This window comes from Thalassotalea sp. G2M2-11 (assembly GCF_017168195.1).
Taxonomy (GTDB): Bacteria; Pseudomonadota; Gammaproteobacteria; order Enterobacterales; family Alteromonadaceae; genus Thalassotalea_E.
Genome location: NZ_JADNYL010000004.1, coordinates 346,028 through 403,698, shown reverse-complemented (window position 1 = coordinate 403,698; position 57,671 = coordinate 346,028). Strand labels below are relative to the sequence as shown.

Annotated in this window: 47 protein-coding genes and 1 riboswitch (2 of these 48 running past the window's edge); of the genes, 20 read left to right on the top strand and 27 right to left on the bottom strand. The window is 40.7% G+C overall.

The features are described 5' to 3' along the window. Both IV514_RS15735 and IV514_RS15730 read right to left on the bottom strand, forming a co-directional pair. Positions 1 to 237, bottom strand: the start of a protein-coding gene (locus IV514_RS15735; protein ID WP_206486258.1) for a PilN domain-containing protein. It extends 339 nt beyond the left edge of the window; 237 of the gene's 576 nt are visible here — the first part of the coding sequence; the start codon lies at positions 235 to 237; its stop codon lies off the left edge, out of view. Further along, entirely contained in the window at positions 225 to 1,304 is a 1,080-nt protein-coding gene (locus tag IV514_RS15730; protein WP_206486257.1) for a pilus assembly protein PilM, read from the bottom strand. The genes IV514_RS15735 and IV514_RS15730 overlap by 13 nt, the downstream gene beginning before the upstream one ends. Positions 1,305 to 1,516: 212 nt before the next feature. Between IV514_RS15730 and IV514_RS15725 the strand changes: the two genes are divergently transcribed. Together IV514_RS15725 and pckA are read left to right on the top strand one after the other, a co-directional pair. Further along, a complete protein-coding gene (locus IV514_RS15725; RefSeq protein WP_206486256.1) occupies positions 1,517 to 3,994 on the top strand; it encodes a penicillin-binding protein 1A in 2,478 nt (825 codons plus the stop codon). Positions 3,995 to 4,309: 315 nt separating this feature from the next. Continuing rightward, on the top strand, positions 4,310 to 5,920 hold the full coding sequence (gene pckA, locus IV514_RS15720) for a phosphoenolpyruvate carboxykinase (ATP) (protein WP_206486255.1): 1,611 nt from the start codon (positions 4,310 to 4,312) through the stop codon (positions 5,918 to 5,920). Between the two features lie 90 nt (positions 5,921 to 6,010). Here pckA and envZ read toward each other — a convergent pair whose 3' ends face one another. Together envZ and ompR are read right to left on the bottom strand one after the other, a co-directional pair. Beyond that, positions 6,011 to 7,309 (bottom strand): two-component system sensor histidine kinase EnvZ, encoded by a 1,299-nt coding sequence (envZ, locus tag IV514_RS15715; protein WP_206486254.1) that lies wholly within the window; start codon positions 7,307 to 7,309, stop codon positions 6,011 to 6,013. 14 nt (positions 7,310 to 7,323) lie between these two features. Then, the gene (gene ompR, locus IV514_RS15710) at positions 7,324 to 8,049 is read right to left on the bottom strand and encodes a two-component system response regulator OmpR (RefSeq protein ID WP_206486253.1); all 726 of its coding nucleotides are present in this window, start codon (positions 8,047 to 8,049) and stop codon (positions 7,324 to 7,326) included. A gap of 241 nt (positions 8,050 to 8,290) precedes the next feature. Here ompR and IV514_RS15705 point away from each other — a divergent pair, with 241 nt between their 5' ends. Beyond that, the gene (locus tag IV514_RS15705) at positions 8,291 to 8,695 is read left to right on the top strand and encodes a hypothetical protein (protein ID WP_206486252.1); all 405 of its coding nucleotides are present in this window, start codon (positions 8,291 to 8,293) and stop codon (positions 8,693 to 8,695) included. Here the strand turns inward: IV514_RS15705 and IV514_RS15700 are convergent. From IV514_RS15700 to IV514_RS15690, 3 genes are all read right to left on the bottom strand, one after another. After that, positions 8,652 to 9,116, bottom strand: a complete 465-nt coding sequence (locus IV514_RS15700) for a hypothetical protein (RefSeq protein ID WP_241242411.1) — start codon at positions 9,114 to 9,116, stop codon at positions 8,652 to 8,654. The genes IV514_RS15705 and IV514_RS15700 overlap by 44 nt on opposite strands. A 123-nt stretch (positions 9,117 to 9,239) precedes the next feature. Then, entirely contained in the window at positions 9,240 to 11,414 is a 2,175-nt protein-coding gene (locus IV514_RS15695) for a molybdopterin cofactor-binding domain-containing protein (RefSeq protein WP_206486251.1), read from the bottom strand. Continuing rightward, positions 11,414 to 11,884 (bottom strand): (2Fe-2S)-binding protein, encoded by a 471-nt coding sequence (locus IV514_RS15690; RefSeq protein ID WP_206486250.1) that lies wholly within the window; start codon positions 11,882 to 11,884, stop codon positions 11,414 to 11,416. The genes IV514_RS15695 and IV514_RS15690 overlap by 1 nt, the downstream gene beginning before the upstream one ends. A gap of 284 nt (positions 11,885 to 12,168) precedes the next feature. Here IV514_RS15690 and IV514_RS15685 point away from each other — a divergent pair, with 284 nt between their 5' ends. After that, on the top strand, positions 12,169 to 12,633 hold the full coding sequence (locus IV514_RS15685; protein WP_346776937.1) for a TlpA disulfide reductase family protein: 465 nt from the start codon (positions 12,169 to 12,171) through the stop codon (positions 12,631 to 12,633). A 105-nt stretch (positions 12,634 to 12,738) separates the two neighbouring features. On the opposite strand, the gene IV514_RS15680 is transcribed toward IV514_RS15685, so the two are convergent. Beyond that, the gene (locus IV514_RS15680; RefSeq protein ID WP_206486248.1) at positions 12,739 to 13,086 is read right to left on the bottom strand and encodes a VOC family protein; all 348 of its coding nucleotides are present in this window, start codon (positions 13,084 to 13,086) and stop codon (positions 12,739 to 12,741) included. A gap of 171 nt (positions 13,087 to 13,257) precedes the next feature. Further along, the gene (pepN, locus tag IV514_RS15675) at positions 13,258 to 15,945 is read right to left on the bottom strand and encodes an aminopeptidase N (RefSeq protein WP_206486247.1); all 2,688 of its coding nucleotides are present in this window, start codon (positions 15,943 to 15,945) and stop codon (positions 13,258 to 13,260) included. 149 nt (positions 15,946 to 16,094) lie between these two features. On the opposite strand from pepN, the gene IV514_RS15670 reads away from it, so the two are divergent. Then, on the top strand, positions 16,095 to 17,063 hold the full coding sequence (locus IV514_RS15670) for an alpha/beta hydrolase (protein WP_206486246.1): 969 nt from the start codon (positions 16,095 to 16,097) through the stop codon (positions 17,061 to 17,063). A 75-nt stretch (positions 17,064 to 17,138) separates the two neighbouring features. On the opposite strand, the gene IV514_RS15665 is transcribed toward IV514_RS15670, so the two are convergent. From IV514_RS15665 to IV514_RS15620, 10 genes are all read right to left on the bottom strand, one after another. After that, positions 17,139 to 19,505, bottom strand: a complete 2,367-nt coding sequence (locus IV514_RS15665; RefSeq protein WP_206486245.1) for a family 20 glycosylhydrolase — start codon at positions 19,503 to 19,505, stop codon at positions 17,139 to 17,141. Positions 19,506 to 19,634: 129 nt separating this feature from the next. Next, positions 19,635 to 20,579, bottom strand: coding sequence for a LysR family transcriptional regulator (locus IV514_RS15660; RefSeq protein WP_206486244.1), 945 nt, complete (start codon positions 20,577 to 20,579; stop codon positions 19,635 to 19,637). A 143-nt stretch (positions 20,580 to 20,722) separates the two neighbouring features. Then, positions 20,723 to 22,303 carry a S41 family peptidase gene (locus IV514_RS15655; protein ID WP_206486243.1) on the bottom strand — a complete coding sequence of 527 codons (1,581 nt, stop codon included), beginning with the start codon at positions 22,301 to 22,303 and terminating at the stop codon, positions 20,723 to 20,725. A gap of 127 nt (positions 22,304 to 22,430) precedes the next feature. Then, complete coding sequence (gene kynA, locus IV514_RS15650; RefSeq protein WP_206486242.1) at positions 22,431 to 23,294, bottom strand: tryptophan 2,3-dioxygenase; 864 nt, start codon at positions 23,292 to 23,294, stop codon at positions 22,431 to 22,433. Beyond that, positions 23,291 to 24,676, bottom strand: coding sequence for an NAD(P)/FAD-dependent oxidoreductase (locus tag IV514_RS15645; protein WP_206486241.1), 1,386 nt, complete (start codon positions 24,674 to 24,676; stop codon positions 23,291 to 23,293). The genes kynA and IV514_RS15645 overlap by 4 nt, the downstream gene beginning before the upstream one ends. Then, a complete protein-coding gene (gene kynU, locus IV514_RS15640) occupies positions 24,669 to 25,961 on the bottom strand; it encodes a kynureninase (protein WP_241242410.1) in 1,293 nt (430 codons plus the stop codon). The genes IV514_RS15645 and kynU overlap by 8 nt, the downstream gene beginning before the upstream one ends. 20 nt (positions 25,962 to 25,981) lie before the next feature. Further along, positions 25,982 to 27,001 carry an amidohydrolase family protein gene (locus tag IV514_RS15635; RefSeq protein WP_206486240.1) on the bottom strand — a complete coding sequence of 340 codons (1,020 nt, stop codon included), beginning with the start codon at positions 26,999 to 27,001 and terminating at the stop codon, positions 25,982 to 25,984. Next, positions 27,001 to 27,567, bottom strand: coding sequence for a 3-hydroxyanthranilate 3,4-dioxygenase (locus IV514_RS15630; protein WP_241242409.1), 567 nt, complete (start codon positions 27,565 to 27,567; stop codon positions 27,001 to 27,003). The genes IV514_RS15635 and IV514_RS15630 overlap by 1 nt, the downstream gene beginning before the upstream one ends. A 16-nt stretch (positions 27,568 to 27,583) precedes the next feature. Next, complete coding sequence (locus tag IV514_RS15625) at positions 27,584 to 28,009, bottom strand: RidA family protein (RefSeq protein ID WP_206486239.1); 426 nt, start codon at positions 28,007 to 28,009, stop codon at positions 27,584 to 27,586. 4 nt (positions 28,010 to 28,013) lie between these two features. Next, positions 28,014 to 29,477 carry a 2-hydroxymuconic semialdehyde dehydrogenase gene (locus IV514_RS15620; protein ID WP_206486238.1) on the bottom strand — a complete coding sequence of 488 codons (1,464 nt, stop codon included), beginning with the start codon at positions 29,475 to 29,477 and terminating at the stop codon, positions 28,014 to 28,016. 241 nt (positions 29,478 to 29,718) lie between these two features. Between IV514_RS15620 and IV514_RS15615 the strand changes: the two genes are divergently transcribed. From IV514_RS15615 to IV514_RS15575, 9 genes are all read left to right on the top strand, one after another. Continuing rightward, the gene (locus IV514_RS15615) at positions 29,719 to 30,915 is read left to right on the top strand and encodes an EAL domain-containing response regulator (protein WP_206486237.1); all 1,197 of its coding nucleotides are present in this window, start codon (positions 29,719 to 29,721) and stop codon (positions 30,913 to 30,915) included. A gap of 204 nt (positions 30,916 to 31,119) precedes the next feature. Beyond that, positions 31,120 to 32,322 carry a hypothetical protein gene (locus IV514_RS15610; protein ID WP_206486236.1) on the top strand — a complete coding sequence of 401 codons (1,203 nt, stop codon included), beginning with the start codon at positions 31,120 to 31,122 and terminating at the stop codon, positions 32,320 to 32,322. Then, positions 32,315 to 33,526, top strand: a complete 1,212-nt coding sequence (locus IV514_RS15605) for an O-antigen polymerase (protein WP_206486235.1) — start codon at positions 32,315 to 32,317, stop codon at positions 33,524 to 33,526. Before IV514_RS15610 ends, IV514_RS15605 begins: the two co-directional genes overlap by 8 nt. Before the next feature lie 55 nt (positions 33,527 to 33,581). Further along, a complete protein-coding gene (locus IV514_RS15600; protein ID WP_241242408.1) occupies positions 33,582 to 34,709 on the top strand; it encodes a glycosyltransferase in 1,128 nt (375 codons plus the stop codon). After that, positions 34,709 to 35,854, top strand: a complete 1,146-nt coding sequence (locus IV514_RS15595; protein WP_206486233.1) for a glycosyltransferase — start codon at positions 34,709 to 34,711, stop codon at positions 35,852 to 35,854. Before IV514_RS15600 ends, IV514_RS15595 begins: the two co-directional genes overlap by 1 nt. Before the next feature lie 7 nt (positions 35,855 to 35,861). Further along, positions 35,862 to 36,461: a sugar transferase gene (locus IV514_RS15590; RefSeq protein WP_206486232.1), complete on the top strand. Its 600-nt coding sequence runs from the start codon at positions 35,862 to 35,864 to the stop codon at positions 36,459 to 36,461. After that, positions 36,454 to 37,080: an acetyltransferase gene (locus IV514_RS15585; RefSeq protein ID WP_206486231.1), complete on the top strand. Its 627-nt coding sequence runs from the start codon at positions 36,454 to 36,456 to the stop codon at positions 37,078 to 37,080. The genes IV514_RS15590 and IV514_RS15585 overlap by 8 nt, the downstream gene beginning before the upstream one ends. A gap of 15 nt (positions 37,081 to 37,095) precedes the next feature. Then, a complete protein-coding gene (locus IV514_RS15580; protein ID WP_206486230.1) occupies positions 37,096 to 38,280 on the top strand; it encodes a DegT/DnrJ/EryC1/StrS aminotransferase family protein in 1,185 nt (394 codons plus the stop codon). A 65-nt stretch (positions 38,281 to 38,345) separates the two neighbouring features. Next, positions 38,346 to 40,262, top strand: coding sequence for a nucleoside-diphosphate sugar epimerase/dehydratase (locus tag IV514_RS15575; RefSeq protein WP_206486229.1), 1,917 nt, complete (start codon positions 38,346 to 38,348; stop codon positions 40,260 to 40,262). Between the two features lie 24 nt (positions 40,263 to 40,286). Here IV514_RS15575 and IV514_RS15570 read toward each other — a convergent pair whose 3' ends face one another. Then, positions 40,287 to 40,844, bottom strand: a complete 558-nt coding sequence (locus IV514_RS15570; protein ID WP_206486228.1) for a glutathione peroxidase — start codon at positions 40,842 to 40,844, stop codon at positions 40,287 to 40,289. A gap of 62 nt (positions 40,845 to 40,906) precedes the next feature. Between IV514_RS15570 and IV514_RS15565 the strand changes: the two genes are divergently transcribed. From IV514_RS15565 to IV514_RS15555, 3 genes are all read left to right on the top strand, one after another. Further along, positions 40,907 to 41,971, top strand: coding sequence for a M20/M25/M40 family metallo-hydrolase (locus tag IV514_RS15565; protein ID WP_206486227.1), 1,065 nt, complete (start codon positions 40,907 to 40,909; stop codon positions 41,969 to 41,971). Positions 41,972 to 42,172: 201 nt separating this feature from the next. Continuing rightward, on the top strand, positions 42,173 to 43,258 hold the full coding sequence (locus IV514_RS15560; protein ID WP_206486226.1) for an efflux RND transporter periplasmic adaptor subunit: 1,086 nt from the start codon (positions 42,173 to 42,175) through the stop codon (positions 43,256 to 43,258). Further along, positions 43,258 to 46,326, top strand: coding sequence for an efflux RND transporter permease subunit (locus tag IV514_RS15555; protein WP_206486225.1), 3,069 nt, complete (start codon positions 43,258 to 43,260; stop codon positions 46,324 to 46,326). Before IV514_RS15560 ends, IV514_RS15555 begins: the two co-directional genes overlap by 1 nt. A 10-nt stretch (positions 46,327 to 46,336) precedes the next feature. Here the strand turns inward: IV514_RS15555 and IV514_RS15550 are convergent, their stop codons facing one another. The 7 genes from IV514_RS15550 to IV514_RS15520 all read right to left on the bottom strand — a co-directional run bounded on the left by IV514_RS15550 (position 46,337) and on the right by IV514_RS15520 (position 54,464). Then, entirely contained in the window at positions 46,337 to 47,305 is a 969-nt protein-coding gene (locus IV514_RS15550) for a transporter substrate-binding domain-containing protein (protein WP_206486224.1), read from the bottom strand. A 166-nt stretch (positions 47,306 to 47,471) separates the two neighbouring features. Then, positions 47,472 to 48,362 (bottom strand): phosphotransferase, encoded by an 891-nt coding sequence (locus tag IV514_RS15545; RefSeq protein WP_206486223.1) that lies wholly within the window; start codon positions 48,360 to 48,362, stop codon positions 47,472 to 47,474. A 9-nt stretch (positions 48,363 to 48,371) separates the two neighbouring features. Continuing rightward, a complete protein-coding gene (pnuC, locus tag IV514_RS15540; RefSeq protein WP_206486222.1) occupies positions 48,372 to 48,986 on the bottom strand; it encodes a nicotinamide riboside transporter PnuC in 615 nt (204 codons plus the stop codon). Beyond that, positions 48,986 to 49,252, bottom strand: a complete 267-nt coding sequence (locus tag IV514_RS15535; protein ID WP_206486221.1) for a hypothetical protein — start codon at positions 49,250 to 49,252, stop codon at positions 48,986 to 48,988. The genes pnuC and IV514_RS15535 overlap by 1 nt, the downstream gene beginning before the upstream one ends. 25 nt (positions 49,253 to 49,277) lie before the next feature. Further along, the gene (locus IV514_RS15530) at positions 49,278 to 51,362 is read right to left on the bottom strand and encodes a TonB-dependent receptor (RefSeq protein ID WP_206486220.1); all 2,085 of its coding nucleotides are present in this window, start codon (positions 51,360 to 51,362) and stop codon (positions 49,278 to 49,280) included. 66 nt (positions 51,363 to 51,428) lie between these two features. Next, positions 51,429 to 51,528, bottom strand: a riboswitch (TPP riboswitch). Positions 51,529 to 51,704: 176 nt separating this feature from the next. Further along, on the bottom strand, positions 51,705 to 52,442 hold the full coding sequence (locus tag IV514_RS15525) for a hypothetical protein (RefSeq protein WP_206486219.1): 738 nt from the start codon (positions 52,440 to 52,442) through the stop codon (positions 51,705 to 51,707). 141 nt (positions 52,443 to 52,583) lie between these two features. Next, entirely contained in the window at positions 52,584 to 54,464 is a 1,881-nt protein-coding gene (locus IV514_RS15520) for a methyl-accepting chemotaxis protein (RefSeq protein ID WP_206486218.1), read from the bottom strand. A 165-nt stretch (positions 54,465 to 54,629) separates the two neighbouring features. Between IV514_RS15520 and IV514_RS15515 the strand changes: the two genes are divergently transcribed. The 3 genes from IV514_RS15515 to IV514_RS15505 form a co-directional block, all read left to right on the top strand. Next, complete coding sequence (locus IV514_RS15515; protein ID WP_206486217.1) at positions 54,630 to 54,866, top strand: VF530 family protein; 237 nt, start codon at positions 54,630 to 54,632, stop codon at positions 54,864 to 54,866. 133 nt (positions 54,867 to 54,999) lie between these two features. Then, positions 55,000 to 55,851 (top strand): formyltetrahydrofolate deformylase, encoded by an 852-nt coding sequence (gene purU, locus IV514_RS15510; RefSeq protein WP_241242406.1) that lies wholly within the window; start codon positions 55,000 to 55,002, stop codon positions 55,849 to 55,851. A gap of 76 nt (positions 55,852 to 55,927) precedes the next feature. Continuing rightward, on the top strand, positions 55,928 to 57,671 hold the 5' portion of the coding sequence (locus tag IV514_RS15505) for a PDZ domain-containing protein (RefSeq protein ID WP_206486215.1). 38 nt of this gene lie beyond the right edge of the window; 1,744 of the gene's 1,782 nt are visible here — the first part of the coding sequence; the start codon lies at positions 55,928 to 55,930; the stop codon falls past the right edge of the window.

The window sequence follows — 57,671 nt, the reverse complement described above, 5'->3', positions numbered from 1 at the left end:
AGCTTTTTTAGCTTCTAATTCTTTTATCTCTTCAATCTTGCTATCAAGTAATTGAATTTCAGTTTTCAAGAATTGATTTCTGGCAACCTGACCATCTATGCGCATTTGGTAAAACTGTCCCACTAAAAAGACAATAGCCAAGGCACCAAAAGCCACTGCGGTCAGTATGGTAAAGTATTCGCGTTGTTTAGCTTTTTCAGCTTCTTCACGCCATGGAAGTAAATTTATATGTGCCATGGTGAAAAACTCCTTAACGCTAAACCTGCCGCGACCATGTATTGTGAAGCGGTTTTATTCAACTCTTGTTCATCTATCGACGAATCAATTTTCATGTTGGCAAAAGGGTTCGCAATAATTGTATGAATACCAAGCTCTTCCGTTAACAACTCATGTAAACCTTCTACTTGTGCACAGCCTCCAGAAATCACTAAATAATCTACTTTATCCTTACCACTTGAGGTTAAAAACATTTGAATAGCACGTCGTATTTGTTGCACCAAAATAGTATGAAACGGCGCGAGGACTTCAAAGGTATAATTAGGCGGTAAGTCCCCGGTTATTTTGGCAATTTCAGCGTCTTCAAACGACTGGTTGTAATACGACACAATGGAGCGAGTGTATTGCTCACCACCAAATAATTGATCTCGGCTGTAAATATTTTTTCCGCCTTGTGTCACGGAAAACAATGTCATTAACGCACCGATATCGACAATAGCCACAGTTTTATCAATAGCATCATCAGGCAATAAAGGTAACACTAAATCGTAAGAACGACTAATTGCATAAGATTCTACATCAATCACTTTGGTATTAAAGCCGCCTGCTTCTAATGCAGCCACGCGAGCCTCAACCGACTCAGTTCGAGCTGCGCTTAGCAGAACATTAATTTTCGTCGGATCCGACTCATTAACATCCAGTCGTTCAAAATCTAAGCTAACTTCATCCAAAGGATAAGGAATTAAGCTATCAGCTTCGATTTCAATCTGGCTTGCTAACTCTTGTTCGGTGAGTGCAACATCCATATAAATCACTTTAGTGATAACTGTTTGGCCAGAAACGGCGGCGGCGGCATTTGAAACAGAAGAGGTGATCTTATTGCGTAACTTAGCAATAACATTCCCCACAGCTTCAATATCTTGAATTTCACGATCAACAATAGCACCCCGTGGCATTAGTTCTGTTGCCACTGCTTTTAAGGTGTAACCATCACCAGCCTGACCGATTAACACAGCCTTTGCTGAATGAGAGCCAATATCTATTCCCACTATTGCCGATGTTTTTTTGTTCCAGAGATTTTTCAGCATATGTTCCTACTAAAACAATTTATTATAATAATATAGATATAATTTCCTTATAAATACATTTATTACATGCTTTTACAAGATATACTAGTAGTATTGAGCAATTTTTCTAAATTTATTGAGAATTTAATTTGTTTTCGTTGAAAAAAATACTAAAAGTGGCCATTTTTGCCGGATTTTTCGGCATTGTAATCCTTATTGGTCTATACATCTCCATGCGCAGTGACTTGCCCAGTGTTGAATCGTTAAAAAACGTAAAATGGCAAACACCCATGCAAATTTACAGCGCTGATGGCCACTTAATGAATCAATTTGGTGAGAAAAAACGCATCCCGCTCACCTTAGATGAAATGCCTCAACAGCTCATTGATGCCATTCTTGCCACCGAAGATGATCGTTTTTATCTCCATTTTGGTGTTGACCCTATCGGCATGTTACGCGCCATTATGGGGCAAATAATGGGACAAAACAAAGGGGGGGCGAGTACCATTACCATGCAAGTCGCCCGAAATTTCTTTTTAACTCGCGAACAAACTTATATCCGTAAATTACGCGAAATTTTTACCGCCTTTCATATTGAGCAATTATTAACCAAAGATGAAATTCTTGCGTTATACATGAATAAAATTCCCTTAGGTCACCGCGCTTTCGGTTTTGGTGCTGCCGCCCAAGTGTATTACAACAAAGACGTTAAAGAATTGAACCTAGCACAAATTGCAGTATTAGCAGGTTTGCCAAAAGCACCTTCTACCATGAACCCCATTAGCAGACCTGAACGTGCCATTGCGCGTAGAGCCGTTGTACTCCATCGAATGTTAGTGACAGGTTATATTACTCCACAGCAATATAACCAAGCGGTCAATGCACCGATCACCGCACAAAAGCATGGCTCTGAAATTGAATTAGATGCCCCCTATGCCGCGGAAATGGCGCATCAAGAAATGATAGAACGCTATGGTAAAGAGCAAGCGTATACTGGAGGTTACAAGGTATACACTACCGTCACCGCAAAGCTACAAAATGCCGCTCAACATGCACTGATTCAAAATTTACTCAATTACAGTGAACGTCACGGTTATCGTGGGGTAGTTAGTTCTTTACGCCCACAAGCACCAAGCAATGATGAATCTAGCAGCGATCAAATAGCACCGTTAACCACAGAAGAGATCAGCCAAGCACTGAACAACACGGTTGAGTACAAACCATTGCTTGCCGCCATTGTAACAAATGTGCATGAAAAGAGTGTCGAGATCACACTCAGAGATAATCAAGTAGCCACTATACCTTGGCTAAACCTAGCATGGGCGCGTGAGTTTATTAACGATGATAAACAAGGACCTCCCCCACAGTTTGCCAGTGAAATTCTTAATTACGGTGATGTTATTTACGTTACCTATCAAAATGGGCTTTATAAACTCAGTCAGTTACCTTCAGCAAGTTCGGCACTAGTTGCATTATCTCCAGACAACGGTGCCATACAAGCGGTAGTTGGCGGCTTTAGCTTTGCCCAGTCACAGTTTAACCGTGTTACTCAGGCTAAACGACAAGTGGGTTCTAATATCAAACCTTTTGTTTATTCTGCTGCACTTGATAATGGCTTTACTTTAGCCTCACTCGTCAATGATGTACCAATCAACCAATGGGATAAAAAGTCCGGCTTTGTTTGGCGTCCGAAAAACTCGCCAGAAGTATATAATGGTGAGATTCGCGTCAAACGCGCATTGGCGCAATCTAAAAACGTTGTCGCCGTGCGATTATTAAGAGAAGTAGGGCTATCAAGGCTGATACCGCACCTTGCCGCCTTCGGTTTCAATCCAAATGAGTTACCCAATAATGAATCGCTTGCCCTCGGTTCTGCGTCATTAACCCCATTAGAAATTGCTACTGGGTTTGCTACTTTCGCTAATGGCGGCTTCTTAATTAAACCTTATATAATCGAACGTATTGAAGATTCATTTGGAAATGTGGTCTATCAAGCAGATCCTGCCATTGCCTGTGACGCTTGTTTACAAACTGAATCACAAGATGAAAGTTCATCACTTTTTTCGGAAGAATTAAACACAACAAAGAGTGATGACTCGAATAGCGCACAAGCATTGCAAGAAAAAACCTCTAACAACTACGCTCCAAGGGTTATTAGTGCGCAAAATGCCTTTTTGATCACACAGGCACTTAATGAAGCCATCTGGGGCGCAGATTGGTCAGCAAAACCTGGTTGGCAAGGTACAGGCTTTAGGGCTCGAAAACTTAACAGGCGAGATATAGCAGGTAAAACAGGAACCACCAATGAAGCCAAAGATGCTTGGTTTTCTGGCTTTAGCCGCCGGCTTGTTACTACCGCATGGATCGGTTTTGACGATCCATCACGTAATTTGGGTAAAACACTTTACAACAGTAACTTAACGAGTAATCAAATTACCGGAAAAGAATTTGGCGCAAAGTCTGCGCAGCCGGCTTGGATTTCATTTATGAAAGTTGCTTTAGAAGATCTGCCAGTTGAGCCATTTGTACAACCAAATGACATTGTTTCCGTCAGAATTGATAAAAAAACAGGCAAGTTAACCAAACGAACTGACAAAAGCAGTATCTTTGAGTATTTCAGACTTGGCACAGCGCCAACAGAATATGTTAGCCAAGATAATAGCTTAGAAATATTTGATAATAACAACAGTACTGAGGAAGAAATTTTCTAATATCGACAATGTAGAAAGTTTCTTTCGTTTCGAATCTAATATTACAAATAAACCATAAATCACAGCAAAAAAACGGCTAAATGTTGTTTTATTTCCTCAATTAGCCGCTATTCCAGTTACCAAAGCAAGTCAGATAAAATCTGGCTTGCCGTAAATCCGATGATTTTATCACCACTATAAATGTAACTTATAATGAAAACTTTCAGAACGAAACAATTTTTTCTTTCGTTTTGTTCCAAGATCACCTAGAATTGCGCCCTAATTTACACCGAATACCTTTTTATACTAACGTCATATATTAGGAGCTTACCCGCTATGACAGTTTTGCAACAAAACATCGACTTATCTCAATACGGCATCAATAACACTACAGAAGTAGTTTACAACCCTTCTTATGATGTGTTGTTTGCAGAGGAAACTAAGTCTGAGCTCACAGGTTTTGACAAAGGTATAGAAACAGAACTCGGTGCAGTATCGGTTGATACTGGCATATTTACGGGCCGTTCACCAAAAGATAAATACATTGTACGTGACGATGTCACTCGCGATACCGTATGGTGGTCAGATCAAGGTAAAAATGATAACAAGCCCATGACACCAGAGACGTGGGATCACTTAAAAGGTTTGGTCACCGAGCAATTATCTGGTCAACGTTTATTTGTTGTTGACACTTTTTGTGGTGCGAATGAAGACACTCGCCTAAAAGTACGCTTTATTACTGAAGTTGCATGGCAAGCACATTTTGTGAAGAACATGTTTATCCGCCCAACAGAAGCTGAATTAGCCGATTATGAGCCTGATTTTGTAGTAATGAACGGTGCAAAAACGACCAACCCTAACTGGCAAGAACAAGGGTTAAACTCTGAAAATTTTGTTGCCTTTAACTTAACTGAAAGAATGCAATTAATCGGTGGTACTTGGTACGGCGGTGAAATGAAAAAAGGTATGTTCTCAATGATGAACTACCTATTACCATTAAAAGGCATTGCTTCAATGCACTGTAGTGCAAATGTCGGAAAAGACGGCGATGTGGCTATTTTCTTCGGTCTATCTGGTACAGGTAAAACAACCCTGTCAACGGATCCAAAACGTGAATTGATTGGTGACGATGAACATGGCTGGGACGATAACGGTGTGTTCAATTTTGAAGGTGGTTGTTATGCCAAAACTATTAACTTAAGCAAAGAGAATGAACCAGATATCTATAATGCTATCCGTCGCGATGCCTTACTTGAAAATGTTACGGTAGCAGCAGATGGTACCATTGATTTTGATGATAATTCAAAAACAGAAAACACCCGTGTTTCTTATCCAATTCACCATATAGATAACATTGTCAAACCAGTGTCTCGCGCGGGTCACGCCAAAAAAGTGATTTTCTTAACCGCAGATGCTTTTGGTGTTTTACCACCTGTGGCTAAGTTAACGCCTGAGCAAACAGAATATTACTTCTTATCAGGTTTTACCGCTAAATTGGCTGGTACAGAGCGCGGTATCACCGAGCCTACACCGACTTTCTCTAGCTGTTTTGGTGCGGCATTCTTGAGCTTACACCCAACACAATATGCCGAAGTTTTACGCAATCGCATGCAAGCCGTTGGTGCTGAAGCATATCTTGTTAATACAGGTTGGAATGGTACAGGCAAGCGTATTTCTATTAAAGCCACACGCGCCATTATCGATGCGATCCTTGATGGCTCTATCGATTCTGCCGACACAGAAGTGTTACCGCTATTTAATTTAACGGTTCCTACACACATTGACGGGGTTGAAGAGGGTATTTTAGATCCACGTGATACCTATGCTGATGCAAGTGACTGGCAGGCAAAAGCGAAAGACTTAGCCAATAAATTTATCACTAACTTTGATAAGTTTACCGATACTGACAACGGTAAAGCATTAGTCAAAGCAGGACCATTACTTTAATAGTAACGCCTGTAATTTAGATTAAAAAAGCCGAACATTTTTAATGTTCGGCTTTTTATTATCCTTTATATTGTCGTATGACTTAGCAAGTTATTTTAAACTGACAGGTAATATCACTTTGGCTGACAAGCCGCCAACATCACGGTTGCTAAGGAGAATACGGCCACCATGGGTATCAACAATACGCTTAATTATTGCTAATCCTAAGCCACTACCTTCAGTGCCTCTCGCTTTATCACCTTGAGTAAAGGGCTGAAATAATCGTTCAATATCGGCATCAGGAATACCTGGGCCTGAATCACAAACCGTAAAATAAACAAAACGTCCTGATTTTTCTTTACCTGAAGCCACTAAAATATCAGCATCACTATAGCGAATCGCATTTTGGATCAAGTTGGCAACCACCCGCTTTATCGCCACATAACGTAATGGAATTTTAGGGATGTCTCCCGCCTCAAAGGTAATATTACGCCCCGTCACCTGCTCTGCTTGCACAGCTTCTTGTAATAAAATATTTAAATCATCTATTTCAGCAATATCTTTTGCATCATAGCGAATGTAATCGATAAATTGATCAATGATGGTATTCATATCATCGATATCAGCCTCGATCCCTTCTTTTAAAAACTCGTCTTCCTTCGACATCATTTCAGTCGCTAAACGAATACGCGTCAATGGTGTTCTTAAATCATGAGAGATACCCGCCATTAACAGGTTGCGATCATCTTCTAACTGTTTAATGCCCTTAGACATATGATTAAAAGCCTGAGTCACCGATACAACTTCTGTGGTGCCTCGCTCAATCAAAGGTGGAGGAAAATCTCCGCGACCAACATCATGAGCTGCAGACTGTAACGCTCTTAATGGGCGGTTTAACTGACGAACAAATAGCCATCCGCCAATCACACTAAGTGCGCCAAGAATAAATAACACAATAATTAATGGCGTATAATTGGCTTCTTCTAGACCACTTAACGGAATTTTCACCCAATAATTAGGCGCTTGAGGAGGGCGGATCCAAAAAAGATATTCATCCCCTTGAGAAATTCGCACTTCGGCTGGACCACCGAGTAGCTCAGACATTTCCTGAGAACGAAACTCATAATACAAGGCATTTTGCAAACCAAGCGTTAACGCATCTTCCTCGGTATATACACCGATCCCCGTTTCACGCTGAAATGCAACCGCCATGGCAGGGCTTAATACAGGCTCTTTAACATCAATAAATACCACCCGCACTTGTTTAGCCAACAATTGATCAACCTGATGCGAATTCGGTTGCACAATATAAATCATGATAGAAACCAAAGACACCGCTTGGTTAATGAGTAACAATACACCTATCAGTAATATTGTTTGGCCAAAAGCACTACGTGGCAATATTTTCATTTAAACTCTATAGTCTATGCGACAGCTTTACCTTCTGGCACAAATACGTAACCTAAACCCCATACCGTTTGTATATAACGTGGTTTTGCCGGATCTTCTTCCAACATGCGACGTAAGCGAGACACCTGAACATCAATACTACGCTCTAATGCAGAATAATCACGGCCTCGTGCTAAATTCATTAATTTGTCTCTCGATAACGGCTCTCTTGGGTGAGTGATCAACGCCTTTAACACCGCAAATTCGCCACTGGTTAGCGGCATATTAACATCACCTTTTGACATTTCCCGCGTTGCAAGGTTAAGCGTATAATCACCGAATTCGATAATATTTTCTTCTTGCGATGGTGCACCCGGCGCTTCCTGCACTTTACGTCTCAACACTGCTTTAATACGCGCAAGTAATTCACGTGGATTAAAAGGTTTTGGCATATAATCATCGGCACCTAGTTCTAAGCCAATTATACGATCAACTTCATCACCTTTTGCCGTTAACATCACAATAGGAATGTCATTCGATGCTTGGCGCAATCGGCGACAAATGGATAAACCATCTTCTCCAGGCAACATTAAATCAAGCACTAATAAATGAAAGTTTTCCCGCTCAAGTAAGCGATCCATTTGCTCGGCATTCGATGCACTACGTACAACAAAACTCTGTTCTACTAAATAGCGTTCAAGCAAGGCTCGAAGACGCATATCATCATCAACCACTAAGATCTTAGGTGTTTCGTGTCCCATATATCACCTTTATTAATATTGTTGTTGTCGCTACTATAAAGCATTCATAGCTGCTTTAACAAAATTAGTCTGTGTCATTTGTTCGTCTTTTGTTACAAGATATTAACTATTTACCCATATAACTTCTAGAATTATAAATAATCCTTACGGATCCTGCCCATAATATTTATGAAACGTTACATTTTGTGCCTAAGAGCAAATTCCCATGAAAAAAATACGAAATATAAGGTAGAATAAATACATGAAGATTTGGATCTATGTATTTAAAGCCCCCAGACGCGTGCTTTCAATTAGTCGCCGGCGACGTACGATCAAGGTTAAGCGTCAATTAATACGGGTAAAAATTGCTCTGAGCCAAGAAAAAGCTGAAACCAAAGAGATGTTAAGCATCTACCGGCGTTATACCATCCGACAAGCAACACCGGAAGAAATGAAACTCGCCAATCAGCAATTTTTTGATGTGCTTAAAGGGTTAGGTATTGGCGTCTTTGCGGTGTTACCTTTTGCCCCGCTCACCATTCCTTTGGCGATCAAATTAGGCAAATGGGTCGGTGTTGATATTCTCCCCAGTTCGTTTAACGAAGCGGGACGTCATACTCAGCTTACTTCAAATAAGCAATCGCCTGATCGGTCACACACTGAGTAAAACTTTTTTGTCGTTCCACTTTTGATAATTTTGCGATGGCTTGACGCACCAACTTTTGTTTCAGCTCGAATTCTTCTTGAGGTAATCCCTGCAGTTGTTCATGAAAACAACCGATTAAACCAAAATTTAGTGCCGTGTCTGACTTAGGCGATTCACCTTTTAAACAATCACTCAACTTTAATGCTAACTCATTTCGATCCATTTCTGTCACTAAAGCCCTAACGGTGTAGTTTTCTTTATCAAATTTACGTGCTTGATTACAGGCAAAAAACATGTCAGCAACCGCCACCACTGGGATCAATTTTTCATGTTGTTGACTGAATTTATCTTTTAACCATTGCTGATGTTCGGGCGCAATTTCTTCTGCCTTTAGTGGCATGCCAACACATAACAAACAGCAAACAATCAACTTGCCCCACATAAAAATTCCCTTGGCTGACATCTATTTAACTACGAAAACTATAATAGATGAATTTAATCAGAATATGAACCATAAAAAAAAGCAACTTGCTATGAAGTTGCTTTGTTACGCAAAGGCGAGTGATTAAACTGACATAGGTTTAAAAGGCAAGTCTCGATAGCGCTTGCCCGATGCCGCAAATACCGCGTTACTTAATGCAGGAGCAAATGGCGCAACGCCTGGTTCCCCTAAGCCAGTTGGACTATGTTCAGATTCAATAATATGCACATTCACCTGTGGCATATCACTAATGCGCATCACAGGGTAATTATGAAAGTTGCCATTAACTACCGCACCATCTCTAAAGGTAATTTCGGTGCTAAGTGCTAACGACATCCCCATAACAACCGCACCTTCCATTTGTGCTGTTGCGCCATCACGATTTAATACCTGACCACAATCTATAACAGCATCCACTTGCAACACTTTAATGTTGTCACCATCACTTTCAACTCTCACCGCCATAGCAACATAACTTCTAAAGCTATAATGGACTGCTAAGCCAATGCCTTGCCCTTTGGGTAAGTTATCACGCTCAAACCAACCAGACTGCTCGGCTGCAACTTTCAACGCATGTTTTGAGCGAGCAGCTTGCTCCTGTTGCTCTTTAATAGTATTCGCATCGTACAACTGAGTTAAAAACGTGAAAGGATCTTTGCCTGCTTGATGCGCCAGCTCGTCAGCAAAGGTACTGAATGAAAAGCCATAAAAAATTGCATAAACCGCACGATACCAACCAATACGTGTATGCGCTTTTGCATCACCTATCTCACTGCGAAAATTAGGTAAACCAAAAGGATAATCATCAACCGCCTGTAAATCTCCTTTTCTGGGTTTAACTACCGATGGATCAAACAATGAAGCAATCGGTGGAAATGCCACACGATGCAACCAACCTGTCACATTACCCTCGGCATCTAATGAAGCTTCGATATGTTGTGCATTAATCGAATGATAAAAACCAGTGCGCATATCCTCTTCACGTGACCAGGTTAATTGGATCGGCACACCTAATTTTTGTGAAATTGCCGCGGCTTCTTGCACATAATCACATTTGAATTTACGACCAAATGCTCCGCCTGCCATAGTCACGTGAACAATAATATCTTTAGGGTCTCGTGATAAATATTGCCCTAAGACTTCCTGAATCGCCACTGGCGCTTGGGTAGCAGCCCACACTTCGCATTTGTCTTTTTCAACAAAAACCACACTGGCATTGGGCTCCATCGGCGAGTGAGATAAATGCCCGCCAGTGTAAGTTGCTTTAAACACTTTTTCAGCATTAGCAAACGCCTTGGCTAAATCTCCACGCTCGGTTGCCAGTTGAGCAGGATTTTCAACATTTTTCACTAATTGCTGTTTATATTTAACCGTATCGTAATTAGCATTTTCACCAAGGTCCCATTCGATGTTAAGTTTTTTCAAGGCTTGTTGCGCGGTCCAGTTATTATCAGCGACCACTGCCACACCACCAATTGAACCATAGGGCACTTCGAAACGTGGAATTTCGACCACATCAAGCACACCTTTCACCGCTAAAGCACCTGTTTTATCAACCGACTTTAACTTGCCCCCCAATACCGGACAGTGGGTGATAGCAGCATATTTTAGCCCTGGCAGTTTAGTATCCACGCCATAAATACGCTCACCAACCACCACTTGCCCTTGATCATGGCGAGGTAGCGCCTTACCAATATAGTTATACTCAGATTTTTCTTTGAGTGGTGGCTTTTCAGGCACTGCTTGCAGCGCCGCTAAACTGGCTAACTGCCCATAAGACAGCTTTTTACCTGAATCGTTATGATAAACAAAATGTTTTTTAGCAACACATTGTTCGGCAGGCACTTTCCAAGCTTTCGCCGCGGCGGCAACCAGCATTATTTTTGCAGCAGCTCCGGCTTCTCGCATCGGTTGAAACATTCGAACAATACTGGCTGAACCTCCCGTTGCCTGAGGGCCATACTTGGCGTCCGCATCCCCTTGCTTAACTGTCACCCGAGACCAATCGGCTTCCATCTCATCGGCGACTGCCGAAGGTAATGCGGTACTGATCCCTTGCCCCATTTCACAGCGACCGCAATAAAGAATTAAATCACCATTGTCTTGCAAATGAATAAAAGCATTAGGATTAAATTCGGCATCATTTTCACGTTCAAATGCCATTGCCCCCATAGGAGTTGAGACACCAATCACTAAACCGCCAGCAGCAAGCCCTGAGGTTTTAATAAAATCTCTACGACTAATGTTTTCAACTAACATTATGACACCTCCCTTGCTAATTCATCGGCAGCTTGCGCGATTGCTTTTTTAATGCGTTGATAGGTGCCACATCGGCAAATATTGCCCTGCATAGCATTATCTATTTCATCAGCACTCGGTGTTGGGTTTTGAGCTAAAAAGCCAGCCGCATTCATAATTTGTCCTGCCTGACAATAACCGCATTGAGGGACATTATTCTCAAGCCAGGCTTTTTGTAATGGATGACTACCATCTTCAGAGAGTCCTTCAATGGTTGTTATTGACTTACCCGCTAACACACCAACAGGGGTAACACATGAACGCGTAGCAACCCCGTCAACATGAACCGTACAAGCACCGCATAATCCAGCGCCACAGCCAAACTTGGTACCCGTTTTTTCTAACCTATCACGCAAGAACCACAATAACGGCATATCCTTGTCGACATCGATCGCATATTTTTTACCATTTATTGTTATTGATTTATCCATAGTACCTACTCGTTATCATCATAATTAACTCTTCGAAGCATAGATTAAATTTCATCCAACGTCCTCTTACATTCGATTTAAACGTAATTTTTTGCGATTAACAACAAACCATTCATAACTTGTTACATAGAAATAAAAGCATGTCATCAATCTAGTAAAAATGATTCGAAAATTAGCTTAACAATCCCTTTGTTAAGGTTGTTTTAATATTTCTACATTATGCTATCGTGAACAAACAAAGTGATTAATACGCCATTACTTTAATTAAAATGCAAGGAAATTACGTGAAACGATTACCACTCATAGCCAGCATAGTGATGTTACTTTCTGCCTCCTTCGGTAGTTTATCCAACGATAAACTGACTGAGTTTGAACAATTAGTTGCCGATCATAAAGGCAAAGTTATCTATGTTGATTTTTGGGCATCGTGGTGTGTGCCATGTAGAAAATCCTTCCCTTGGATGAATAAAATGCAAACCGAGCATAGTAATAATAACTTCACCGTGTTAAGTGTGAATTTAGATGCTCAACCAGACTTAGCCGAAAAGTTCTTAAAGGAAGTCCCTGCGCAATTTCCTATTTTTTATGATCCTAAAGGTCAGGTTGCCAAAGCATTTAAATTAAAAGGCATGCCGAGTAGTTTTATCATCAATAAACGAGGGGAGATTGTCAGTAGTCACGTTGGTTTTACTGAAAAGAAAAAGCAAAAATATCAAGCTGAAATTCTCGCGCTAATTAACAAAGACTAGGGCGTGCTGATCGTTCAAAGACAAAATAATTCCAGCCTTTTTGACTCCGCTAGCGGTGTGACATCCGCTAGCAATGAATGACAAAATAAGCCAAACACTTTTCGGTTATTTATCGGTCCAGACCGCAAACTCATTGCCACTAGGTTCGATAAAATGAAAACGGCGCCCACCAGGAAAAGAAAAAATGTCTTTCGATATTTGCCCACCTGCCTGAACCACTTTGGCTTGCAAATCTTCTAAATCGGCATAATAAAACACTAACAAAGCTGAGCCTGTCGCAGTAGTGCCCGTAAGATCTGACTGGAAAAACCCACCGTTTAGCCCTTGGTTAGTAAAGGAGGAATATTCGGGGCCAAAATCCTGAAAATCCCAGCCAAACACTGAGCTAAAAAATTGCTTCGTTGCATCTAAATCAATTGCTGGAAACTCAACATAATCAAGTTTAATACTCACAACGTCTCCTTAACCTACTCTATCAAACTGCTCTATCAAACTGCTCTATCAAACTGATAGTAAAACAAAACATTAAGATTTAGCCAATAAAAATATGGCAAAAACAAAAAGGGCTTCAAATGAAGCCCTTTACGCCATGCTATTTGCAACCAGTTAATGGTGCTAACACGTTTACTTCAACAAAGCTAACGCCTTAACACAACGGCCAACATTTTGATGACGTGCTTTCACTGTTTTAACTACTTGAGGTTTCATTGAGCTATAAGACTCAACTAACTTAGCTAATTCAGCTTCACTTTCAGCAGTACATTGACTTGGGATCATGCTGCCAGCAAATGCACCTAACAACCCTAAGTCGCTACCTTCATTCAGTTTAGGAATTTGCGCTAAAATTTTCTCTTTATAAGGTGCTTCTAGTTGCTGCTGCTCAGCTGGAAATAATCCCCACATGATGTAGCGAAGCGTTGATAATTTAAGCTCATCAGGATTATTGACAAGAATATCAAACCATTTTGCCTTCACTTTTTCATCTGGGCGAACAACTTCTGCATAAATGGCATTTTTAACACCGGTATCTGAGTTATCTTTCGCTTTTTCCGCAGCTAACATCGCAGCATAATCACCAAATTGATAGCGATTTAATTGGCCTACAATGCCCCAACGCTTATCTTGGTCAATGGTTAAGCCATCGAATGATTGCTCGCCATGTAAAATATTTTGTAAGTTTTGCAAATGCTTTTCAGACTTAGCTAATGAAACATAACTTCCATACCAAAGCTTTTGGAAATCTGAACCCGCTTCAGATTGCGCTAACAAGTTCAAATATAAATCTTCAACTTCACGGTATAGCTCAGAATAATCTTTCTGCTCCAAACGTGTTGCCGTTGCTAAATAGCGTAACGCCGTAGACAGGCTGCTGGCAATTTTACGAACCACGTTATAGTCTTTCTCTGCGGCAATGTTATCGATAGCAAAATGAACAAATTTATCTGCCGCTAAGTTGGCATCGCGTACGCTATCAGCCAAGCTTTGCCATAACATCAAGCGAGTTGTCGTGTTATCAATCGCATTAATATGTTTTTGCAGTGAATCAAGCGACTTGTCATCTAAATCCACTTTAACAAAACCCCAATCCGCTTCATTAGGATAAACAAGATCAGGACACGTTTGACCAACCGCTTCAACAACTTGTGTTTTTTCACCTTTATATGTCACAGGGATCGCTGTGCTTAATGACATCACATCATCAGCATAGTTGTATAAGCCCACCTGTACACGTTGTTCACGTAGCGTTGGATAATCAGCTGGCGCTGATTGATTAATGGCTAGCTCAGTAATTTTTCCGTCATCACATTGATAGTTCACTTTAATGGTATTTAAGCCAGCATTGTACAGCCAATCTTGTGTCCATTGGCTCATGTCTTTGCCTGCCGCTTTACCTAATTCACCAATAAAATCATCTAGTTCTGTGTTTTTATAAGAGAATTTTTTCAGGTAATTACTGACACCAATACGGAAGTTTTCTTCACCTAAATAATACGGTAACTGTTTCAATACTGATGCACCTTTACCATAGGTAATGCCATCAAAGTTTGTTAATGCGGTACCTGTTGATTCCACGGGTAATTCAATGGCATGTGTATTAACAGAATCATCACTGCGATACGCCCATTGTTTGGTGCCAGAATAAAATACATCCCAGGTGTTTTCAAAATCACTGGCTTTATTCACTTCTAGGTTTGCCATATAAGTGGCAAAACTTTCATTTAACCACAAGCCATTCCACCAGCGCATCGTTACTAAGTTACCAAACCACATATGCGCCATTTCATGAGCAATTACATTGGCTAACTGCATTTTTGCTGGTGTTGATTTTTCACCACGGGCAATATAGTTTTCATTGAACGTCACCGCGGCGACATTTTCCATCGCACCGGCATTAAAGTCTGGCGCAACTACCTGATCATATTTAACAAACGGATAACGAACCCCAAAGTATTCATTGAAAAATTTGAAACTCTGCTTGGTTGGTGTAAACCATTCCTCGGTTTTCACGTATTTCGCTAAACTTTGACGAGCAAATAATCGTAATGGAATGTCTTCAAATTTATCTTCCCAAACTGCGTAGTTCCCCGCGTGTAACGAGAATATATACGACGAAAACTTCGCTGATTCAGGGAAATGCCAAACTTTAGTCTCACCTTTTTCATCTATGCTGGTTTCTCGTACCGAAGTGATCACTTGCCAATGAGCAGGTGCCGTTACTTGCATGGTGTAAGTTGCTTTTAAGTCAGGCTGATCAAAATGTGGGAACAAACGGTTTGCATCATAAGGTTCAAAATCTGTGTATAGATATACTTCACCATTTTCTGGATCAACAAAACGATGTAAACCTGAACCATCGGTTGAATATGGGCGTTGATAATCTACCGTTACTTGTGTTTTACCCGCAGATAATTCACTGGCAGGAATGGTAATAAACCACTTTTCATAGTCAAACTTAACTGGCTTACCATTAACACTAACACTGTTCACTGTGCCTTCATCGAAATCTATGGTTAAGTCGTTTTGATTATTTTCTGCAAGATCAAAATTAAGCTCAGTAACCCCAGAGAAAGTTTCACCTTTATTATCAATGGTTACTTGCAAATTATAACTTACATTGCTGACTTGCTGAGCACGCATTTTTGCATAATCTTCAAACAAAGACTCACTTGCTTGGCGTGTAACACTTGCAGCTTGTGATTGTTCAACTGGCGCTGCTGATTCTGGTTGTTTCTCACAAGCAGTTAAGGCAATAGCGGAACTCGCTAAAGCAATCGTTAATGCTTGATTCAGTGCGGACTTCATAAACTTCATTGCAGTAATAACCCTTTATTCTATTCGACATGTAAACTTGTAACAAAATTGTTAACTGAACTATATATCATATATTTAATATATCGTCTTAAAAATCACAGCAATTAACAATGGAATACGACAGACGGTAGAAAATATCAGATATATGAATGGTTAAACGGCAAAAAATGGACTTACTTTCTCGCGCATGGTTTCTTATAGTGATATTTAAAGCATATAAAAATAATCTACGCATCATGTACCGAGACTTTGATTTAGAAAATTTAGAGCGCGAATATTCTCCCAGTAGCTGTGTTGAAGACATTGAGGTATTTATTCAGGCTTATTGCCAGATGAGCCAGCAAACACTCAAGCATGCCAAGCAAAACGAAAAGGTGCTGACTGACTTAGCTTACGGTCACTCTGCAAGTCATGTACTAGATCTATTTTTACCTGACGACAACACAAAACCACAGAAAAAACTTCATGTATATATTCATGGCGGTTATTGGCAAGAACTCAGTAAGAATGAATCATGTTTTGCCGCAAACAACTTTCAACGTCATGGTTATCACTTTGCCGTTTTAGATTACACTTTAGCACCACACGCATCATTAAGTGAGATAGTAAAAGAGTGTCAACAAGCCTTAGCTTGGCTTTTTCAACATGCCGATAAATATGGTTATGACCAAGATGAAATCTATCTTTCGGGCAGCTCTGCTGGCGGTCATTTAGCCATGATGATGGCATTAACAGATTGGTCAAAGCTATTTGATTGCCCGAGCCAAATCATTAACGGTATTTGCGCAGTTAGTGGTATCTATGATCTGACACCAATTCAGCAAACCTACATCAATAAGCCTTTGCAACTAACTCAATCAGACATTGACAATAATAGCCCCCTGTTAATGGAGATAAACACTGCGCATGTTAAACAATGCCAGATAACCTTAGCCTATGGTGAAAATGAAACCAGTGAATTCAAGCGTCAAACACAAGCAATGCAACAGTTATTGCAATCACACGCGATCAGCACTTCATGTCAAGAGATAGCTAAACGCAACCATTTTGATGTAATACTCGATTTAGCCAATAGCCAATCATGGCTTTTTCAGCAAGTGCAACAGCAAATGACATAATAGATTTTATACTGTTGATATTTGACCATATGACAATAGTACCTGTCCGTTTTCAGCAATCAAAGCAGTCTCATATTACTGCCGGCACACCTCTAATAATGCTTGCACCAGTAAACCAGAACTCAGGGCAATCTCACGCACTGGTTGCTGTAACTCAGCTAAAGTGTGTTTGATCCGTTTAGTATGCACTTTCGTCATCTTCACACCAGCTAAACAGCTTTGTGCAATAGTGAGGCCCACGGTATTGATCACACGAGCATCATTAACCACATTGGCAATTGACGATAATTTGGGATTAGATTTCACTAACTTAACTAACGGTTGAAAATTCACATGCCAATCTCTCATGGTATTTACAATCTGTTGTAAGCCGCTAATGTTTCCTTGTTGATAGGCGCGTAAATGTTGATGTAAGGTGACCAACGATAAACTTTCAGCCGGCAAAAAATCGACAAAATGATCAAGTGGTGCCTGTTGATGAGCTAACCCCTGATTAAATTTAATATTTTGACGCGTTATAGAATGTGCGGGCTCAACCTGCTGAGCAAATATCTGCAAAGGGTTAATATCAGTACCATTTGCAATTAATGACTGAAAACCTTGTTGTTGTTGAACATTTGATAAAATGCCTATTTGCTCAGCATATTGACTGACTTGCCCAAGGCGTTGATACATATTTTGTGAATCTGTAACGGACTGATGGGACCATAGGCGTTCAGCAATCGCAAATAATCTCGGCCAAATGCGCCTATCAATATTGTCCTCATTGACTAATTCTGTCCATAACAGTGCTTCGCCACCGAGAATTTTTCCTTGCTGTGCTTTGGTAACATTTGGCAATAGTTGCATCTGACTGATATCAAATGATTGCAGTTGCTCTCCCTCTACGGGGAAATAAGTGTTTCCTAGCCGTATTCTGCCACTCAAGGCTTGACCATCACGCAATACAAATTCACCACGCATTGGTCCCAACAGGGTATCCATTGAAAAATTAACCTGTGAAGGTGTTAACGCTAATGCACGATCAACCGCTACCTTTTCAAAGCCTTGCTCACTTAAATTCACATAAGCAGAAATGACATAACCATTTCGTTTGACCAGTACCAATTCACCCTTAACTTGGCTGCCGTTTTGGGCTGTCATGTCAAATTGCCAAGCAGCCGTTTGATCATCTTTGCTCAATTTAATCGGCTGCTCAGCATGAGTTGCTCCCAGCGCAGTTTGATAGTGGTAGGCACTTGCTTGAGCCTGAGCAAGATTAAAGCCTGCCGATAAGATCACCTGCTCCCCTGCTTGAGTTAAAGATGCAGAATAACCGTCACCTCTGCGGAGCATTTTTTTATCATGCGCCGCTAATAGTTGCTGTACGTTCTGGATAAAATGCTCGTATAGCTGTTGCTCATCCGCTAGATTATTTGTGGTCTTATATTGCTCAATGGCTTCATGTTCTTGCCATTGCGCCAGATTGATATCGTCTTCCCCTAAATGAAGGTATGGGTCGGGAAATAAGGCACTTAACTCTGCGACAATATCACTGATAAACTGATAAGTTTGTGCCTGACTCGGGTCAAGAATCGGCATAAATTCGCCCCACTTTTTTTCCATGAAATAGGGTTTATTTACTGCCATTAGTTCAGGGTAGGCTACCGCGATAGCTGAAACGCCACCAGGTAGATTAAATTCTGGAACGACCCGAATACCTAGGTTAGCAGCATAACTTACCACCTCTTTAATTTGCGCTTGCGTGTAATACAAACCATCAGAAGCTAACTGATGAAGCTTAGGGTAACGGGTCGACTCAATTCGCCACCCTTGATCTCCGGTTAAATACCAGTGAAAAACATTAAGCTTGGCTGCCACCATGCCATCAAGCTGGCGTTTAATCGCGCTGATTGGAATAAAATGCCGTACGCTATCAATCAATAGACCACGCCAAGTAAACCTAGGCATATCGTTTATCGTTACCAACGGCAAGCGAATTTCTGGGGAGTTAGCCGCAAAAGCGATTAATTGCAGTAAGGTTGCCATACCGTGCAAAGCACCAAAATCATTAGCAGCATGGATCACTATTCCTTGTTCATTTACTTTTAATTGATAACTTTCATCTACACCTAATGAGGGCAATTGATAATCGGTCATACGACCCAGATTAACCTCAATAAACAGCTGAGTTACCAGTTCATCAGGTTGCTCATTTTGCTCACTCAGCAACTCAATATTATGCTGCGCGAGTAAATTATTGAGTGATCGCTTTATCACAGGGACACGCTCAGCACTTACACCACTAAGCGTGATAACCATTTTATTTTTCAATAAATAATCACCCGTTTGAAACTGTACAGATAATGGATAAGGCATCATTGACAGCCTAGAGGGAACAGCTTGCGCGACAGCATTGACACTGACGATCATCAAACAAACAGTGATGAAGTGCTTTAACATATAAAAACTCTTTCGTTGTAATTAGCTTTGCTATTCACAGTGACTTCAATCAGCATGGTTAACTGCAATAGCCTTATTTTTCGGCAATATCAACATTAATTACCGGATGATTCAATGATTAAACCGTTATTATTTGTGAATCACCTGAGCTAATTCTTGTTGGATTATTTCTGCAAATGAGTGTGCGGGTTCTGCAATAGGTGATTGATTTAAATAAATTAAATGCCAATACAAGGTTAAGCCTTGTTGATCTAGAGGTAACATTGCAATGTCTTGCTGCTGACGATTATCAACAAAGTGAGCGATTTGCCGTTTAGAAAATATTGAAATACCAATATTGGCTTTAACTAATTCGATAATGGCATCATTAAAACCAACTTGCAGTACTTTCTTAGGCAGAACATTACGCGGTTTAAAAAACAGCTCATATTCGCGATCTTTTTCTGGCACAGTTGAGTTGGTTACATAGGTTTCATCGGCAAAGTCTTCCACTTGCAAAAATGCTTGTTGCGCTTTAGGGTGCTCCTTAGACAAACAAGCCACTAGCTCGTCCTCCACTAAGCACACACTGCCAAATTGCTTATCATCAACCACTAAGCTCGGCTCTGCTGTAGAAACCATGGCAATATCAATTTCATGATTGTACAAGGCATTGAGAGGCTGCTCTTGCATCTGTGCACTGATTTCAAGCTCAATTTGCTGATGTCGTTGATGAAACCCCTTCATTACCGCAGGCAACCATTGAAACGAGGCATAATGAGGTAATCCCACCCGTAACACCTGCTCGATACCATCAGTTAAGCGCGCTATATCATGCTCCGCACGTGACAATTCTTGTAAAATTTTTTTCGCCGAATACAGCAAACGTTTACCCGCATTTGACATAATAATTTTACGACCACGGCGAAAAAATAATGGCGTATTCAAACGGCGTTCGGCTTCCCTAATTCGATTAGTTAACGCAGGTTGCGAAATAAACAAGGCTTGTGCTGCTTCTTTTACCGTTTCACAGCGATCCAATTCACAGATCATTTTAAGATGACTCACCGACAACTGGCTTTTACTAATATCCATTGTGAATATAACCACCCAAATAGCGTTGAAAACAGCTTGCAGTGTGTTCAACGCTTACTGATACAAATTTTGAATCAGTTTACCGAATAAAAGTAACATTTGTTATCTTTTATTCGGTTGGTTGCCAGAATAAGGCTAGAGCATTATTTTGTCATAATGCGGTTAGACAATAGCTGAGCGCGGGCGCGAGTATCTTGTACTTTAAATTCAGACCCTAATATCGGCTGAGGAGCAGAGCGAGATAACCCCTGTTGTATAGGCGTTTCCGGACAAGCATTATTCTGAGCATAATAAAGCGCCGCTGATAACATGCCTTCACTCACATCACCAAGTGGTTTTGATAAATCATCTGCGACAGCACAGCCTTGAATTTCGGTATCAAGCATAGGAACAGTTGAAGGACTAAAGCCATCGGCATAATCCCCAAAGCCTTTACTATTTTCACCCTTAAACTGTACGGTAAAATAAGTCGTTTCACAGTTATCTGCCGCATAGAAACCGTATGGTTTACCGCAGGTAGTTGAACCAATTTGGATCACTTCAACATCAATGCCGCGCAAGCCATTGATAAAGGCTTCACTTGCCGAGCAAGTATTAGCAGAAGTTAACACAAAGACCCGATTTAAATTCAGTGTCGGTAATTCTAGTCCCGCAGAAATCACCGAGGTATTGATACCGAGAGTTTCATCATAAAACGGCGTAGGTGATAACGCACGACCAGTAATTGGGTTGGTATTAGGGTATTTATCATTAAAAATAGTAGTTTCAAAGGTTTTGTTTTCTGTTTGTGCGCCTGCCACCATGTAACCCAATTGACTAGCAATAGCTAAATAACCACCACCGTTGTAACGAAAATCAACAATCAGTTCATCGATATTTTGCGGCTCTAACTCATTAAACGCGTCATACAGACCTTTTTCTGCGGTGGCAATATGGTCATTAAAGATCACATAGCCAATTTTCCCGGTCGGTGAGTCAATGGTATCAACCAAAGGCACAGGATCTGAAGTAATGCTTTGCGCCGTTAATGTCACTTCACGATCTTGCTCAGCAGCAAAATCACGAATAACAAAAATAGTTTCTTGTCCTGCTTCACTTGGAAATAAACCATTGTTCAGTACATTAATGCTGGCTTGATCATTCGCCGTAGCGACATTAACGCCATCAATGGCAATGATTTTGGCACCGCGATTAATATTCGCTTCAAACGCAGGAGAGTCAGGCTCATTAAAGGTAACAGTAATGGTACGATCAATATTGCTCCCTTGTTCAATTTTAATATTAAAGCCAAAGCCAACAGATGAACCCGATGAGGTTAATTGCTCCCATTCTTCCGTTGGCATGGTAAAGTGAAATTGATCTTTGAGCTTACCTGATGGGGTTAACGCACTAGTTTTTAAGATATCAAAATACTCGAGTATGCTATAAGGCGCTGGATCTTCATCAGGTATTTCGTCATACCACAAGTAGGTATCATTACTGTATGAACGTTGCCACAGCTTTTCCGCTAATGCACTACCGGTACCATCTGCCTCACATTGCTTAGCTAACTGATCATAATCAGTGAACTCACCTGCAACCCACTTAACCTCTGTGCTTGTTTCAGTATCAGTGTTGTTATTATAATTAAAATTTGTTTGCGGATTACCGCCGCCTCCGCATGCAGTTAAGATGGCAGAGCCAACAAGTAAAGACACGCTGGCTAGATAGTTATTAAATTTCATTGCATTTACTCCAAGTTACATCCCTTCATGCCAAGTCAACAGCATTAAATGACAAAAAACCAACTCAAAAAATAAGTTGGTTAATATAATGTTAATATAAATAAAAGTACACCGTCGATGGTTTTCTTTATAAATGTGTTCTCAAATCAAATAATTCGGGAAAAAAACTAATATCGAGTGCTTTTTTGAGAAAATTAACACCAGATGAACCACCGGTTCCCACTTTATTGCCAATAATACGTTGCACCGTATACATATGCTTAAAGCGCCATTGCTGAAAAGCATCTTCAATATCTATCAACTTTTCGGCTAGCTCATACAACTCAAAATGTTCATCAGCAGCTTGATATACCTTTAGCCATGCAGCTAAAACCGAATCATTTTTTTCATAAGGTAAGGCAAAGTCACGATTTAACACACCATCATCAATTGCCATGCCTTTTTCAGCCAACAATTTGATCACCTCATCATACAAACTAGGCGCCTGAAGCACAGCTTTTAACTCCTGATACACCCTATCGTTTGCCTTGTGTACTTCAAGCAGCGATGCATTTTTATTGCCTAATAAAAACTCAAGTTTTCGATAGCCATATGACTGAAAACCTGAAGAGTGACCCAAAGCATCGCGAAATTTCAGATAATCAACAGGCGTGAGGGTTGATAATATCTGCCATGATTGTGTTAATTGATTGAAGATTTGCTTCACCCGCGAAATCACTTTAAACGCATGACCAAAGTCTCCCTGATGAATATTATCTATCGCAGCTGACAATTCATGCCCCGCTAATTTTAGCCATAACTCACTGGCTTGGTGGATGGTAATAAATAACATCTCATCATGTTGATCAGATAACGGGTTCTGTACATTTAACAGCTGATCCAAACACAAATAATCTCCATAAGACATATCATCGTTAAAATCAGTATGTATGCCATCTTCCATGGCACGGTAATTACGACTATCGGGATCTGAATGGTACGGACAGGTCATAATTGCTCTCCTAAGGGCAGTAATTTTTGCTGGCTTAATTGATATAAGGTTTGATAAACATGTGCTTGCTGCCACTCTTGTTCAATGTTAGGTATGCGCATTATCTCATCCATAATTTCCTGCTGTACATCACCAAAGGCCAGTGCTTTTTTGTATGGGAGATCTGGCGAAAACGTTACCATGGAATACAAAGGTGTCCATAATTCTGGGTGCATTTGATGAAACTTGGCTTCTATTTTTTTTCTCAACAAAAAGCTCGCTTCCCCTGACAAATCACTCATTTCAACAAAATTACGTTTAGCTAATTCGATAATGGCATCACCATTGGCTTTTCGCTCCGCTTGATAAGCATTAAGTATCTCTGACCACTGGTGATCATGCTCCTCAACCAATTCGGCTAAAATTCGACAATCTTCAAAGCCACAGTTCATGCCCTGACCATAAAATGGCACCATGGCATGAGCAGCATCGCCAATCAATGCCACACTACTATTTACCAACCACGGATAAATATGCACTAAGCACAGCGGCGATGCTTGTTTACTTAAAAAGTCCGTAACAGGATCTTCAAGTAACGGCATAGCATCGGCAAAATTTTTCTGAAAAAACGCACTCACATCATCAGCATGATTAAGTGAACTAAAAGAGGTCTCTCCCTCGTGGTTCATAAATAATGTACAAGTAAATGAACCGTCAACATTGGGCAGAGCTATCAGCATAAAATCTTTTCTTGGCCAGATGTGTAACGCGTTTTTTTCCAGTTTATGGCTACCATCTGCATTAGCTGCAATAGTCAACTCCATATAACTCTGCGGCATATATTCAAGGCTATAACTAATACGTTCTTTTGGTAGCTCTTGCATTAAGCGGCGTACCTTAGAAAACGCACCGTCAGCACCAAAAATCAAATCGCTTTGATGATTTTTCTGATGATGATCTTCTTTAATATAAACCGCGGTATTATCTTCAAAGTTTATCTGGTGCAATCGATGGCCAAAGTGAATACTCACTTTCTCTTCTTGTTCAGCCAAATCAATGAGTTGTTCATTAATGCCCGAACGAGACACCGACCAAATGGCCTGCTCGTCTTTGCCATAGGGTAATTGAGTTAATTGGCCTTGTTCATCATGCATAATCCGACAATACATCGGGATGGCTTGTTGACGAATGGCATCATCAACTCCGATCGCCTGTAGTGCTTTCCAACCACGATCAGATAAAGCTAAGTTAATTGACTTTCCTTGGTAAATATTGGTTTTTCGAGAATCAGGTCGCGATTCAAATAAGTCTACCTGATAACCTTTTTTCGCCAACATCACCGCTAATAAAGCCCCAACGGGGCCTGCACCGTTGATTGCAATATTCGTTACCGCTTTACTCATCACGCCACCCCGCAAGCAGTGTTTTTAAGGTTTGACCAAACTGATAAATATCTTCAAAACTGTTATATAAAGGGGTTGGCGCTAAACGTACAACATCCGGCTCACGAAAATCAGCTATCACACCAGCGTCAGTCAACGCGGAAAAAAATGTTTTATCTGTGCCAATAAGCTTAACGGATAACTGACACCCTCGACGCTCTGGTTCTTTCGGGGTAATGATTTGTAAATCAATGTCGGGAAATTGCGCCACGACATCATTAAAAACATACTGCAAAAATGCCGTTAGTTTCAGACTTTTTTGTCGTAAGTTTGTCAGACCCACTTGCTGAAAAATATCCAACGAGGCCTTTAATACCGCCATCCCCATGACTGGCGCATTACTTAGTTGCCACCCCTCTGCACCTGTCATCGGTTCAAAGGTGTTCTCCATTAAAAAGCGACGTTCTTTATTATGTCCCCACCAGCCGCCAAAACGCGGTGTGTCAGTATTGTCGCCATGACGATCATGGACAAATATCGCCCCAACATTACCCGCACTGCCATTAATATATTTGTATGTGCACCACGCCGCAAAGTCGACATCCCAATCATGTAATTTGACCGGAATATTGCCCGCTGCATGTGCCAGATCAAATCCCGCCAGCGCGCCAACAGTATGAGCTGCTTGGGTTAATTTTTCCATATCAAACAATTGCCCGGTAAAGTAGTTCACACCGCCAAAAAATACTAACGCCAATTCATCCTGATGCTCATCAATTGCCGCTAAAATATCTTCTTCACGGATCAAGTACTCTCCACTTCGTGGCGCCACTTCAATAATTGCTTCATCGGGAGAAAAGCCATGATGTTTTACCTGTGTTTCCAGTAAATAACGATCAGATGGAAACATTTTAGCTTCACTGATGATTTTAAATCTTTTCGCGCTCGGACGATAAAATGAAACAAATAGCAGGTGCAAATTAGTGGTTAATGAATTCATGCACACCACTTCCGATTGATTAGCTCCAACAAGTTCTGCCATCGCGGGAGTTAATATTTCATGGTAACTCACCCATGGATGCGTTGCATGAAAGTGTCCTTCTACGCCCCATTTAGCCCAATCCTCTAATTCAGCATTGACATAATCTTTCGCAGATTTTGGGGCTAAGCCCAATGAATTCCCCGTAAAATAAAGGACTTGCTTATCATTAATCACAGGGTGATGAAACCGATCTCGGTAACTGGCTAATTCATCTTGTGCATCTAGTTGCTTAGCAAAGGCTAAAGTATTTTCAAACATCATCATTATCTTCTCGTTTTGTCCGGCTACACCGACAAATTAAAAAACTGCCTAGCATTATCTGCCAGCATTAATTGTTTCTCTTCACTGGTTAAGCGAGGAGCGGTTTTAATCAATTTCCCCATCTCTTGTTCGCCTAAAGGGAAAGGATAATCCGTACCAAACAACAGTCGCTCAGTCCCCATTTTCTGTACCAGCAGATGCAAAGCATCATGGTCAAACACCGCGGTATCTAAATAAAAACGGTCAAGGTAATAGCTTGGAGGATGAGCAGAATGACCTCGGGCAATGTCACGATGTAGCCAGGCATTTTCTAAACGCCCCAATAAGAATGCAAATGAGCCACCACCATGTGCAAAGCAAATTTTTAACTGTTTACTGACTCGATCAAAACCACCACCTAAAATCATCGAGACAATCGATAACTGACTTTCTGCCGGCATGCCAACAGTCCAACCCATCATATAATTTTTGGTGCGATCCGCTGCCATCATGTCCCATGGATGAACAAATACGGGAATATCTTCATCCGCACAGTGCTGCAAAAACGTCAGCACCCCTTCGTCATCCATATTTTTCTCACCCACATGATTACCTATTTGAATACCGACATGGCCCGTCTTCATTGCGCGACTTGCTTCTTTGCAGGCGGCATCAATATCCTGTAATGGTACTTGTGCCATAGCAAATAAACGCTTGTTATCTTTAGCACAAATTTCTAGGGCAGCGTCATTAAATAACTGTGCGCAATATAACGCTTGTTCAATCGGTTTTTCATAGGCAAATAAAATCGGCGTGGCAGAAATAATTTGCTGGTCAACGCCTTGTGCATCCATCTGTGCCAAACGGACCTCAGCATCCCAACAGGCTGAATAAATGGGTCGAAATGCTTGCTGACCTTTCATCAGCATGGCTTTGCTATATCCTTGCTCATTGGTTTCATTAGCAAAATGCTTCAACCAAGGCCAATCTCCACCGCCAAATTTTGCTTCTAGATCTGGCCATGTTTTCGGAAAAAAGTGAGAATGTATATCAATGACCTGCATTAATCGGCTCCTGCTTCATCAAGCGTTACCCACCCTTGGGGTGGTTCTTTGCCTGGGTGAATTTCTCCACAGCTTGGGCAAGTGCGAGCCGCTTCGCTCTGATAAAAGCCTTGGTAGACTGGCGGTAAATCATCCACGATAGAATTCAATATCACTTCATGGCGATGCACTAACCCACCACAGCCAAAGCAGTACCATTCAAAGGCATCTTTTTCCCCTTCAGGACGCTTAGGCTCTATCACTAAACCAATACTACCGGCCATGGGGCGCTGTGGTGAGTGACGGACATGAGCTGGGAGAAAGAAAATATCCCCTTCACGAATAAAAACATCCCGACATTCTCCCTCTTCAATCACTTTTAGCACCATATCGCCTTTGAGCTGATAAAAGAATTCTTCCACAGGATCATCATGAAAATCGGTACGTTTATTAGGACCACCAACCACCATAACCATCATGTCAGTATTTTCCCAAACGACCGCATTGCCAACGGGTGGCTTGAGTAGATGCTGATGTTCTTCAATCCAGTGCTTAAAATTAAAAGCTGATAAATTTGCTTTCATCATATTGTCCTTACATCGTTTAACGATCAGATAATGGTTTGTAAGCGACTGCCTTACATTCGATCAGTAAATGCGGATGAGGTAATTGATGTACCGCGACAGTCGTGCGGGTTGGGCCATCAAAATCAAAATACTCCCCATATATTTGATTGTAGCCTTTGAAGTCATTCATATTGACGAGAAAAGTAGAGATTTCGACTAAATCGGTGAGCTCAGCATCAACCGAATGAAGAATGTCTCGAATATTTTCTATTACAGCACGAGTTTGTGCCTTTATATCTAAGTTCGTCGCACCAAATTCATCCACCTCAACACCCGCAAAGCTGTTATCGGGTAAACGAGAACTGGTGCCTGAAATATAAATGAAATCACCAGCACGCTTCACATGTGGAAACTTGCCTCTGGGCACGGCTTTATCTTGTAATACTTTTGCTTGCGTAGTCATTGCATTAATCTACCTTTATACAAATGTTAACGGGCTCACTATAAAAACTCAGTGAATGTTTACCTCCTTCACGGCCGATACCTGAAAGTTTCACACCACCAAATGGAGCCCTTAGATCTCTTAAAAACCAAGTATTTACCCAGACAAGGCCAACATCGATCTGCGGCGCAACTCGATGTGCTTGCGATAAATTTTCTGTCCAAATTGCCGTTGCTAAGCCATAAGGGGTGTTATTTACACGCGCAATCACCTCATCTTCATCATCAAAAACACTGACATGGCAAATGGGACCAAATATCTCTTCCTGATTCACACGATTATCATCAGACAAGCCAGTAATAATGGTTGGCTCGATATAACAACCTTGATCACGTTCATCATCAAAGTTAGGTACACCACCACCACAAAGAAACTGAGCGCCTTCATCGCGTGCTAGTTGATAGTATGACAGTACTTTTTCTCGATGTGTTTTTGAGACTAACGGACCGATCAACACATCAGGATCTTCTGGGTAGCCAATATTTATCTGTTGAGCTGTTGCCGTTAACCTTGCAATAAACGCCTGAGCAATGCTGCGGTGAACATACACTTTTTCGGTACACAAACACACTTGCCCACAGTTAGTGAAGGTTGACCTTGCCACTCCGGCGACCGCTTTATCAATATCTGCTTGAGCAAAAACAATCGCTGAATTTTTACCTCCTAATTCAAATGAAATAGGTTTTACCGTTTGTGCGACCGACTGCATAATATGCTGACCCGTTTTACTCGCTCCGGTAAAAGTGACGCCATCAACACCCGTGTGTTGCGTGATATAGTCACCGACTTGACTTCCTCGCCCTAGAATGAGGTTAAACACGCCATTAGGTACGCCAACTTCATCCATCACTTGCGCTAATAAAAACGCGGTTGATGATGTTTCCTCAGACGGTTTTAAAATAACGCAATTGCCACAGGCTAATGCAGGGGCAACTTTCCAGGTCGCCAACAACAAAGGGAGGTTCCATGGAGAGATAACCGCGACAACCCCTAACGGTTTATTCACACTGTAATTTAATGCTTTTTCACCTAAGGGGGTTTCTGTGAGAAAGGTTTCGCCATGGTGATAGCGCGCCATATCAGCAAACGCGCGAAAGTTTGCAGCGCCACGAGGAATATCAATAGTGCTCACTTGATGCAAAGATTTACCGGTATCAGCCATCTCTGCTTGAATAAATTCTTGCTGACGCTCAACCATACGATCTGCCACTTTATGAAGTAAGTCGCAACGCTGATTAACAGACATTTTTGACCATTCGCCATTTAACGCACTATGCGCACTTTGCACGGCATCATCAATCTGGTGAGGGCTTGCCTCCGCAATTTGACCAATGACTTGTCCATTAACTGGATTAATATTGTCAAAATAGTGCGTGCTGGCAACAAACTCACCATTAATATAACAATGTAATTGTGACAATTTCTCCATTGGTGTTCCTACCGTGATTTATTTCAATTTATTATTGTAGTAGGAAAATGACTGTACTGATTTTTAATCAATAACAATAATTAGTTAATATTTATTAACACATTCAAAAAATGAATACTTTAATTAACTATCAGTTTGCACAATAAAAAAGCTTTGCCATACTTGTTTAAGATATTGTCAGTAGTTTTTATGCCGTATGAAAAAAACTAAGCAGCTAACGAGCACTAACAAGGATGTGAAAATGCCAGATCAAAACTTCAGTTGGTTAAATGTATTACTAATTGATGACAGCCAATCGATCTTAGATTTTGTTTCTTCTGTACTTGAACAAAATTATGGCATTGACAATATCTATCAAGCAACCACTGCGACAGAAGCCATTCAAGTGATGCGACGAACCAAAAACTTTAACTTAGTGTTCGTTGACTTAAACATGCCTAATATGGATGGCATTCAGCTACTTGAACAAATTCATGATCTCAATTTTCAAGGCTATATTGCCATTATGAGCGGTATCGCTATTAGAATAATTTCTTCGGTTGAGTCGTTAGCAAAGCAATATAAGCTCAATTACATTGGCACATTGATCAAACCATTACATGAAAGTGACTTTGAAAAAATATTTAATCGTATCGGTAAGTCTCGACCAAAAAGTATTGAATCACAATCACTGAAAACATACGAAATAGTACGTGCAGTGAAAAACAATGACTTAAAAGTACTCTACCAACCGCAAGTGTCACTTTCAGATAGAAAATTTTTAGGTGTCGAAGCGCTTTGTCGGTTAAATCATCCTCGACTTGGTATGGTTGCCCCTAATCGTTTTATTGATAAAGCTGAAGAAAGCGAGTTGATATTTCATATCACCATTGCCGTTTTTAAACGAGCATTGGCAGATTGGCAAAAATGGAAGAAGTTAGGGCTCGATATCACCTTATCGGTAAATGTCTCGCCAATGAATATGCAACAGCCTGAATTTGCTGATAATATTCTTACGCTATTAGCGCAGTCTAACATGCCAGCTAACAAGTTATGCTTAGAAGTAACCGAACATATCTTAGCCGACGATCATCTACAAGAACTTAGCAATATCAGCCGGCTCAGTATGCATGGTATTAAAATCGCCTTAGATGATTTTGGTAAAGAGCATGCGACAATCGATCGTTTAAGGAGCCTACCTCTAAATTACGTAAAACTCGATAAAAGTTATTTTATCGAACAATCAGATACTGGCCATCAAGTTGATTTGTTAAAAACCAGTATGGCATTAGCTGAGCGTTTGCATATTGCCACCTGTGCCGAAGGTATTGAAACCAAAGAAGCCATGGCACTGGCAGCTGAGCTAAACTGTGATATCGCACAAGGGTACTTCATCTCATACCCACTACCTGCACCACAAATATTAGCGTGGGCGCATGAATGGGAGAAAAAAACTTAACTGTGCTGTTCTTGCAACTAACAATTTTTACTTGGAGTTATTGCTGATAATTATCAACCTCACTCGTACAATCACAGCCAAGTACATTTCACTATGCATTCAATCGAATAAAGTAGTACCATAATCTACGCCTTGCTAAAAACGACAGCGTTATTCAATAGTAAAGCCATTAAATAATAAAAATAAAAAGGTACAACCAGCCGAATGAAGTTGCTCAGCACCATGCTCCGTAAGCTGACGAATACGAGTATCATGCCATTGATCTCGTTTCAAATGACCAGCTTTATCCTTCCTTGGCTCATTACCATTTGGTACACACACCAACAAGACTTGCAAGCTGTTGGTAACTTTACCTTTGCCTTAGCGATTATTGCACCGATAAGCTTGTTATTAGCGTCTCCATCCCGAAACTTTTTGTTGACCCAAACAGCTGCCTTTAACGATGCCTTTGCAAGTCGATTGCTTTTACTGATCCTAGGATTAATCGTGGTAGCAATCATTGGCAGTTACTACCATCACTTACTGCTGTTTTGTGCGCTGTTTCTCTTTAAATCAGCTGAGTTACTCTATGATTTACCAATAAGCTCTGCCATGGCTCACCACCAGATAAAAAAATTATGGCAACTTAACTTCAGCAAATGGGCGGTGATCATTGTACTTGCTGCTACCGGTTATTTCAGTGAAACCCTTGAGTGGTTGTTTGTACTTGGCTTTGTCATTTTTGTGATGATCACGTGGTTAACTAGAGAAAAAAGCAGTAAAAAGTTACAGCTACCCCGTTGTTTTGCCATGTTGATAAAAGCAATGCCGTTAAGTATCTCAACACTGATATTTGCTATTCATTTTAATATTCCTCGCTATGTCATCGCATCATTTGAGCAGCCAGAGCTACTTGCCATCTTTTCCATCAGCAGCTTTTTGGTGATGGCTGCCGTGGTATTAGCCAATATATTTGTGCAGGCCAAATTACCACTATTAAAAACGTTATATGTTCAACACGCTAAGCAATTTCACTGGCATTTGCTGACAATATTGGCGGTGATCATGGTGATATTTATTATCATCCAAATCGCCCAGTGGCCATTTTTTTCAGATGTATTCTGGCAATTACATAATAATGTTCAACGCCAACAAGCCCAGTTCTCTTTAGTTTTTCAACAAACACTATTAATGGCGTGGGGGCCTCTTCTGTTCTCAGCCAGTAATTATATTTTGATGCTGACAGGACAACATATTACGCTCGTTATCCTCACCAGTATCAACCTGTTAATCACAGCGTTATTATGCTTTTTTGCTTTTCAGTTTTTTGGCTTCTTTGCCTTGTTAATGGCCTTTAATCTTGGCTGCCTATTACACCTAATATCAGTGTGGCTAGCGTTTACATACCACTGGAAAAATAATGGCTGAGTATCTTTATTTATATGCCTCAATATTGGCGATTACACTGCGGGGAGTTTGGGAAGTTAAATACTTTAAAGGCCGGATCAGTCCTTTACTGATTTATTCCATTTGCTACTTCTATTTTTGTTATGGACCTTACATTGCTTTTCTACTGGATATTCCTATCTACAGCGGGATCAATAAAGCCATGTTACCTCAATCGGCTTTTGTTTTTTTTCTGGCGATACTCACCTTAAGTGCGGTGCCATCTAATTTAATGAGCAGAATTACCAGTAATGTCGAAATTGTCATTAAGCGCCCACAATTTTTTCGGCAAATCACCATTTTAACGATGACTATCCCGGTTATCGTCATCTTTATATACGCTTTTTTACTGATAGGGTTTAATCCACTCGATAAAGTAGAAAAAATTCGTTTAGTGGGGATCTTCCATTACGTCTTGCTGACATTATGGCCAATATTTCTTTTCTGCTACATGACCATTTCCCCGTACGGACAAATCACCAAACAGTCGAAACTATTTATTGCTTCAATTATCTTAATTTATTGTTTTTACTGCTTATACATGGGTGAGCGGGATTTTGCTTTGATTTTCGTGCCCATCTATTTTTGGTTACATAAAGATAAGCGGGTCTCGATGTTTAAATTATGCTTAATGTTAAGCCTTGGGGCTATTGGTTTTACTTTAATGTCATCGGGTCGTTCGGTCGAAATCGACTCTAGCGGTATCGGGGCATTTCTTAATCAAGGCAGTAATTTGATGGTAACCTCAAACATCTTGTTTTGGCTAGAGCATGACCTACAGCTTTGGTGGGGCGAAAGTTACTTATCAAGCTTGCTTAATATGCTCACTTTAGGTGCATTGAAAATCACGCTTCCCTTATCGATTTGGTTTAGCCGTGAATATTCACCTTTTGTTAATGATGGTGCTTATGGCTTTTCGTTAGAAGCGGAAGTGTTACTTAACTTTGGTGTGATTGGCATTCCTATTGTTTTTGCCATAATAGGGATCTTGATTTCCGCAGCATTTAAAGGCTATCGTAACGATAAGCCTTTTGGCACATTAATGACCTATTTTATTTTATTCTATTTCATCTATGCTATTCGCGGTGAATCATTGATCATATTTAAATCATTCAGTTATTGTTGCATCATTTTCTTTTTTCTATTGTATGTCTCTCAAAGAGGTAAATTTTATTTTAAAAAATAACCCCTCACTAGACGTTGTCATAGAGCAACGCTTTTACCAATGCTCCGATGGCCACTTGTGGACAGAAAACGCTTTTGCTTACCCGTTTTGGCAAAGATATTTAACCGTGTTCTGCCAAGTCAATATTATTGCGCGAGTAGCACCAGTGGCAAAAGCTCAAGCTCACTGGCATCGGGTCGATGGTGAGAAGGTAAACTTTTATCCTTTACCTTACTACGTTGGGCTGTACGCTTTTTTGTTAACACTACCTAAGCTGCTCAAAGCCCTTTGGTTAAGACGGAAACACCAACATGCGGTAATCTTTAGAATTCCAGGTGTACTGTCTTTACTGTACAGAATATTTGCGATGCCATGGCATAAACCTTATGGTGCTGAGGTTGTCGGAGATCCCGAGGATACTTTTTCCTCCAACGCCAGTAATAGTCGTTTACGGCCATTGCTCCGTAATGCATTTGTTAAAATGCTTGCTTGGCAATGCCGACACGCCAGTGCTATTGCCTACGTTACCCAGTATGCTTTACAAGCTAAATACCCGCCTGCAGCTAACGCTTTTCAAAGCCATTATTCATCAATTCAATTGACCGAACATGATTACCATCAGCGCATGGCTTATCCACTAGCCAACAATATCCAGTTACTTTGTATTGGCAACTTGTCGCAACCTTATAAAGGCTGCGACTTTATGTTAAACACCTTGGCGCAACTGAGAAGTAACGGAGTGGATGCCCAATTAATTTGGATTGGCGGTGGGCAATTATTACCACAAATGCAGCAACTCACTGATGATCTCGCTATTTCAGAAGCCGTCAGTTTCATTGGCAATGTCAGTGATCGGGCTGACATTCACCGCTACCTCGACCAATGCGATATTTTTGTTCTAAGCTCACGACAAGAAGGCTTGCCAAGAGTCGTTATTGAAGCCATGGCACGTAGCGTAATTTGTCTGGCAACCAATGTCGGCGGTGTCAACGAATTATTACCCGTAGATAAAATTATTGAACGAGATAACATTACTCAACTAACCGATAAAATTCAGCAAGTTGTACACATGACGGAACAACAGCGTTTGTCTGCTTCTCAACAGAATTATCAAAAAGCATTAGCATATGGAGATGAACAGCTAAGTACTAGACGACATGCCATGTATCAAGCATTATTGAGCGCTGAGCAAGGTCCAAATTGATGAAAGTACTCCATATTCTTAAAACGTCGATTGGTGCCAGTTGGGCGCTAAGACAAACGACCCAACTAATAAAACTAGGAGTGGATGTGCACTTAGTTTTACCTCATGGCCCTATGGTTGAAAAATACCAACAAGCCGGGGTGAAAACTTACACCTTTGACCCTGCACTTTCAGTCAGTAAGCCTTGGTTAAATATCTCTCGTGCGCTCAAATTACGAGCACTGGTTAAGCAAGTACAACCGGATATTATCCATAGCCATTTTGTTGCCACCTCGTTATTGATGCGCATTGCTTTAAAGGGCATCAATATACCGCAAATTTTTCATGTGCCTGGCCCCTTACATTTGGAGCATTGGTTATTTCGCACCTTAGATAAAATAACCGCCAGCTCAAAAGATTATTGGCTGGCTTCTTGTTTATGGACACGCGAAAAATATCACCAATTAGGTATTAAACCGCATCGGGTGGGTTTAGCTTATTATGGCGTGAATGAAGATGACTTTGCTTTTGAAAAACCGTCAGACAATCTTCTGAAAGAGTCACTTGCTATGGCGCAAGAAGATTTTCTCATTATTATGGTTGCTTACTTTTATGCGCCAAAACGCTATTTAGGACAAACACGTGGGTTAAAAGGTCATGAAGATTTAATCGATGCTGTCGCCATCGTCCAGCAGCGATATCCTAACATTAAATGTGTTTTTGTTGGCGGCCCATGGGGCAATGCGGCTCATTATTTTGATGCCGTTAAATCATATTCAGCGAAAAAGATTGGCGCCAGCGGCGTATTTTTAGGTACACGCACCGATGTTGCCCAACTTTACCCACAATGTGACTTAGCTGTACACCCCTCACATTCTGAAAATGTCGGGGGTGCGGTCGAGTCTATGTATGCCAAAGTACCCACATTAACCACTAATGTGGGAGGGTTTCCCGATCTGGTCACCGATGGCGAAACAGGCTATCTCGCAGAAAAACAAAACCCGCAGGCGCTGGCAGATAAAATTATTCAAGCGATAGAGCAGCCGATAGAAAGAAAACGTTTGGTCAATAATGCCTACCGCAAAGTGCGACAGGTCATGAATGTTGAACACAATGCCAAGCAGGTATTTGACTTTTATCAACAAGTGCTAAGTGCAAGGCAGTAAAGTTAACATGATCAAACGACTATTCGACATCATAGTATCGCTATCAGCCTTATTCATTCTCGCTGTACCTATGCTGGTCATCGCACTGCTGGTGCTAATTAAGCTCGGTACACCTGTTATATTTAGCCAACAACGACCGGGGAAAAATGGCAAGCTATTCGCTTTATATAAGTTTCGTTCAATGCGTGACACTAAAGATAAACAAGGGAAGCTTTTGCCCGACAGTGAACGCTTAAGTCCATTTGGTCTAACACTTAGGGCAACAAGCTTAGATGAGTTACCTAGTTTGTGGTGTGTATTAAAAGGCGATATGAGCCTTGTTGGACCTAGGCCTTTATTAGCTGAATATCTACCGCTTTATTCAAAAGAACAGGCTCGACGACATGACATTAAGCCGGGTCTAACCGGTTGGGCACAAGTCAATGGACGAAATGCAATTAGCTGGCAACAAAAATTTGAACTCGACACTTGGTATGTCGATAATCATTCTTTATGGTTAGATATAAAAATTATCCTACTCACGGTTAAAAAGGTCTGCCAAAAAGCTGATATCAATGCCAATGGTGAGGCGACCATGACAAAATTTAGGGGGAACCATCATGAGTAAATTATTAATTATTGGAGCAGGCGGCCATGGTCGAGTGATTGCTGATTGCGCAGACGCCAGTAGGCAATTCAGTGAAATAGCCTTTTTAGATGATAGTTATCCCGAAAGAGCCGACAATTTAGCCTGGCCAATTATCGACAAATCATCCTTATGGAAATGTTATCAAGAGCAATACAGTTTTGCCCTTGCAATTGGTAATAACCGGGCAAGACTTGCACTCTTTCAAGCGCTTACTAGCGCAGATGCTCACTTACCAAACATTATTCACCCAAGCGCTGTCATCAGTCATCATTCAAGTTTAGGTAGTGGTAATGTAGTGTTCGCCAATGCGGTGATTAATCCCGGAACAAAAATAGCTAACGCCTGTATTATCAACACCGGTGCCACCATAGATCACGATTGCCAACTTGCTGATGCTGTGCATATTTCTCCCGGTGCAAACTTAGCAGGTGGAGTTAACGTTGACGAACAATCTTGGTTTGGTGTTGGCAGCTGCAGCATACAAGCAATAAATATTGCTAAAAACTGTCAAATTGGCGCAGGAGCGGCTGTCACTAAAAACACACAAGCCAATGGCTTATATGTGGGTGTACCAGCAAAACGTATTAAAGATCTCTAATTAAAAGGCAAATTTGTGTTAAATACTTCATTATCCCCGTGGCCAAGTTTTTCTGAACAAGAAGTTAACGCCGTTGCTCAAGTGCTTCGCTCGAATAAAGTTAACTATTGGACAGGACAAGAAGGTCGAAAATTTGAGCAAGAATTTGCTCAATTTAGCCACTGCCAATATGCAGTAGCCGTTGCCAATGGCACTTTAGCGTTAGACTTAGCCCTAAAAAGCTTAAACATAGGTCAAGGTGATGAAGTAATCGTTACGCCCCGTACCTTTATTGCTTCGATTAGTTGTGTGATTAATTGTGGTGCTACTCCTGTTTTTGCCGATGTCGACCTCGACAGTCAAAACATTTGCGCCGACACCATTGCCCCTGTGATCACCAATAAAACCAAAGCCATCATTTGCGTCCATCTTGCCGGTAGACCCTGTGAAATGGATGAGATTATGGCATTAGCACAGCAACATCAGCTTTATGTCATAGAAGACTGTGCCCAAGCTCATGGCGCCACCTATAAAGGAAAAAGCGTCGGTAGCATTGGACACATAGGTGCTTGGTCATTTTGTCAGGATAAAATTATGACCACAGGGGGTGAAGGCGGCATGTTAACCACCAATGATGAACAACTCTGGCGCAACGCATGGGCATTTAAAGATCATGGAAAATCTTACTCCGCAGTTTATGAAAAAGAGCATCCGCCTGGTTATCGTTGGCTTCATGAATCCTTTGGTACCAACTGGCGTTTAACAGAAATGCAGTCTGCTATTGGGCGGATACAAACGCGCAACATGCCAATCTGGCACCAACAGCGCAACGACAACGCGCAACAAATTTTCAACGCATGCGCAAAATATGCTTTTATTCATGTTCCTCAACTCCCTGGATACCTTAGTCATGCCTACTATAAATGTTATGTCTTTGTTCAGCCTGAACAATTACCAGCACAGTGGCATCGCGATAGGATCATTGATACATTAAACCAAGCAGGTGTACCGTGCTTTTCGGGCAGCTGCTCTGAAGTATACTTAGAAAAGGCGTTTGAAAATAAACCTTATAAGCCTGTAGCGTCGTTACCGAATGCCAAACGATTAGGGGAGATCAGCTTAATGTTCTTAGTTCATCCAACATTAAGCCAACAAGAAATGACACAAATGACTGATAAAATTTCGACGCTATTTGATGAAATTGCACGGATTGCACCATAACTAAGCTCGGACAGCAAAATAATAATTAATGTGTATTTTGAACAACAAAATACAAGGTGCGTAAGATGATCCGTAAAATTGATTTAATACCCAGTTCGTTCAAGTTATTGTTCGCAATGACTTATGACATATTAGCCTTAACCTTTGCTTTTTTTCTCGCTTATCTTTTGCGTTTAGGTGCCTCACATATTGAATTTACCGCCACCGAATGGACAGTATTAGCCACCGTCGTATTATCCACCATGTTATTGTTTTATTTTGCCGGTACCTATCGCAGCGTAATCCGTTATTTCACCGCAAAATCAAGTATTAAAATTGCTGGTTTACTCATTATTTCTGTTTTTGTCTTTTACTTAAGTGGTCAGATATTTGGTGCATTTGTTCCCCGCTCTGTTCCTATTGTATTCTTTACCATTGCCTGTTTTTTCATTGCTGGCGCACGTTCAATGTTTGGCCTGGTGATTGGCCGAAAATGGTTTGATGAACGTGAAGGTGTAGTGATATATGGCGCAGGTAACACAGGACAACAACTCGCTAATACCTTAATGCTTGGCAAGCAATATCAACCGCTGGCGTTTATTGATCAAAAACGGCGTTACCAAAATCGGGAATTACTTGGTGTTAATATTTATTCACCCGAGAAAATTGCCCACTTAATCGAACGCTTCGGCCCATTTAAAGTGTTAATTGCCGTCTCTAAGCTCAATAACAGCCAGATGCAAGAAATCATCACTATGTTTGAACCTTATGCCTTGGAATTATTAACCATCCCAAGTATGGCTGACATTGTTTCTGGCAAGCGAAAAATAGACCAATTTAGGGAAGTTTCTGTGGATGAATTACTCGGTAGAGATCCCGTTGCCCCTATCCCTGAGTTACTCAGCGATAACATTGCTAATAAAGTCGTGATGGTGTCGGGTGCTGGTGGCTCAATCGGCAAAGAACTCTGTCGACAAATCATTGATCAACACCCAAGCAAGTTAGTGTTATTAGATGTCAGTGAAGCATTACTCTATGAAATTAATCAGGAATTAAGCCAATACCTGCAAGAAACAGGGAGTAATATCCCATTAAAGCCCTTAATTGGTAATGTGCAAAACGGCATATTAATGACCAGTATTTTCCATGCTGAAAAGGTACAAACCATTTATCATGCTGCCGCCTATAAACACGTACCCTTAGTAGAAAATAATGTCATGGCGGGGATCTCAAACAATGTGCTTGGCACCTACGAAATTGCTCAAGCAGCCATCTATTGTGAAGTAGAAACCTTTGTTTTAATTTCTACGGATAAAGCGGTTCGCCCCACCAATGTGATGGGTGCTACCAAACGCTTAGCTGAATTAGTATTACAATCATTAGCGCCACAAGATCATCAAACACGCTTTGTTATGGTTCGTTTTGGTAATGTGCTTGGTTCATCGGGCTCAGTTGTGCCGCTGTTTAAACGCCAAATTAAAGCTGGTGGCCCTATCACTATCACCCATCCCGATATTATCCGTTACTTTATGACCATTCCAGAAGCGGCTCAACTGGTTATCCAGGCGGGGGCTATGGGAACCGGCGGAGATGTATTTGTACTCGATATGGGGGATCCGGTTAAAATCGTAGACCTTGCGTATAATATGACGCATTTAATGGGCTTAACGGTAAAAAGCGAAGATTGCCCAGACGGTGACATTGAAATCGTCTACAGTGGCTTACGCCCCGGTGAAAAGTTATATGAAGAACTCCTGATCGACGATCACGCTAAGCCAACCAAACACCAGCGTATTTTAACGGCAAATGAACGTTCGCTCAGTTGGCCTGATGTTAAAGTAATATTAAATCAGCTGACAGATGCAATGCGCGCAGAAGATAACAATAAACTCAGGGAAATATTACAACAAGCACCGTTAGAATATCGCCCTGAAGTTCACAATGAGCAAGCAAGTTCTTTAAACACCACAGCACAAGCTTTAGACAATGCGGTTAATAGCTAGTTGTAATAGATAAGGTTGTCTGCTTTATTCGCTGATCTTTTCATTAGCAACTAAAGCATCTATGGCGCGAATAAACTGGTCATCATCAGGGGCGACTTTCGGACTAAATGCTTGCACTTTATTACCTTGACCATCCACTAAATACTTATAAAAATTCCACTTAGGCGAAGTCGATTTATCACCGAGAAATTTAAAGACGCTATTAACATTTCGCCCCCAAACGGCGGTAGGGGCTAGCATAGTAAAAGTCACGCCATAGTTGATATAACAAATTTTAGCGGTGTCTGCTTCTTCATCTTCTTCCTGAAAGAAATCATCTGATGGAAAGCCAATAACGACTAAGCCTTGCTCTTTATAACGCTTATGCAATGCTTCTAATTGCTTAAAATGGGGTGTGTACCCACAATTACTGGCGGTATTAACAATAAGTACCGGCTTGCCTTGCGTTAATTGGCACAAGTCAACCTGTTGACTGGCATGCAATTGCTTAAACTTCACCTTAAGATAATCAGGACAACTGCTTGCGTTTGCCTTAATGGAAAACAATAGTAAAAATAGTACTGCGTATAAGCCACGTTTCATTTTATAATCTTCATCTCTAGTATGTGCTTTGTTACTATAACAAAAAATGGGACGAAATTATTGTGATCAAATTACCACTCGCGGTGTTGCTTAGTTTAAGTTGCTTTTTTGCTACAGCGGCAACGATAGCTCAACAACAAGCATTAACCTACCTAACGAAGCTTACCGATAGTCAAACGGGCATTGGTGCACGCGAAGCTGGATCTAAAAAAGCACAAGATACTGCCGATTATATTATCCAAACGTTCAACAATATTGGCTATCAAGTCACTGAACAACACTTTACTTTTGGCAATAACAAAACCTCTAAAAATATCATCGTCAACAGTGATATCGATAAGAAAAACACCATTGTACTGGGTGCACATTATGACTCCACAGCCGCCAAAAAAGGCTCTTTAGGGGCAACTGACAATGGCGCTGGCGTCGCCGCGATGCTTGCTATCGCCAAAACGATAAAAAACCATAACAACCTTGATTATAATATCCGCTTTATCGCATTTGGCGCCGAAGAAGTTGGTCTACAAGGTTCAAAACACTATGTGCAAAGTTTATCAAATGATCAATTAGACAATATGATCGCCATGATTAATTTCGATACCATTGCCGGTGGCGATTTCGTTTACGTGCACAGTGCCCATTCCACTCCTTACCAATGCGCAAAAAACCAAACAAATTATAACGCTGACACCCATATTCGCTCAGCATTATTAAGCGCATCTAAAAAAGTATTAGGTGAGAAAAAACAATATATTATCCATCCTGAATACCCAGGTTATCCAGCAGGTGTTACCGGCGCTTGGTCAGATCACGCACCTTTTGCTTGTGCAGGCATTCCCATCGCCTATGTTGAATCGACTAACTTTACTATTAATGGCAAAAATGGCTTTGATGGCTACTCACAGTCCACTCATCCTGCGTTATGGGATTGTTTTGATGAAGCAAACAATACAGCGTGTAATCGGCAGACAGAGAGTAAATGGGGCAACATCTGGCACACAGAATTTGATAACTTGACAAAATTATCCAAGATCTTCCCCAAGCGAGTAAACAACCAAGTTACTGACAGCGTTACAGTATTGATTGAAGTATTAACCAAAGCAGAGCAATATTTTTCTGTCGATTAACCATTTATCTCAAAATACCAACAAGGTGTCGTAACACACTTGTAGATCACACCTTGTTGTTGCATTTTGTTGCATTATAGTTGCGAATTTGTGATAAATATCACTGCTCAATGCTCATAGATTCAGGTAAATTACACAGCAAATCTTTTAAAGTTCGCTTAGACTTAAACGTTAGCGCATTAAGGAACCGTTATTATCATTATGAAAACATTTTACCCGCGTATTGTTTTACTAGGTCTTGCATTAATTACTCTCCCAGCACTTGCTCAGCAAGGACGTGCGGCAAATGTCAATGTAACACCTATTGTAAGTACCACCCTGTCACCTGTGGCATGGGTATCAGGCTCTATTGTTAGTCGCAACAACTCACAAATCGCGGCTGATGTTTCTGGGCGTTTAGTCAGTATTGCTGAACTTGGTACTCTCGTTACCAAAGGACAAGTCATCGCTCAATTAGATAAGCAGCAATTAACCTTAAAGTTGCAAGAGGAAACGGCATTAGTCGCCAATGCTAAGGCTAAGTTTGCCTTTGAACAATCAGAGGTTGAACGTAAAAAATCGCTGGTTAAGCAGAAGCTAATTTCTGCCAAAGAGTTAGATGAAAGCATGGCAAATCTTAACATTGCCGAAGCGAATTTAGCCGCGGCTAAAGCAAAACTAGCCCAAGTAAAACAAGATCTTAACTACACTCAATTAAAAGCTCCCTTTGATGGCATAGTGGCCGAACGTTTAAGCAATCAAGGGGAATATGTCACCAATGGTAAAGCGATTCTACGTTTAGTTGAAACAGCCAACATTGAAGCTGCACTTTTTGCCCCTTTAACGGCTTATCAATATTTGAAGCAAAGCAAACAGTTAGCGATCAAATCTCCCCTTGGCAATGGTCATGCACCAATCAAGACCATCATACCTGTCTCTGATGCCCGTTCACATTTAATGGAAGTACGCCTTGATATGTCATCATTTGACTGGCCAATTGGTCTGGATATCAAAGCGGCAGTGGCAACAGGTGAAAGCAAGCAAGTATTAGCTTCTCCTCGAGATGCCTTAGTATTACGTCGCAATGCTACCAGCATTTTTATCATCGACAATGAAAATAAAGCCCAACAAGTCGAAGTTAAAATTGGCATTAGCGAAGGAAATTTAGTGGAAGTCATTGGTGATATCAATGCGGGTGATAAGGTAGTTATTCGTGGCGCTGAACGCCTACGCGCAGGCCAATCAGTGAATATCAAAAACAATAATGATGCCCTTGTTTCTGGTAAAACATTAGCGAGAAAGCAATAATGTCGTTAACTTCAGCTTCACTAAAAAACCCTACGGCGGTCATCGTTGCCGTTTTACTGATCACTTTATTTGGTGCCATCAGTCTTTTTAAATTACCGATACAATTAACACCTGATATTAGTAAGCCACAAATTGTCATCTCTACCGGTTGGCGAGCGGCGGCTCCTGAAGAAATTGAAGCGGAAATCATTGAGCGCCAAGAGGATGTGCTCAAAGGGCTACAAAGCCTAGAGTTACTTGAATCAAGCTCAAGTCAAGGGAATGGTAGTATTACCCTGCGATATAAAACTGGTGTTAATTTACAGCGAGCTCTTATCGATGTAATGAATGCGCTTAATCAAGTTCCTAGTTATCCACCTGATGCGACTGAGCCTGTGATCGCAGTGGGTGGTGCCAGTAACTTTAATGCCATTGCTTGGTTGGCAATTAAGCCGACAGGTGACAACACTAACGATATTGCCAGCTATCAAGATTATGTTGAAGAAGTTATTCAAACCCGTATTGAACGAGTTGAAGGGGTCTCTCAAACCAACGCTTTTGGTGGTCTACCATCAGAATTACGCATTACTTTTGATCCGTATAAAGCGGCTTCATTAGGGTTAAATATTCCAGCTATTGCCAGTACGCTCACCAATAACACCGACACTTCAGGCGGTTTTAATGAAGTGGGTCGTCGTAAATACACGTTACGCTTTTCGGGTAAGTACGGGGTTGAACAATTACAAAATATGGTCCTCGATTGGCGTGATGGTCAACCAATTCTATTAAAAGATGTCGCACAAGTTGAATTAACCTTAGCAGATCGCACGGGCGTACTTACGCTTGATGGCGATCCCGCCATCGCAATGAATGTACAAGCGGAGCAAGGCGTCAATGTTATTCAAGTGATGGATGGGCTAAAAGCCGCCTTGAAAGAATTGAATGAAGGTTCACTAAAGCGTGCACAGTTAGAAATCATCCAAATGTATGATGAAACCATTTACATTGGTCGCTCTATGAGCCTAGTAAAAAATAATTTACTACTGGGTATCGTTCTCGCCATTATTGTACTGTGGTGGTTTTTAAGAAAGTTTCGAGCAACATTAATCGTTGCTTTATCGATTCCTATCTCACTAATTGTCACCTTGTTAGTCATGCACATCACAGGGCGTACATTAAATATTATTTCAATGGCGGGCTTAGCCTTCGCCGTCGGTATGGTACTAGATGCTGCCATTGTAGTGCTGGAAAATATTGTTCGCCTGAGAGAAAAAGGCACGGACTCTGAGCAAGCGTCTCTTAAAGGCGCCTCGCAAGTTTGGGGAGCTCTCTTATCATCAACAGCAACAACGGTAGCCATTTTCTTACCTATTGCTTTTTTAGAAGAGGTTTCTGGGCAACTATTTGCCGATCTAGCGATCACCATCGCCGTTGCAATTGTTGCTTCATTGCTGATTGCGGTAACTGTGCTGCCAACTGCGGCCAGACGTTTATTAACCGATATTTCTTCCGATGATCCGCACCAACATTGGTGGTCTAATATCACTCAGGTCATCATGCGTATCACCTCCACTCCCGCTAAGCGTGCTTCATGGGTGGTTGGCTTAATGCTATTTTCGTTTCTCGGAAGTTTTATTATGTTCCCGAAAATTGATTACCTACCTAAAGGTAATCAAAATTCATTTAACGCATTTTTACTGCCGCCTCCGGGGCAAAGTTATCTTGCCGCGCGTGTTGAAATGTCTGATGAAATCAATCGCCGATTAAAACCTTACCTAACTGGCGAGAAATCGCCAAAAATAGAGCATTCATGGCTGGGTTTTTTTGGTAACTTTGGTTTTATGGGCGGTCGAGCTAATGATGCTGATGACATTCAAGCTATTGTTGGCGTCGTCAACCAAGAAATTCTCTCTGGTTTTCCCGATACCATCGCTTTTGCTTCGCAAGAAGAACTGTTTGGCAACTTAGGTGGCGGCCGTCGGATTGACATAGATATTCAAGGCAATGAAGTTGATCAGTTACTTCGTGCGGCACAAGTGGGTTATGGCGCTATTAGTCAAGCACTAGAAGGGGCTCAAATACAGCCTACGCCAGGCTTAACTTTAGCTGAACCTGAAATTCGTATGTTACCCAATGAACGTAGCATTGCCGAAGCGGGCTGGAGTAGACAGCAAGTTTCATCAATTTCTCGCGCGTTAGGGACAGGACTTTATGTCGGCGACTTTTTTAATGGTCAAAAACGTTTAAACGTGTTTTTACGTTCAACGGATTGGGATACCCCAGAAGAATTGGCCAATATACCACTTTACACCCCGCAAGCTGGTGTACAACCGGTCGGTCAATTAGTGGATGTAGTAAGGACTGCCGGACCAAGCTCAATTCGCCGTATCGACAGAAAACGAACCATTACTTTACAAGTCACACCACCTGACAAAATGAGTTTGGAAGATGCGATCAATACAATTAAAGAAAAGGCTGAACCGGCTATTATGGCACAATTGCCGGAGAATGGCGCCATCAGCTATCGTGGCTCGGCAGAAGCATTAACCGAGGCATTGGCTAATATGAGCCAAAGCTTCATTCTCGCATTGATCATCCTGTATTTATTAATGTCTGCTTTATTCCGCTCATTTAAAGATAGCTTGTTGGTATTATTGACCATTCCATTGGCAACCATTGGCGGTATTGCGGTATTACAAGTGACCAACTTAGTAATTTTCCAGCCGCTTGATTTATTAACCATGATAGGCTTTATTATCTTGCTTGGATTAGTGGTCAACAACGCCATTCTGTTAGTTTATCAAACGCGTATGGGTGAGGATAACGGCTTATCTCGCAGCGATGCTGTTGAACAAGCAGTGAGATTACGCTTAAGACCTATCCTAATGAGCACGCTAACCAGTATCTGTGGCATGTTACCCTTGTTACTTATTCCTGGAGCGGGTGCTGAGCTTTATCGTGGGATTGCTGCGGTAATTGTTGGTGGTATGAGTATTAGTACAATCTTTACCTTAATCTTCTTACCCAGCTTGTTACAAATGGGCAGCGCACGCACAGCGCAATTTGAAGAACAATTAGCAGCAAAATAAAAAGCCTAACTTAGTGACGACGAGTGGATAACTCGTCGTTTTCTGAAGCACAATGACTGCCTTGTTGATAAATCCTGTCTGCTTCGCCTGATGTAGTAAACTCAATTAATGATAAATTAATATCTTCGAGCAACTGTTGCCATTTGCCATATTTAGTGGAAACAGCGAAGTACAGGTGATTATATTTAACTGCGGGCTCAAGCTCTTCAAGGTGTGTTTGTATATATTGTTTTTCATCATCACTGGCATCAAGTGAGCGGATCACATACTGAAAAACATCAGGATCGCCAATAATCAACTCCACTCGCTTTGCCAACAGTAACCTTACTTGCTGTTCATCATCGACCGCTTCAACCACTTTGATTAAGCCTTTATCCATCAAGGCATCAAATTCAGGTGTATTTTGATAGCCACGCACGACACCAACGACTTTCCCCTGAATTTCTTTTAAATCACCACTAAATTCAAAATCACTCTCTTTATGTTTAAACAAAGAAAGGTTACCGCCAATCATTTCATTGGATTCAACAAGTAATTCACGCCGTTTGCGATTGGGATAAATATCAGAAGCCGCCGAATCCTCAATAAAGTATTCAGGATACAAAATTTCCATCGCACCTGACTCCACCATTTTTACCGCACGGATCCACGGGTAAAAGTTAACCTGCACGCGATAATCTTTTGCGGTTAACACAGCTATTGCTAATTGTAAGCTCCAGCCTAAATTACATAAGTTACGACCAACATAGGGCTGCCAGTCAAGCGTTGCCAAATTTAACGTTGTTTTGCCCGTTTTATTGAAAATATAGCGACCTTTTTCCAAGGTACCCGTCAGTTGATATTGCTTGTCTTGATAGCGGTAATTGACATCAATATGTTGTACCTGATCGGTTATCAAGGTGTGTTTTTCAACACTAAAGCTTAGCTTGCAATACAGAATCAACTGAGCAATGAGGCAATACTTAATGATTTTAATCATAGTGTTATCTACCTTGATAATTATAAGACTCTTGTGAGCCTAGCTATCCATCTGACTCACCAATTATTGCAGGCAAGTTTCTCAATGACTGATTTGAAAAACTCCCAAGGATTTAATAATAAGTATAGTGTATGAATAACACTACAAATGATAATAATGCAATATGCTAAGCTAGCATCAGTTTAGTGAGTGAATTTGGTACTCGTTTGAGTTGATCAAATAATTGAAATTGTTGTTTTGCTAATTGCAAATAGAATGAACTATTACTTTGTTGACCTCGCTGATAAAACCAAAGGCCGTTAATAAAATAACAACAAGGGAGATAATGATTCACCAGTTTTTCATTGATAGGCTTACCACTAATTGATTGATAACTCTTGCTCACTGCCATTATCTCTACCGGCAGTTGATTGATCGCAATAAGCATGGCTAGATCAAATTCTCTAAAGCCAAGGAACGCACATTCAAAGTCAATCAGCCAAGGTGTTTGCTGGTGATCGATAATAATATTCGAAAAATTCATATCGCCATGACAAAGCACTTGCTCACCTTGTTCTTGAAATTGGGTAATTTGCTGCGATATGGTATTTAACACTGCTCGTTGTTTAGCCTGCAATGGCGCTTCAACCAATTGCCGTTCGATAATTTCATCTACTGTCAGAGAAGATATTTCGCCATTGAGTGGTATCTGATGACAGCGATTTAACAGTTTAACCGCAATATCAATTTTTGCTTGCTCTGTTATTGATGTTTGCGCCAGTAGTTCGCCATCAATAAACGCTGTCACCAGCCAAGTGGTATTGCTATAGACAATGTGAGGGCTGAGCGTCACCTCAAAAGCCAATTGCATCGCCTGCCGCTCATTACTTAAACATTGTTCAATAGGTGATAAATACTTAACAAAATAACTCGCAATATTTTCGCCAGTAGAGTTTAGTTGTTCAACCTTAAAGCAAGCATGACTTAACCCTTGCTCAATCGCTGTAACATGACATTGCCGACCAACAAAACAGGGAAGTTGCTTAACCTCTGCAATCACTGATTCAAGTTCAGCCATGCGTTTACCTTAATTGGCCTGCAATATAGCGTTATTACGATGATAGCGTGTTATCCATTGTATGTAGCCATAAATAGCTATCACGACATAAATAACAAATAAAGCTGCGGTCGCTTGTAGATCTTTGGCGAGGTACAGGTAAATTGAAACCGCATCAATAACAATCCAATACAACCAATTTTCTACTACCTTTTTAGTCACTAAATAGGTTGAGAAGACGGCAAACACTGTGGTTGCCGAATCTAAGTAAGGAAAATCAGTAGGGGTAAAACGTGCCATCAATTCACCAACAATTAATGAGATCACTGAGAGCGCCGTCACAATAAATAAATGCGTTTGCCAAGACCAAGACTGTATTTTCAAGGCCTGTTGCTTAGTTTCACTAAAATTTTGCCAACAATACCAGCCATATAAAGCCATGGCACAATAATAGACTTGTAAAACACTATCCATCCACAAGTAAACATCATAGAAGATCACCGTATAAATTACGGTACTCACTAGGGCAGCTGGCCAGCACCAAATATTTTCCTGCGCCGCTAAAATGACATAAAGCAAGGCACTAATAACAGCGAGCCACTCCCAAAAAGGCATACCTGTAAAATATTGCCATATTTCAGTCATTAGCTTTCTGCTTCAACTTGGCTACGGTTACCACCAATAAACTTACAGACAAAAACAGCAGCGTCGAGCGTTTGATGCACATGTTTAATTTCAGCCATCACGTGATTAACCGCTAAGTCATATTCGCCAAAGACTTGGGTACTCATGCCATTGGTCACCACTTGCAAGCCGTCAATATGACGTAAACGTTTAATAAACGCCCAAATTTCTGACTTAAACTTTTGCTCTGCTAATGGATATAAACTGATTTCTATCGATACTTCCATCCTACTATTCCTCCGTTAACACCGATTAAAATTGGTGATTAAAGGTCACGCCAAATAACGCAGGCTCAGCCAACTGAGTATAAGCCTTGGCGGTGTAACCATCTCGTGGATCATTACCAAAATAAAAACCTCGAGTGGCATATTCTTTATCAAAAATATTTCTCGCCCACAGTTTTAACTGCCAGCTTTCTTGCTGATAGTTTACTGAACCATGCAGGATGACAACACTTTCTGACTTTTCATTGTGGCTATCCGAAAAATAAAAATCATCTTTGCCATCAATATTCACATTGAAATGCCATTGATTATCAACTTGATAATTTACCCCAACATTAAACTGATATTTAGGAGCATGCGCCTGATCTCGGCCTAATTCAGTTGAACCATCGGCATAGGTATAACCTTCAAAATCCGTTTCTAAAAAGCCAACACTGGCATAATATTGTGTTGATTGGCTAGCTTGCCATGACGCTTCAACTTCAACTCCATAATTGTGACCTCGAGCAGCATTATCCCAGTAACTAATAAATTCAGCACTGCCATCTTCACGCTCATTAAGATGATAACTACTGATCTGAATATCATCACGTTTCATATAAAACGCTGCGGCTCTAAAATACGCATTATCATTGAACAAGCTGGTTTTATAACCTAATTCGTAATTCCATAAGTATTCTGGTTGAAACACACGCTGTTCATTTGGCAAGCTACCACTACTATTTACGCTCCCCGCTTTAAACCCTTTGTGGATAGCGGCATAAGTCATGGCATCTTGTGTCATTTGATACGCTAACACTAATTTACCGCCCACCATAGAATCGCTAGGGGTAAAAGCAATCCCTTGGGTGTTATCATAATCGGTATCACGCTGCTCATAACGAATGCCTGAGGTCAGGGTAAACTTTTGCGTTAATGCCGTATCAAATTGAGCAAAAAACGCAGTATTTTTTGCGGTAAATTCCGATAAAAAATCTTCTGATAAGTAGGTATATTGACGTTTAAGATCTTCACTGTCTTGCTTAAAGTAGGCGCCAATTACCCAATCAGTAGTATTAGCAAAAAGCTTATTTTTGTCGTTAGAAACCACGCGAAATTCCGCGGTAACATTAGTGCGATCTCGTAAGTAATGATCGGTTGAAGAATATTCCCAAGGGTGTAATCCTTGATAGCTCCAATCTTCATCATAACCATAAGCCAAATCAGAATCAGCAATACTGAAAATTGAGACTAAATCAAAGCCATCAAAATAACTGTAGGTGAACTTCGCACTTGCCGCTGTGGTTTCTTGATGATCAAAGCCCGGCTGATCAGACATGGTGGTACGATCATTATCAAGCGAAAATGCATCATAACCATTATCAAAGTTGGCATGAACCATAGTGATATCAATTTGTAGATCTTGACTGGCGGCAATCGCTAGCTTACCGCGTAATAACAACTCATCACGGTTATTGGTGTCATCTTTGTTCAAGTAAGTGTTTTTAATAAAGCCATCACTGACATACTGCTCTACAGAAAAACGATAGTTCACCGTATCACTGGCTGGCCCAGATAGCACAATCCCTGCACCATAGCTGTCATAATTGCCTGCGGTTAACTTAACCGCACCTTCAAATTCATCACTCGGTTGATTGGTCGACATATAAATCAACCCCGCTAGCGCATTAGCGCCAAATTGCGTCCCTTGAGGCCCGCGAAAAAATTCAATTTGCCCTAAATCGAAGGTAGAAGAAATGCTGCCAATTCCTGAAAAATCAATATCATCGACTATGATGCCAACAGACTGGTTAATCGGCTCCTGAAACTGACTTCGCTCACCTATACCTCGCACTTGGTAATAACGCGCACGCTGAGAACCACTGGAAAAATTAATATTTGCTGCGGCACCCACGACATCTTCTAGATTCTGTGCGTGACGAGTATTAATGTCATCTTCAGTCAGCACAGACAATGACGTTGGTGTTTCTTGGATGTTAGTGACACGATAACCAGACTTGACCGTGATCACTTCAACATCGTTTTCTTCAGTAGTGGTTGGAGTCGCTTGGGCAAAGCTTTGAGATAAAGGTAATAATAGGGCAATAGCAATAGGCGTTTTTACAAATTTCATTTGACTCTCACATACACACCACCGCAGAAAGCCAAACTAGCCAACTAAGCATGCAATATTACCACTTAGCGACTAACTAACCATCCCTACGACGGCATTATCCGTTTCAGGTAATAAGGGTAATAGTTCTCAGCATGTAAACAAACATGCACCCCTTGGTTTGGCCGCGATAGTAACAAGTTGTGAAAAAATGTACAGTAAAAAATGAGAATTAATGATGGCTATGAAATAAATGGCCAGGACTTGGTGTTCTTTTCTTGATATGGGGAGCGCATGTAGCCCTCAAAAATGTCTAGTGATTTTAAACATGAGAGGCTTCCCCATTACTCAACTCAAATGTTTTTAACCTCTATCCCAAACATATACATTAAAGTCCTGATAGCCTTTCTCCGTCGTTTTACTAAATGAAGTACCAAGTAATTTTTTATCAAGCTTTCTAATTAACTTATGGATATCAAGCTCTTTCCCGTAATCTTTTTTGATGAGAATTCTTATAACACAGCCTTCGATAGTACAATTAACATCTTGCTCGATAATCCCATTGGAATGCTCGTATAACTCATTAACTATTGAATTTTCAAGATTTATACTGTGGTCAGAACTTCTAGAAGTTGAATTCACTTTATAAACGTCTTTCAATAATCCTAGTCCTCTGTTCTGCAATAATGAATGTGTATCTTGGTCTAAATACATCGCTAACTCAGATAAAATATATTGTCTTTCCTCTTCTATCTTTTTGTCTTTTTCTTTTTTTCTGCGAGCGTTTTCTTCTATTGCCATTTCTAATATTTTATCAGGCTCTAAAAAACATTCGCTATTGCTTTGCTTAATATTTTCATTATTGGCATGGGCTGTTTCCAAAGCTTTAATATCGTGAATTTGACGATCAACTGACTTTTTAAACTCATTAAATGAGTTTAAAATAGCAGAGACTTCATTCTGTTTTTGGAGCAGATTTTTATTTAATAAAGCTAGGTCCTCGTCAAGTTCTCTATTCTCTGTAAACTGATAAAAATTGGTTGCCACTAGAAAGGTAAACACAACAATCAATAAACTAATTTTTGTCGTATTAATTAACATAGTTCCCTCTTTATTGTTTCACTGACTTTCTACTACTGATCGGTTTTAATTCTCGCCGCACGTTTTCACTTATAGCTGTCTATTAGATGAACTCGAAACCTAACCGTAAACACTTTAAGAGCAGATATGAGCGACTAAAATTTATACTTTAAATTGACTCACTAGTTTATTTAAATCACTGAATTCTTGTTGCAAGCTGTCACAGGCACTTTCTGTTTGTTGTAAATTACTGACCCCTTGCTGGTTCAATTCCATAAACTGTAAGATATCTTCATCAATTGACTTGATCACATCACTTTGTTGGCGCGTCGCTTCAGCCACCGCATGATTTTCATTGTCCACTTTGTTTAGCGCACTAACGATAGTTTGCATTTTTTCATCAGCAAAATTTGCTTTTTCGACACTTGATTGACTGTTTTTCTGACTCTCTTCCATGGCTGTTACCACCGAAATAGTACCCTGTTGTAAATTATCTATCATGGTTTCAATTTCAGTTGCCGCCTCTTGCGTACGTTGCGCTAACTGTCTGACTTCATCGGCAACAACCGCAAAACCACGACCCGCTTCACCCGCTCGTGCTGCTTCAATAGCAGCATTTAAAGCAAGTAAATTAGTTTGCGAGCTCACGCCCATGATCACATCCAAAATATTGGCAATATTATTAGCTTCAGCCCGTAATTTTTCGATATCGCCACTGGAGCTTTCCATCGTGCCTGATAATTGTTCAATAGAACTAATATTATCATTTAAGGCACTCATTCCTTCCTGTGATTGGGTTTGCATTGCTGAGGTTAATTCAGAGGCATTGGCTGCATTGACAGAAATTTCATCCGAAGAACTATTTAACTCGGTAATGGCACTAGAGACATTTGTGCCTCGACTTAATTGCTGATCAGCCATTTCAATCCCTGCATGCGCACTTTGTCTCACCTGCGCAATATGTTGTTCCAGCGCATCCGCAGACGCCTGAACTTGTTGCATCGATAAATGAATGCGCTCAATAAAGCCATTAAAATTCTCCGACAACTCTCCTATTTCATCCCGAGTATCAACCACTAAACGTTGAGTTAAATCACCATCACCTTGCGAGATATCTTTAATGGCATCATTTAAACGATAAATTGGTTTCATTAAATGATTAAACAACAGATGTAATAAGCCAACCGTCACCAACAAGCTGATCAGCGCGACAATAATCGCTGTATTTCGCGCCGCCACTAACGACTTGTAGGCCTTTTCACGATCGAGCACCACTCCGACATACCAGTTGACCGAGTTTATGCCTTTAATCGGAATGAAGGACACTATGCTCTGTTCATTGATTTCATTGAGATCTTTAGAAAATTTGGGTTGAACACCAAGTAAGTCTTCGACATTTTTTTCCACATATTGGGCTTGTGGATGACTCAATATTTTGCCTTTTGATGTCATCAAATAGGCATAACCAATGTCGAGAAAATCAATCGCATTTAAAATATCAGAGATGTCATCAAGTAAAATATCACCGCCCGCAACCCCGATAAATTCACCGTTAACCTCTATCGGGGCAACAGGGGATATCACTAATTTATCAATAGTGACATCCATATAGGGTTCAGTAAAAGATGATTTTTTAGTTTGTTTTGTTTGGGTATACCAAGGGCGTTTTCGCGCATCATAACCTTCTGGTAATACAAGGCTTTGATCGTCCAAAATAAATTCGCCGGTATTTTCTACGCCAACATAAGCACTTTTAAATTCACCCGCTTCTGCTGCTTGTCGTACCGCTTTTAACACAATATCTTTTTGAGGGTTTGCTGACGTCCCCTTAGCGATAGAATCAATAATGCGTGATTTACCGTTTAACCAATTCGCAATATTGCTGGCAACTGAATTACCAATTTCATCAATGGCACGATTAAGGTTTTCTTGGGTATCTTGCTTGATTGAAAAGTAATTAATACTGGTAGAAACGGCTAATGCCAATAACAATAAGATGGCACTTACCATAATGATTTTATGGGCGAATTTGAGCTGTAACACGTTAAACTCTCTTGTTATTATATTTTTATTAACACCTTAGCACTGCCCTGTTCAATATCCAAGCATGTGATTGATTATTAACTGATATCTACAGCAAATAATATGTACAGCAAAATTCACAGTTAATTGATAAACTATCAAGGTTAACCAAGAGGAGCATTGTTTGTGGATCAGCAACCCTATAACCCATTACACGGTATCACCTTAAAAACCCTACTCACCGAGTTAGTCGACCATTTCGGTTTTGCTTATTTAAGTGAACACATTAATATTCGCTGTTTTAGCAATGACCCAAGCATTAAATCAAGTCTGACCTTTTTACGTAAAACGCCATGGGCAAGAGAAAAAGTTGAAGCCTTTTATATCAAGCACAAACACTTGGTACATCATTCAACTCAGTGATCGTTTACCTACGTAGCATGGCACTGATATGCAACAAATATCTAATTCATAGCAATTTTGTACTAGCACTTTTCATCAAAATACTGGCAAACTGCTCACATTATCAGAAACAAACAAAGATGCTATGCAAGCAATGAATCATTATATTTTAACTTGGCAATGCCCTGACTCAACAGGCGTATTAGCTCAAGTAGCACAAAACCTGTACGAACATGGGGCTTTTGTCACAGAAACCTCACAATACAGTGACCCTTATACCGACACCTTTTTCTCGCGTATTGCCTTTGATGATCGCAATATGACAGTACCGATTGAAGAATTTACTCAAGGCATTGAAGAACTCGCTCAACCATTAGCCATGCAATATCGCTTACGAAAAAAAGACGACTTTCCTAATATCGTGATCGCTGTGTCTAAATACGATCATTGCTTAGTGTCTCTGCTAACCAAATGGAAAGCAGGCGTATTACCCGCGAATATTGTGGCAGTGGTATCAAACCATCAAGAGTGTCAAGGGTTAGTCGAGTGGCACAAAATTCCGTTTCATTATTGTCCTATGCACAATGACAATAAGCCTGAGCAAGAAGCGGCAATTTTATCCGTGATGGATAATACAGATGCCGATTTACTCGTGCTCGCCCGTTATATGCAAATACTCTCGGATGATATGTGTGAGAAGTTACGTGGTCATGCCATTAATATTCATCATTCTTTTTTACCCAGCTTTAAAGGCGCTAGGCCGTATCATCAAGCACATAAACGTGGGGTCAAAGTAATAGGTGCCACCGCACATTACGTCACAGCTGACCTCGATGAAGGGCCGATCATCGTACAAGAAGTCAAACCGATCAATCATACTTACACTATCGATCAAATGGTCCATTTAGGTCATGATATTGAAGCAACGGCCTTATGTCATGCGGTTAAAATGCATGTTGAACAGCGCATTTGCTTAAATGGTGATAAAACCGTGATCTTGAACTAAACGACAAGACGAATGAATGGATTTTCGCTAACATGACACTATTGTCATTACATTGTTAGCCGAAAGTTCATTCATTATGCATGTTAAATATCAAATATCAGCCATTAAGCCAAACAGCCATCTTTTTGAAGTAAGTATTCACTTTCAAAGTAAACCAAACAAAGAATATACTTTATCACTACCAGCCTGGTTACCTGGTAGTTATATGATCCGCGATTTTGCAAAAAACATTATTGAATTAACCGCTCAAGATGATGATCAGCAAGCACTGAAAATAGATGCCGTTGACAAACAAACATGGCAACTTAAGGCGCAAAGTGACACCACTCATATTCGCTATCAAGTGTTTGCTTTTGACCTCTCGGTACGCACCGCCTATTTAGATGATCAACGAGGCTTTTTCAATGGCAGCTCAACTTTCCTTGCTATTGAGGAGTTACGCGACTGTCCATGTCAGTTAGAAATTATCGCCCCTAATCATCATAGCCATTGGCGTGTAGCAACCGGCCTGCCGAGAAGCAATCACACCGAAAAATACAGCTTTGGTCACTATCAGGCTGACGATTACGCACACCTTATTGATTGTCCTGTCGCGATTGGCGACTTTGACAGCTTTGAATTTGACGTTGAAGGAGTGACTCATCACATGGTGTTTACCAGTCGCCATTATGGTGACCGTGAACGACTGAGCCGCGACATCAGTAAACTGTGTCAGCACCACATCAATTTATTTGGTGAAGCACCTTTTAAAGAATATTGGTTTATCACCCATTTATTGGCCGATGGCTTTGGTGGCTTAGAACATAAAAACTCAACAATATTACAGGCGAGTCGCTTTGATCTGCCCAATCCGAGTAAACCAGAAGAGTTGTCGGATAACTACAAAACCTTTTTATCACTATGTTCTCATGAATATTTTCATGCCTGGAATGTTTGTCGTATTAAGCCTAAAGCCTTTATGCCTTATCAGCTTGATAAAGAATCTTACACAGAACAATTATGGGCCTATGAAGGGATCACTTCCTATTATGATGATTTTTCACTTTACCGTGCTGGCATTATTGAATTTGACGACTACTTGAAAATTCTTAGTAAAACCGCAACACGGGTATACCGCGGTAAAGGAGAGTTAAAACAAAGCGTGGTTGAGTCTAGCTTTTTCACTTGGACTAAGTTTTATCAGCAAGGGGCTGATGCCGTTAATAATATTGTCAGCTATTACACTAAAGGCTCCTTAATTGCGTTATGGCTTGATTTAACAATCCGTGAAAAATCAGCAGGTCGTTATAGCCTTGATAACTTAATGCGCGAACTTTGGATACATTTTGGCCGCCCAGCTATCGGTACTGAGCAGGATGACTTTATTAACATCGCCAACATTTTATGCGGGGAAGATATCAGCCAGAGCTTTTGCAAATTACTTGATAACGCGAAACGGGTAGACTTAGCACCACTCTTAAAACAAGTGGGAATTGCCTATACGCCAAGCAAGTTTAAACAATTAAATGGTTTAGAAACGATTGAATCCAGTGACTATATTCCTTACTTAGGAGCACAATATAGCGCTCAACCTATGGGGGTAAAAATTACTCAAGTAATAGAAGACTCACCAGCGGCAAATGCAGGTTTAGCGGTTAACGATATGTTAGTTGCCGTAGATAACGTCAAGGTAAATGAAAAATCTCTGCAAGCGCTCGCCGAGCACTTACCGGCAAACCAAGCGGTAACATGTCATTACTTCCGTGATGATCAGTTGCTCACTTCCTCACTACAATTTATCGACTCCCCTTTATGCAGTATCACACTAACGGAGACAGACC

Coding starts and splice junctions, on each gene's coding strand:
- IV514_RS15585 (WP_206486231.1), top strand. CDS start 36,454: ATGAGTAAATTATTAATTATTGGAGCAGGCGGCCATGGTCGAGTGATT.
- IV514_RS15690 (WP_206486250.1), bottom strand. CDS start 11,884: ATGGATAAATCAATAACAATAAATGGTAAAAAATATGCGATCGATGTC.
- IV514_RS15610 (WP_206486236.1), top strand. CDS start 31,120: ATGAAGTTGCTCAGCACCATGCTCCGTAAGCTGACGAATACGAGTATC.
- purU (WP_241242406.1), top strand. CDS start 55,000: ATGAATCATTATATTTTAACTTGGCAATGCCCTGACTCAACAGGCGTA.
- IV514_RS15535 (WP_206486221.1), bottom strand. CDS start 49,252: ATGGAAGTATCGATAGAAATCAGTTTATATCCATTAGCAGAGCAAAAG.
- kynA (WP_206486242.1), bottom strand. CDS start 23,294: ATGACCTGTCCGTACCATTCAGATCCCGATAGTCGTAATTACCGTGCC.
- pepN (WP_206486247.1), bottom strand. CDS start 15,945: ATGAAGTTTATGAAGTCCGCACTGAATCAAGCATTAACGATTGCTTTA.
- IV514_RS15665 (WP_206486245.1), bottom strand. CDS start 19,505: ATGTTAAAGCACTTCATCACTGTTTGTTTGATGATCGTCAGTGTCAAT.
- IV514_RS15550 (WP_206486224.1), bottom strand. CDS start 47,305: ATGATTAAAATCATTAAGTATTGCCTCATTGCTCAGTTGATTCTGTAT.
- IV514_RS15625 (WP_206486239.1), bottom strand. CDS start 28,009: ATGACTACGCAAGCAAAAGTATTACAAGATAAAGCCGTGCCCAGAGGC.
- IV514_RS15530 (WP_206486220.1), bottom strand. CDS start 51,362: ATGAAATTTGTAAAAACGCCTATTGCTATTGCCCTATTATTACCTTTA.
- IV514_RS15635 (WP_206486240.1), bottom strand. CDS start 27,001: ATGCAGGTCATTGATATACATTCTCACTTTTTTCCGAAAACATGGCCA.
- pnuC (WP_206486222.1), bottom strand. CDS start 48,986: ATGACTGAAATATGGCAATATTTTACAGGTATGCCTTTTTGGGAGTGG.
- IV514_RS15700 (WP_241242411.1), bottom strand. CDS start 9,116: ATGTGGGGCAAGTTGATTGTTTGCTGTTTGTTATGTGTTGGCATGCCA.
- kynU (WP_241242410.1), bottom strand. CDS start 25,961: ATGATGATGTTTGAAAATACTTTAGCCTTTGCTAAGCAACTAGATGCA.
- IV514_RS15545 (WP_206486223.1), bottom strand. CDS start 48,362: ATGGCTGAACTTGAATCAGTGATTGCAGAGGTTAAGCAACTTCCCTGT.
- IV514_RS15615 (WP_206486237.1), top strand. CDS start 29,719: ATGCCAGATCAAAACTTCAGTTGGTTAAATGTATTACTAATTGATGAC.
- envZ (WP_206486254.1), bottom strand. CDS start 7,309: ATGAAAATATTGCCACGTAGTGCTTTTGGCCAAACAATATTACTGATA.
- IV514_RS15725 (WP_206486256.1), top strand. CDS start 1,517: ATGCGCAGTGACTTGCCCAGTGTTGAATCGTTAAAAAACGTAAAATGG.
- IV514_RS15645 (WP_206486241.1), bottom strand. CDS start 24,676: ATGAGTAAAGCGGTAACGAATATTGCAATCAACGGTGCAGGCCCCGTT.
- IV514_RS15570 (WP_206486228.1), bottom strand. CDS start 40,844: ATGAAACGTGGCTTATACGCAGTACTATTTTTACTATTGTTTTCCATT.
- IV514_RS15630 (WP_241242409.1), bottom strand. CDS start 27,567: ATGATGAAAGCAAATTTATCAGCTTTTAATTTTAAGCACTGGATTGAA.
- IV514_RS15705 (WP_206486252.1), top strand. CDS start 8,291: ATGAAGATTTGGATCTATGTATTTAAAGCCCCCAGACGCGTGCTTTCA.
- IV514_RS15660 (WP_206486244.1), bottom strand. CDS start 20,579: ATGGATATTAGTAAAAGCCAGTTGTCGGTGAGTCATCTTAAAATGATC.
- IV514_RS15525 (WP_206486219.1), bottom strand. CDS start 52,442: ATGTTAATTAATACGACAAAAATTAGTTTATTGATTGTTGTGTTTACC.
- IV514_RS15730 (WP_206486257.1), bottom strand. CDS start 1,304: ATGCTGAAAAATCTCTGGAACAAAAAAACATCGGCAATAGTGGGAATA.
- IV514_RS15575 (WP_206486229.1), top strand. CDS start 38,346: ATGATCCGTAAAATTGATTTAATACCCAGTTCGTTCAAGTTATTGTTC.
- IV514_RS15595 (WP_206486233.1), top strand. CDS start 34,709: ATGAAAGTACTCCATATTCTTAAAACGTCGATTGGTGCCAGTTGGGCG.
- ompR (WP_206486253.1), bottom strand. CDS start 8,049: ATGGGACACGAAACACCTAAGATCTTAGTGGTTGATGATGATATGCGT.
- IV514_RS15605 (WP_206486235.1), top strand. CDS start 32,315: ATGGCTGAGTATCTTTATTTATATGCCTCAATATTGGCGATTACACTG.
- IV514_RS15590 (WP_206486232.1), top strand. CDS start 35,862: ATGATCAAACGACTATTCGACATCATAGTATCGCTATCAGCCTTATTC.
- IV514_RS15620 (WP_206486238.1), bottom strand. CDS start 29,477: ATGGAGAAATTGTCACAATTACATTGTTATATTAATGGTGAGTTTGTT.
- IV514_RS15555 (WP_206486225.1), top strand. CDS start 43,258: ATGTCGTTAACTTCAGCTTCACTAAAAAACCCTACGGCGGTCATCGTT.
- IV514_RS15695 (WP_206486251.1), bottom strand. CDS start 11,414: ATGTTAGTTGAAAACATTAGTCGTAGAGATTTTATTAAAACCTCAGGG.
- pckA (WP_206486255.1), top strand. CDS start 4,310: ATGACAGTTTTGCAACAAAACATCGACTTATCTCAATACGGCATCAAT.
- IV514_RS15655 (WP_206486243.1), bottom strand. CDS start 22,303: ATGAAATTTAATAACTATCTAGCCAGCGTGTCTTTACTTGTTGGCTCT.
- IV514_RS15560 (WP_206486226.1), top strand. CDS start 42,173: ATGAAAACATTTTACCCGCGTATTGTTTTACTAGGTCTTGCATTAATT.
- IV514_RS15670 (WP_206486246.1), top strand. CDS start 16,095: ATGGTTAAACGGCAAAAAATGGACTTACTTTCTCGCGCATGGTTTCTT.